54 protein-coding genes (2 of these 54 running past the window's edge) are annotated in these 55729 nt (G+C 69.7%); 27 read left to right on the top strand and 27 right to left on the bottom strand.

From position 1 onward, the window contains the following. A protein-coding gene (murQ, locus tag Q9G87_RS20625; protein ID WP_305918033.1) for an N-acetylmuramic acid 6-phosphate etherase crosses the window boundary here: on the bottom strand, positions 1-890 show its 5' portion. 10 nt of this gene lie to the left of the window's left edge; only the first 890 of its 900 coding nucleotides appear in the window; the start codon lies at positions 888-890; its stop codon lies off the left edge, out of view. A gap of 58 nt (positions 891-948) precedes the next feature. Between murQ and Q9G87_RS20620 the strand changes: the two genes are divergently transcribed. After that, positions 949-2052: an exo-beta-N-acetylmuramidase NamZ family protein gene (locus tag Q9G87_RS20620; protein ID WP_305918032.1), complete on the top strand. Its 1104-nt coding sequence runs from the start codon at positions 949-951 to the stop codon at positions 2050-2052. 2 nt (positions 2053-2054) lie between these two features. Here Q9G87_RS20620 and Q9G87_RS20615 read toward each other — a convergent pair whose 3' ends face one another. The 8 genes from Q9G87_RS20615 to Q9G87_RS20580 all read right to left on the bottom strand — a co-directional run bounded on the left by Q9G87_RS20615 (position 2055) and on the right by Q9G87_RS20580 (position 10946). Further along, the gene (locus Q9G87_RS20615; RefSeq protein WP_305918031.1) at positions 2055-2924 is read right to left on the bottom strand and encodes a GNAT family N-acetyltransferase; all 870 of its coding nucleotides are present in this window, start codon (positions 2922-2924) and stop codon (positions 2055-2057) included. Further along, entirely contained in the window at positions 2924-3934 is a 1011-nt protein-coding gene (locus Q9G87_RS20610; protein ID WP_305918030.1) for an ABC transporter ATP-binding protein, read from the bottom strand. Before Q9G87_RS20610 ends, Q9G87_RS20615 begins: the two co-directional genes overlap by 1 nt. After that, positions 3931-4917, bottom strand: a complete 987-nt coding sequence (locus Q9G87_RS20605; protein ID WP_305918029.1) for an ABC transporter ATP-binding protein — start codon at positions 4915-4917, stop codon at positions 3931-3933. The genes Q9G87_RS20610 and Q9G87_RS20605 overlap by 4 nt, the downstream gene beginning before the upstream one ends. A gap of 3 nt (positions 4918-4920) precedes the next feature. Beyond that, entirely contained in the window at positions 4921-5820 is a 900-nt protein-coding gene (locus Q9G87_RS20600) for an ABC transporter permease (RefSeq protein ID WP_305918028.1), read from the bottom strand. Beyond that, positions 5817-6827, bottom strand: a complete 1011-nt coding sequence (locus Q9G87_RS20595; protein WP_305918027.1) for an ABC transporter permease — start codon at positions 6825-6827, stop codon at positions 5817-5819. The genes Q9G87_RS20600 and Q9G87_RS20595 overlap by 4 nt, the downstream gene beginning before the upstream one ends. Before the next feature lie 3 nt (positions 6828-6830). Next, a complete protein-coding gene (locus Q9G87_RS20590) occupies positions 6831-8648 on the bottom strand; it encodes an ABC transporter substrate-binding protein (RefSeq protein WP_305918026.1) in 1818 nt (605 codons plus the stop codon). Positions 8649-8793: 145 nt separating this feature from the next. Next, positions 8794-9759, bottom strand: a complete 966-nt coding sequence (locus Q9G87_RS20585; protein WP_305918025.1) for a zinc-dependent alcohol dehydrogenase family protein — start codon at positions 9757-9759, stop codon at positions 8794-8796. Continuing rightward, positions 9756-10946 (bottom strand): M20 metallopeptidase family protein, encoded by a 1191-nt coding sequence (locus Q9G87_RS20580; RefSeq protein WP_305918024.1) that lies wholly within the window; start codon positions 10944-10946, stop codon positions 9756-9758. The genes Q9G87_RS20585 and Q9G87_RS20580 overlap by 4 nt, the downstream gene beginning before the upstream one ends. Before the next feature lie 61 nt (positions 10947-11007). Here Q9G87_RS20580 and Q9G87_RS20575 point away from each other — a divergent pair, with 61 nt between their 5' ends. The 5 genes from Q9G87_RS20575 to Q9G87_RS20555 all read left to right on the top strand — a co-directional run bounded on the left by Q9G87_RS20575 (position 11008) and on the right by Q9G87_RS20555 (position 14752). Beyond that, positions 11008-11787 (top strand): HAD-IIA family hydrolase, encoded by a 780-nt coding sequence (locus Q9G87_RS20575; RefSeq protein ID WP_371825799.1) that lies wholly within the window; start codon positions 11008-11010, stop codon positions 11785-11787. 43 nt (positions 11788-11830) lie between these two features. Continuing rightward, positions 11831-12454, top strand: a complete 624-nt coding sequence (locus Q9G87_RS20570; RefSeq protein ID WP_305918023.1) for a hypothetical protein — start codon at positions 11831-11833, stop codon at positions 12452-12454. Between the two features lie 276 nt (positions 12455-12730). Next, a complete protein-coding gene (locus Q9G87_RS20565; RefSeq protein ID WP_305918022.1) occupies positions 12731-13102 on the top strand; it encodes a hypothetical protein in 372 nt (123 codons plus the stop codon). Positions 13103-13171: 69 nt separating this feature from the next. Continuing rightward, entirely contained in the window at positions 13172-14095 is a 924-nt protein-coding gene (locus Q9G87_RS20560; protein ID WP_452449535.1) for an acyl-ACP desaturase, read from the top strand. A 123-nt stretch (positions 14096-14218) separates the two neighbouring features. Then, entirely contained in the window at positions 14219-14752 is a 534-nt protein-coding gene (locus tag Q9G87_RS20555; RefSeq protein ID WP_305918020.1) for an NADPH-dependent FMN reductase, read from the top strand. An 18-nt stretch (positions 14753-14770) separates the two neighbouring features. Here Q9G87_RS20555 and arfB read toward each other — a convergent pair whose 3' ends face one another. Further along, entirely contained in the window at positions 14771-15178 is a 408-nt protein-coding gene (gene arfB, locus Q9G87_RS20550; protein WP_305918019.1) for an alternative ribosome rescue aminoacyl-tRNA hydrolase ArfB, read from the bottom strand. Positions 15179-15766: 588 nt separating this feature from the next. Here arfB and Q9G87_RS20545 point away from each other — a divergent pair. The 3 genes from Q9G87_RS20545 (at position 15767) to Q9G87_RS20535 (ending at position 18798) form a co-directional block, all read left to right on the top strand. Beyond that, positions 15767-16579, top strand: coding sequence for a hypothetical protein (locus Q9G87_RS20545; RefSeq protein ID WP_305918018.1), 813 nt, complete (start codon positions 15767-15769; stop codon positions 16577-16579). Continuing rightward, the gene (locus tag Q9G87_RS20540; protein WP_305918017.1) at positions 16576-17166 is read left to right on the top strand and encodes an HAD family hydrolase; all 591 of its coding nucleotides are present in this window, start codon (positions 16576-16578) and stop codon (positions 17164-17166) included. Before Q9G87_RS20545 ends, Q9G87_RS20540 begins: the two co-directional genes overlap by 4 nt. Before the next feature lie 66 nt (positions 17167-17232). Then, the gene (locus tag Q9G87_RS20535) at positions 17233-18798 is read left to right on the top strand and encodes an alkaline phosphatase D family protein (protein WP_305918016.1); all 1566 of its coding nucleotides are present in this window, start codon (positions 17233-17235) and stop codon (positions 18796-18798) included. Positions 18799-18854: 56 nt separating this feature from the next. Here Q9G87_RS20535 and Q9G87_RS20530 read toward each other — a convergent pair whose 3' ends face one another. Further along, positions 18855-20369 carry an efflux RND transporter periplasmic adaptor subunit gene (locus Q9G87_RS20530; protein WP_305918015.1) on the bottom strand — a complete coding sequence of 505 codons (1515 nt, stop codon included), beginning with the start codon at positions 20367-20369 and terminating at the stop codon, positions 18855-18857. Between the two features lie 194 nt (positions 20370-20563). Between Q9G87_RS20530 and Q9G87_RS20525 the strand changes: the two genes are divergently transcribed. Genes Q9G87_RS20525 through Q9G87_RS20500 form a run of 6 tightly spaced genes read left to right on the top strand, consistent with a single transcriptional unit; the run spans position 20564 to position 26386 of the window. Beyond that, positions 20564-21694, top strand: a complete 1131-nt coding sequence (locus Q9G87_RS20525) for an efflux RND transporter periplasmic adaptor subunit (protein ID WP_305918014.1) — start codon at positions 20564-20566, stop codon at positions 21692-21694. Continuing rightward, complete coding sequence (locus Q9G87_RS20520; RefSeq protein ID WP_305918013.1) at positions 21691-22431, top strand: ABC transporter ATP-binding protein; 741 nt, start codon at positions 21691-21693, stop codon at positions 22429-22431. The genes Q9G87_RS20525 and Q9G87_RS20520 overlap by 4 nt, the downstream gene beginning before the upstream one ends. Beyond that, on the top strand, positions 22428-23687 hold the full coding sequence (locus tag Q9G87_RS20515; protein ID WP_305918012.1) for an ABC transporter permease: 1260 nt from the start codon (positions 22428-22430) through the stop codon (positions 23685-23687). Before Q9G87_RS20520 ends, Q9G87_RS20515 begins: the two co-directional genes overlap by 4 nt. Before the next feature lie 22 nt (positions 23688-23709). Beyond that, positions 23710-24237 (top strand): DUF5666 domain-containing protein, encoded by a 528-nt coding sequence (locus tag Q9G87_RS20510; protein WP_305918011.1) that lies wholly within the window; start codon positions 23710-23712, stop codon positions 24235-24237. Then, entirely contained in the window at positions 24234-24929 is a 696-nt protein-coding gene (locus Q9G87_RS20505; protein WP_305918010.1) for a response regulator transcription factor, read from the top strand. The genes Q9G87_RS20510 and Q9G87_RS20505 overlap by 4 nt, the downstream gene beginning before the upstream one ends. Next, positions 24926-26386: a sensor histidine kinase gene (locus tag Q9G87_RS20500; protein ID WP_305918009.1), complete on the top strand. Its 1461-nt coding sequence runs from the start codon at positions 24926-24928 to the stop codon at positions 26384-26386. The genes Q9G87_RS20505 and Q9G87_RS20500 overlap by 4 nt, the downstream gene beginning before the upstream one ends. On the opposite strand, the gene Q9G87_RS20495 is transcribed toward Q9G87_RS20500, so the two are convergent. Then, positions 26371-27747 carry an FG-GAP repeat protein gene (locus Q9G87_RS20495; RefSeq protein ID WP_305918008.1) on the bottom strand — a complete coding sequence of 459 codons (1377 nt, stop codon included), beginning with the start codon at positions 27745-27747 and terminating at the stop codon, positions 26371-26373. The genes Q9G87_RS20500 and Q9G87_RS20495 overlap by 16 nt on opposite strands. 67 nt (positions 27748-27814) lie before the next feature. Here Q9G87_RS20495 and Q9G87_RS20490 point away from each other — a divergent pair, with 67 nt between their 5' ends. Next, positions 27815-29044, top strand: a complete 1230-nt coding sequence (locus Q9G87_RS20490) for a cytochrome P450 (RefSeq protein ID WP_305918007.1) — start codon at positions 27815-27817, stop codon at positions 29042-29044. Here the strand turns inward: Q9G87_RS20490 and Q9G87_RS20485 are convergent. Both Q9G87_RS20485 and Q9G87_RS20480 read right to left on the bottom strand, forming a co-directional pair. Next, the gene (locus Q9G87_RS20485) at positions 29041-30453 is read right to left on the bottom strand and encodes an MFS transporter (protein ID WP_305918006.1); all 1413 of its coding nucleotides are present in this window, start codon (positions 30451-30453) and stop codon (positions 29041-29043) included. The genes Q9G87_RS20490 and Q9G87_RS20485 overlap by 4 nt on opposite strands. Before the next feature lie 32 nt (positions 30454-30485). Further along, positions 30486-31091: a TetR/AcrR family transcriptional regulator gene (locus tag Q9G87_RS20480; protein WP_305918005.1), complete on the bottom strand. Its 606-nt coding sequence runs from the start codon at positions 31089-31091 to the stop codon at positions 30486-30488. Between the two features lie 182 nt (positions 31092-31273). Between Q9G87_RS20480 and Q9G87_RS20475 the strand changes: the two genes are divergently transcribed. From Q9G87_RS20475 to Q9G87_RS20445, 7 genes are all read left to right on the top strand, one after another. Continuing rightward, positions 31274-32272: a LacI family DNA-binding transcriptional regulator gene (locus tag Q9G87_RS20475; RefSeq protein ID WP_305918004.1), complete on the top strand. Its 999-nt coding sequence runs from the start codon at positions 31274-31276 to the stop codon at positions 32270-32272. Continuing rightward, complete coding sequence (locus Q9G87_RS20470) at positions 32269-33228, top strand: ABC transporter permease (protein ID WP_305918003.1); 960 nt, start codon at positions 32269-32271, stop codon at positions 33226-33228. Before Q9G87_RS20475 ends, Q9G87_RS20470 begins: the two co-directional genes overlap by 4 nt. Continuing rightward, entirely contained in the window at positions 33225-34109 is an 885-nt protein-coding gene (locus Q9G87_RS20465; RefSeq protein WP_305918002.1) for a carbohydrate ABC transporter permease, read from the top strand. Before Q9G87_RS20470 ends, Q9G87_RS20465 begins: the two co-directional genes overlap by 4 nt. After that, positions 34106-35674, top strand: coding sequence for an ABC transporter substrate-binding protein (locus Q9G87_RS20460; RefSeq protein ID WP_305918001.1), 1569 nt, complete (start codon positions 34106-34108; stop codon positions 35672-35674). The genes Q9G87_RS20465 and Q9G87_RS20460 overlap by 4 nt, the downstream gene beginning before the upstream one ends. Further along, positions 35674-37038, top strand: a complete 1365-nt coding sequence (locus Q9G87_RS20455) for a glycoside hydrolase family 32 protein (protein ID WP_305918000.1) — start codon at positions 35674-35676, stop codon at positions 37036-37038. Before Q9G87_RS20460 ends, Q9G87_RS20455 begins: the two co-directional genes overlap by 1 nt. Positions 37039-37047: 9 nt before the next feature. Next, complete coding sequence (locus tag Q9G87_RS20450; RefSeq protein ID WP_305917999.1) at positions 37048-38418, top strand: glycoside hydrolase family 32 protein; 1371 nt, start codon at positions 37048-37050, stop codon at positions 38416-38418. A 74-nt stretch (positions 38419-38492) separates the two neighbouring features. After that, positions 38493-39623 (top strand): Fic family protein, encoded by a 1131-nt coding sequence (locus tag Q9G87_RS20445; protein WP_305917998.1) that lies wholly within the window; start codon positions 38493-38495, stop codon positions 39621-39623. 10 nt (positions 39624-39633) lie between these two features. Here the strand turns inward: Q9G87_RS20445 and Q9G87_RS20440 are convergent, their stop codons facing one another. Together Q9G87_RS20440 and Q9G87_RS20435 are read right to left on the bottom strand one after the other, a co-directional pair. After that, entirely contained in the window at positions 39634-40278 is a 645-nt protein-coding gene (locus Q9G87_RS20440) for a biliverdin-producing heme oxygenase (protein ID WP_305917997.1), read from the bottom strand. Between the two features lie 128 nt (positions 40279-40406). Further along, positions 40407-41141: an alpha/beta hydrolase gene (locus Q9G87_RS20435; protein ID WP_305917996.1), complete on the bottom strand. Its 735-nt coding sequence runs from the start codon at positions 41139-41141 to the stop codon at positions 40407-40409. Between the two features lie 140 nt (positions 41142-41281). Here Q9G87_RS20435 and Q9G87_RS20430 point away from each other — a divergent pair, with 140 nt between their 5' ends. Beyond that, positions 41282-41458: a hypothetical protein gene (locus tag Q9G87_RS20430; RefSeq protein ID WP_305917995.1), complete on the top strand. Its 177-nt coding sequence runs from the start codon at positions 41282-41284 to the stop codon at positions 41456-41458. Between the two features lie 5 nt (positions 41459-41463). Here Q9G87_RS20430 and Q9G87_RS20425 read toward each other — a convergent pair whose 3' ends face one another. Beyond that, positions 41464-42825, bottom strand: a complete 1362-nt coding sequence (locus Q9G87_RS20425; protein ID WP_305917994.1) for a phenylacetate--CoA ligase family protein — start codon at positions 42823-42825, stop codon at positions 41464-41466. Positions 42826-42972: 147 nt separating this feature from the next. On the opposite strand from Q9G87_RS20425, the gene lon reads away from it, so the two are divergent. Further along, complete coding sequence (gene lon, locus Q9G87_RS20420; RefSeq protein WP_305917993.1) at positions 42973-45330, top strand: endopeptidase La; 2358 nt, start codon at positions 42973-42975, stop codon at positions 45328-45330. Positions 45331-45373: 43 nt separating this feature from the next. On the opposite strand, the gene Q9G87_RS20415 is transcribed toward lon, so the two are convergent. The 5 genes from Q9G87_RS20415 to Q9G87_RS20395 form a co-directional block, all read right to left on the bottom strand. Further along, positions 45374-46909 carry an acyl-CoA synthetase gene (locus Q9G87_RS20415; RefSeq protein ID WP_305917992.1) on the bottom strand — a complete coding sequence of 512 codons (1536 nt, stop codon included), beginning with the start codon at positions 46907-46909 and terminating at the stop codon, positions 45374-45376. A 79-nt stretch (positions 46910-46988) separates the two neighbouring features. Further along, on the bottom strand, positions 46989-47573 hold the full coding sequence (locus tag Q9G87_RS20410; RefSeq protein WP_305917991.1) for a hypothetical protein: 585 nt from the start codon (positions 47571-47573) through the stop codon (positions 46989-46991). Between the two features lie 137 nt (positions 47574-47710). After that, complete coding sequence (locus tag Q9G87_RS20405; protein WP_305917990.1) at positions 47711-48535, bottom strand: MetQ/NlpA family ABC transporter substrate-binding protein; 825 nt, start codon at positions 48533-48535, stop codon at positions 47711-47713. Positions 48536-48545: 10 nt separating this feature from the next. Beyond that, positions 48546-49202, bottom strand: coding sequence for a methionine ABC transporter permease (locus tag Q9G87_RS20400; RefSeq protein ID WP_305917989.1), 657 nt, complete (start codon positions 49200-49202; stop codon positions 48546-48548). Beyond that, a complete protein-coding gene (locus Q9G87_RS20395; protein ID WP_305917988.1) occupies positions 49199-50152 on the bottom strand; it encodes a methionine ABC transporter ATP-binding protein in 954 nt (317 codons plus the stop codon). Before Q9G87_RS20395 ends, Q9G87_RS20400 begins: the two co-directional genes overlap by 4 nt. A 367-nt stretch (positions 50153-50519) precedes the next feature. Between Q9G87_RS20395 and Q9G87_RS20390 the strand changes: the two genes are divergently transcribed. Continuing rightward, entirely contained in the window at positions 50520-50951 is a 432-nt protein-coding gene (locus Q9G87_RS20390; protein ID WP_305917987.1) for a MarR family winged helix-turn-helix transcriptional regulator, read from the top strand. A 658-nt stretch (positions 50952-51609) separates the two neighbouring features. Further along, positions 51610-52848, top strand: coding sequence for a S1C family serine protease (locus Q9G87_RS20385; RefSeq protein ID WP_305917986.1), 1239 nt, complete (start codon positions 51610-51612; stop codon positions 52846-52848). 68 nt (positions 52849-52916) lie between these two features. On the opposite strand, the gene Q9G87_RS20380 is transcribed toward Q9G87_RS20385, so the two are convergent. From Q9G87_RS20380 to cydC, 5 genes are all read right to left on the bottom strand, one after another. Continuing rightward, positions 52917-53657, bottom strand: a complete 741-nt coding sequence (locus Q9G87_RS20380) for an ABC transporter permease (protein ID WP_305917985.1) — start codon at positions 53655-53657, stop codon at positions 52917-52919. Further along, positions 53650-54531 (bottom strand): ABC transporter ATP-binding protein, encoded by an 882-nt coding sequence (locus Q9G87_RS20375; RefSeq protein ID WP_305917984.1) that lies wholly within the window; start codon positions 54529-54531, stop codon positions 53650-53652. The genes Q9G87_RS20380 and Q9G87_RS20375 overlap by 8 nt, the downstream gene beginning before the upstream one ends. Continuing rightward, the gene (locus Q9G87_RS20370) at positions 54528-54851 is read right to left on the bottom strand and encodes a winged helix-turn-helix domain-containing protein (RefSeq protein WP_305917983.1); all 324 of its coding nucleotides are present in this window, start codon (positions 54849-54851) and stop codon (positions 54528-54530) included. Before Q9G87_RS20370 ends, Q9G87_RS20375 begins: the two co-directional genes overlap by 4 nt. After that, entirely contained in the window at positions 54848-55465 is a 618-nt protein-coding gene (locus tag Q9G87_RS20365) for a hypothetical protein (protein WP_305917982.1), read from the bottom strand. The genes Q9G87_RS20370 and Q9G87_RS20365 overlap by 4 nt, the downstream gene beginning before the upstream one ends. A gap of 78 nt (positions 55466-55543) precedes the next feature. Continuing rightward, on the bottom strand, positions 55544-55729 hold the final stretch of the coding sequence (gene cydC / locus Q9G87_RS20360) for a thiol reductant ABC exporter subunit CydC (protein WP_305917981.1). It continues 1566 nt past the right edge of the window; only the last 186 of its 1752 coding nucleotides appear in the window; its start codon lies off the right edge, out of view; the stop codon is at positions 55544-55546.

Raw genomic sequence — 55729 nt, 5'->3', positions numbered from 1 at the left:
AGCGCGTCGCTGAGGCGCTCTCCGTGCGAAGCCAGCAGCGCGCGGGCCGCCTCCGCGTCGAGCCCGTGCTGGATCATCAGCACCGCGATCTTCGTCTGACCGCCCGCCGCGTCCAGTGCCGCGCCCGCCGTCTCCTCGTCCGCGCCGGTGATGTCGGTGACCATGCGCAGCGCCCGGCCGGCGAGCTTGTTGTTCATCGCCGACATCTCGACCATCTGGTTGCCGTAGGTGCGGCCGAGCTTGACCATGCAGATCGTGGAGATCATGTTCAGCACGAGCTTCTGGGCCGTGCCCGCCTTCAGCCGCGTCGAGCCGGTCACCACCTCAGGCCCCACGACCACCTCGATCGCGTGCTCGGCGGCGGCCGACAGCGGCGCGCCCAGGTTGCAGGACAGGCCCACGGTGAGCGCGCCGCGGCGGGCTGCCTCCGCCAGCGCGCCCAGCACGAAAGGGGCCCGCCCGCTGGCGGACACGCCCACGACCGAGTCCAGCGGGCCGGCTTCCAGGTCCTGCAAGGCGGCGGCGCCTGCCTCGGCGTCGTCCTCCGCACCCTCGACGGACCGGGTGAGCGCGTCGGGTCCGCCCGCGATGATGCCCTGCACCAGCGAGGGGTCGGTGCCGAACGTGGGCGGGCACTCGCTGGCGTCGAGCACGGCGAGCCGCCCCGACGTGCCCGCGCCGACGTACAGCAGCCGGCCGCCCTCGGCCATCCTGGCGGAGATCGCGTCGATGGCGTCCGAGATGGCCGGGATGGCCACCGCGACGGCCGCGGGCACGGCCGCGTCGGCCTGGTTCATCAGTTGGGCGATCTGCTCCGTCGGCAGCCGGTCGATCTGGCTGTAGCGAGGATCGCTCTGCTCGGTGGACAGCTCGCGTAGCGGATCAATCATGACGCTAATTTCCACCCTAATCTTCCTTCTTGTAAATATATTTCAGCACAATGGCCTGATGGCACATGTGCGTACCGGAGCTGAACGGCTGTCGGCGGATCCCGCGCTCGCGGGGGGCTCCCGCCTCGGCCTGGTCACGAATCCCACCGGAGTCCTGCCCGACCTGACCCCCACGCCGGACGCGTTTCTGGCCGCGGGGGTACGGCTGACCGCCCTGTTCGGCCCCGAGCACGGCCTGCGCGGCACCGCCCAGGCGGACGGGAGCGAGGCCGATACCGTGGACGACCGGACCGGCCTGCCGGTGTACGACACCCACAAGCTGCCGGGTGAGGCACTGGACCGGGTGGTGGCCGGCACCGGCGTGGACACGCTGGTGTTCGACATCGCCGACGTGGGCGCCCGGTTCTACACCTACGTCTGGACGATGTACGACCTGATGGCGTCGGCCGCCCGGCTGGGGCTGCGGTTCGTGGTGCTGGACCGGCCCAACCCGCTCGGCGGGACCGTGACCGAGGGGCCGCTGCTGGATCCGGCGTTCGCCAGCTCCGTGGGCAGGTTCCCGCTGCCGATCAGGCACGGCAGGACGGCCGGGGAGCTGGCGCTGCTGTTCGGGTTCGACCTGGACCTGACCGTGGTGGAGATGGCGGGCTGGCGGCGCGACATGACGTACGCCGAGACCGGGCTGCCCTGGGTGATGCCGTCGGTGAACATGCCCACCCCGGACACCGCGCTCGTCTACCCCGGGACTGGCTTGTTCGAAGGGACGAACTTCTCCGAGGGGCGCGGCACGACCAGGCCGTTCGAGCTGGTCGGAGCCCCCTACGCGGACGCGCGCCTCGCCAGCGAGCTCAATGCGCTCGGCCTGCCCGGCGTGCGGTTCAGGGACGTCTGGTTCACGCCGACGTTCCACAAGCACGCCGGGGTCCCCGTACGCGGGGTGCAGCTGCACGTGCACGACCGGGAGACGTTCCGGCCGGTGCTGACCGGCCTGTCGATGCTGCATGTGGCCCGCACGCTCTACCCGGACGACTTCCGCCTGCTGGAGTTCCTCGACCACCTGTGGGGCTCCGGCACGCTCGCCGGCCGCCTGGAGTCCGGTGCGGACCCCCGCGATCTGTGCCCGCCACCGGGTCGCCCGGCGGGACGGCTGCTCTACGCGTGACATCACACCAGGTCGCGCCGGTAGAGCCAGAACACGCGCTCGGCCCGCGCGCCCACGGCCCGCGAGTAGAACCGCAGCGGCCCCACCCATCCGATCTGCGCGCTGGCCTGGCCCGCGGCCCGCTGCTCGGCCAGGCACCTGCGCAGCAGCACCCGGCCGAGCCCGAGCCCGCGGGCGGCCGGCGAGGTCCCCATGGGCCCGAACCAGGCCGGCCGGGCGCCCCAGGCGGCGAAGGCGAGGATCGTGCCGTCACGCTCGGCGTAGTGCAGCCCGCTCGCGTTGGCGGCCTCCCACGCCCACCGCTCGTTCCAGTGCTCGGCGACGAACGCGGCGACGCGCTCGCGGTCCGCGCCGGCCGCGCGCACGGCCACTCCGGCCTGGTCCAGGCGCAGGAGGTCCTCCTCGACGGACAGGTCGCCGGTCAGGTCGGCCGTCATGTTCCAGGCCACGTGGTAGCGCTCGTAGCCGAGGCTCTCGGCCAGGCAGGCGGCGGCGGTGTAGCGTACGTCGATGCCGGGCCAGGCGTAGCACGGCGGGTTGCCGGCCCAGCGGGCCTGCCGCGCGCCCTGGTCGCGCAGCCATTCCTCGGCCGCCAGCACCAGCGCCCGGCCGCGCCCCTGCCCTTGGGCCGACGGGTGCACGGCCAGCAGGTCCAGGTGGCCGACGGTGGGTTCCTTGGTCGACATGGTGCCGGACTCGGGCACGTCGGACATGGACGCCATCACCACGCCGCCGTCCACGGTCAGCGCCGTCCACCGGCGGTCGGCCGGCGGCCGCGACAGCCGCTCCACGAGGGCCGCGCCTTCCCCGGCGTCCAGCGTCAGCGCGGCCTCCGCGATCGTCGCCGCCTCGGCGAGCTCTGCAGCCGTCATCACACCTCGCTCATCGGGCGGGCGATCACGCTGCGGCGCTCGGGGTAGAAGCACGCGTGCTCCTGCGGCACCCCTTCTGTCAGCTGCAGCAGCGGCCGCTCGCTCGTGCACCGCTCGCCGCGGAACGGGCAGCGGCGGGCGAAGAGGCAGCCCGTGTCGGCCTGGCTGTCGTCCAGCGTCTCCAGCGGCATCACCGGCTGCTCGCCCGGCTGCTCCAGGCCGTGCAGCACCGGGATGGCCGACAGCAGCGCCTGCGTGTACGGGTGCACGGGGTCGGCGATGACCGTGTCCACCGCGCCGCGCTCCACCACCTGCCCACGGTAGATGACGTACAGCTCGCCGTCGTCGCCGATGTAGCGGGCGGTGGCCACGTCGTGGGTGATGAACAGCACGCTCACGCCGAGCCGCTCGCGCAGGTCCTTCAGCAGTGCCAGGATGCCCAGCCGCAGCGAGACGTCGATCATCGAGACGGCCTCGTCCGCGACCAGCATCTCCGGGTCCACGGTCAGCGCCCGCGCGATGACAACACGCTGCCGCATGCCGCCGGACAGCTGGTGCGGGTAGCGCGACAACACCGTGCCGGGGTCCAGTCCCACCAGCGACAGCACCTCGGCCGCCCGCTCCTCGATCCACGCCGAGGACCGCCCCGTCTGCCTGGCCCGCAGGCTCAGCGGCGCGTACAGGGTCTGGTGGATCGTCCTCGTCGGGTTCAGCGCCGAGTACGGGTCCTGGTGGATCAGCTGGATCTTGCGGAAGTGCGGCTGCCGGTGCTTGGGCTTCAACGGCGACATGGCGACGTCGTCGATGAGCATCTCGCCCGCGTCGTACGTCTCCAGCCCCGCGATGATCCGCCCGAGCGTGGTCTTGCCACAGCCGGACTCGCCGATGAACGACGCCGCGCCGCCCTTCGGGATCGCGAAGTCCACGCCGCGCAGCGCCTGGACCTCACGGGCGCCGAGCACCTTGCCCCGCTGCTTGAACGTCTTGACGATGCCGGTTCCGGTGATCACGCATGCTCCTTCACGTTCACGGCATGGCAGGCCACGACGCGCGGCCCCTCGGACAGCGCCTCGGGATCCACGGTGTCGCAGACGTCCATGCGCAGCGGGCAGCGCTCCCTGAACACGCAGCCCTCCTTCGGCACGGTCACCAGCGTCGGCGGCCGTCCCGGCAGCGCCTGCGCCTCGGCGATGTCGCCGACGAGCCGCGGAATGGCCTTGATCAGACCCCTGGTGTACGGGTGCCGCGGCGCGCCCAGCACCTGCCTGGTGGGGCCCTGCTCGACCAGGCGGCCGCCGTACATGACGGCCAGCCGGTCGGCGACCTCGGCCACCACGCCGATGTCGTGCGTGATCACCAGGGTCGTGAGGCCGCGCTCGGCGTGCACCTCGCGCACGATCTTCAGGATATTGGCCTGCGTGATCATGTCGAGCGCGGTCGTCGGCTCGTCCAGCACCACCAGGTGGGCGTTGAGCACCAAGGCCAGCATGATGCCGACCCGCTGCCGCATGCCGCCGGACAGCTCGTGCTGGTGCGAGTCCAGCACTCTGGCCCCGTCCAGTCCCATGCGGCCGAGCAGTTCCTTGGCCTCGCGCACCAGGCCGCGCAGGTCGTCCACCCCGTGCGAGCGGCCCAGGTCGAGCAACTGCTTGCCGACCGTCTTGAGCGGGTTGAGGGAGTTCTGTGCCGCCTGGAAGACGTACCCGACGTGCTTGCCGCGGGCCTTGCGCAGGTCCTCGCCGCGCAGCGCGACCACGTCGCCGAGCCCGTCGATGTCGACGCTGCCCGCGGCGATCCTGCCCGGCGGCTGCACCGCGTTGAGCAGCGACAACGCCAGCGTGGACTTGCCGGATCCGGACTCGCCGACGATGCCGGTGATGGTGCCGGGCTCCAGCGTCAGGCTGATGTCCCGGACGGCGGGCAGCTCGCCCGCGGGGGTCTTGTAGACGACCGTGAGGCCGTCGATGCGCACTCCCGGCGCTTGGTTCGGCACGTATTACTCCTCACGCAGCCGGGGGTTGAAGATCTCGTCCATGGCGTCGACCACGAGCACGATGGCCAGGGTCAGCAGCAGGATCGCCAGCAGTGGCCCGAGCAGGAAGCCGAGCGCGCTCGGCACGGTCAGCGCTCCGGAGCGGAACACGGCCGTGTTGAGCATCTGGCCCCAGTTGTTCGACTCGTACGGCAGGACGCCCAGGAAGAACAGGCCGACCTGCGCGTACACGCCGCCGGTGATCGCGATCAGCATGTTCATCGCGATGTACGGCGCCATGCTCGGCAGCAGCTCCTTGCCCACGATGTGGGAGGTGGACAGTCCGAGCCCGCGCGCCGCCTCGATGAACCCGCGCTCGCGCAGCGAGAGCGTCTGCGACCGCACCGCCCGCGCCACGCCGCCCCAGCTGAGCAGCCCCAGCACCAGGCCCATCTGCACGGCGCTGCTGAACTTCCACACGGTGGAGAGCACCAGCAGCAGCGGCAGGCCGGGAATGGTCAGCTTCATGTCGGTCAGCCGCATGAGGATCGTGTCCCAGCGGCCCCGCTTGAAGCCGGCGAACAGCCCGAGCCCGGCGCCCACGACCACCGTGATGACGGCGGTGACGAGCGCCGCGAGCAGCACGTAGCGTGACCCGGTCACGACCAGCGCGATGACGTCCCTGCCCTGGTCGTCGGTGCCGAGCCAGTGCTCCCAGCTCGGCGGCCTGGTGATCTGGTCAGCGTCGCCGGGCAGCGGGTTCGGGTAGAACATCGGCCCGAACAGGCCCATGAACGCGAACCCGATCATGAGCGCCGCGCCCACCAGGCGGCTGGGCTTGCGCTTCATGACCCGCCAGACGCCCCGCCAGAAGTTGCGGCGCATCGCGGCGCTGGTGGATGAGCTCTCCAGGAGAACACTCATGCGGACACCTCCTCCCCGCTGCGGACCCGCGGGTCGATCACGCTGTAGAACAGGTCGGCGAGGATGTTCGCCACGATGATCGCGACTGTGATCAGCAGGAACGCCCCGCCCATCAGCGCGTAGTCGCGCATCGTGATGCTGTCGAGCAGCAGCTTCCCGAGCCCTGGGTAGTTGAAGATGCGCTCGATGAACACCGCGCCGCCCAGCAGCAGACCCAGCGACAGCGCCAGGATCGTGAACAGCGGCAGGATCGCGTTGCGCGCGATGTACCTGAAGATGATCGAGCGCTTCATCCCGCGCAGCTCGGCGGCCAGGATGAAGTCGTCGCCGAGCACCGTGACGACACTGGACTTCATGGCCAGGATCCAGCCGCCGTACGCCGACAGCGCGTACGTCGCCACCGGCAGCACCGCATGCTGGACCAGCGAGCCGATGTAGCCGGCGTTGAACCCGGGCTCATACAGGATGTCCACGGGCCCGTCACTCGGCAGGATCGGGATGAGCGTGGCGAAGATCGTGGTGAGCAGCAGCCCCAGCACGTACTGGGGCACGCCGTGCAGCAGCGACCCGGAGATCGCCAGCGCGTCGCCGAGCTTGCCGCTGCGCTTGATGGCCGCGTAGACGCCCATGATGATGCCGACGAGGAAGCTCAGCAGCGTCCCGGCCAGCACCGGTAGAACGGTCCACTTGGCCGCCTCGGCCAGCACGTCCGTGACCGGCGCGCCGGCGTGGGTGACGGACTGGCCGAGGTCGAAGGTGAACAGCCCGGAGACGTAGTCCCCATACTGCTCCCAGAGGGAGCCCTTCGGCTGGAACCCGTACAGCACACGCGTGGCCTGCTCGGCCGCCTCGGGCGACATGCCCTGCTCGATCAGTTTCTGCGTGTGCGCGGCGACGGGGTCACCGGGAATGCTCCTGACGATGAAGAAACTGATCGTGGCGACGACCAGGATCATGACGACCCCGCGGGCCAGATGGCCCGCGAGCCTGCGTGCGATAGCAATCATGTATTACTGCTTCTTCTTGACCATGCCGAGCTGCATCCACACCCCCGCGGGGAGGCGCAGCACATCGGCGTCTTGCTCGGGCCAGCCACCGAACCGGGTGGTGTTGGTGAACTGGGTGTTGACGTAGTCCCACAGCTGGATCGCGGGGAGATCCTGGTTGGCGGTCTTGGCCAGTTGGGCCATGATCGGCTTGGCCTCCTCGGCGGAGACCGCGTTCAGCTTGGCGGTCAGCTCACCTGGGTTGACCTTGCCGACGCCTTCGACGTCGATCTCCTCGGCGCTGCCCATCCAGTTGCCGGCCTTGCCCGGCGCGCTGTGCGCGACCTTGCCGGCGACGTTGGTCCAGCCGTTGGAGGCGCCGTAGAGGCGCTGGAAGATGTCGTACGGCGCGGGGCCGAGCGCCATCAGCCAGAAGCCGACGTCATACTTGCCGGCCGCGATCTCCTCCAGGTAGACGGGGTAGTCCGCGACGGTCACGACCTCGGCGTCCACGCCGTTCGCGACCAGCTGGCTCTTGATGTTCTCCTGAGCGGAGATCCAGTCGGAGAACGGGGCGGGCGCGGTCATGGTGACCTTCCACGGCTTGCCGTCGGCCAGCGTCCACTTGCCGTCCTTCTTCTGCAGGCCGGCCTCCTTGAACTCGGCCTCCGCCTTGGCGACGTCGTGCTTGTACGGCTCCAGGGCGGCCAGCTCCGAGCCGATCCACTCCTGGGCCGGCTTCTGGTGGATGCCGGAGGTCGTCACAGCCGGGGTGCCGCCCTCGGGCGAGGCCACCTTGGTCACCTGGTCGCGGTCGATCAGGTAGGCCAGGCCGCGGCGCACGTGCACGTTGTCGTACGGCTTCTTCGACTGGTTGAACGCCATGCCGACGGCCACCGGCGAGAAGCCCCTGATGACGTTGGAGCCCGGCGCCTGCTTGATCCGGTTCATCACATCGGTGGGCATGGCGGTGAAGCCGGCCTGGTCAAGCTTACCGGCGCTCAGGTAGTTCCAGATCTGCTCGTTGCCGCTGTAGTTGAGGAACTTCACCTGGTCGGGAACGATGTTCGCGGCGTTGTAGAAGTTCTTGTTCTTCAGCAGCAGCGCCTCGCCGGGGTTGACGCGCTCCAGCACGAACGGGCCGCCGGAGACGTCCTTCGGCGGGGCGAAGGCGAGGACCTTCTGGCCGATGGCCAGGATCTCCTCGCGCGCCTTGTCGGCCTCGGCGCCGGTGCCCTTGGAGGCCTTGAGCTTGTCCCAGAAGTCGGCGGGCAGCACGCTGCTCCACACATGCGCGGGGACGACGAAGCTGTCCATGACACCCCGGGCGAACTTCGCGCTGGGGTTGCTCATGTCCTGGGTGATCTTGACGGTCTTGTCGTCGACGACCTGGATGTCGGCCGCCGCGCCGGCGGCGCCCGGCGTGACCGCGAACGCGGTGCTGCCGGTCGTGTAGGCGATGCCCAGGGACAGCTTGACGTCCTCGGCGGTCACCGGCTTGCCGTCGGACCACTTGCCGTTCGGCTGCAGGTGGAGGGTGATCGAGGAGTTGTCGGGAGCGATGTCCCACTTCGCCGCGATGCCCGGGTAGAACTGGTTGGGGTCGGTAAGATGGTTCCTGACCCAGCCGAGCTTCATCGCGTTGTAGCCCAGGAAAGAGTTGCCCTTAGGGGCCCAGGGGTTCGCGGGGCCGCTGGCGTCGAGTCCGGGCTTGAGCACGTCGACCGTGGTGAACAGGCCGCCACCGCCGCCCGAGCCGCCGGACTTGGTGGGGCCGCCGCTGCACGCCGCTGTCGCGGCGGCCAGGCCCAGCACCGCCACTACCGCTGCAAGTCGCTTCATTTGCCGCTCCGGGGGATGTCTCTAGGGATTGACCGGACACTACGATCGCGCCACATCAGCGTCAATAATCTCCACAGGTTGTGAGGCTAATGTAACTTTCCTTCATGAGTGTGCGGAGTGGAACTAAGCGCCGTCAAGTAAAACTTCACGTCATGATCAGTACGGCGGCCCCGTTGACCTGGTCATTTGCCAGATCAGTGAGCGCCTGAGCGGCGGCGCCGAAGGGGTAGGGCGCGATTTTCACGCGCGGCGGATGCGCCAGAGCGAGCTCCAGATAAGCCCGCCCGTCCGCCCTGGTGTTGGCGGTGACACTGCGCAGGGTGCGCTCCTGGAACAGGTGCCGGTCGTAGTTCAGGACCGGGACGTCGGTCAGATGGATCCCGGCGATGGCGAGGGTTCCTCCGCGGTCGAGCGCCTCCAGCGCGGGCGGCACTAGATCGCCCACCGGCGCGAACAGGATCGCCGCGTCCAGCGGCTCCGGCGGCCGGTCACCGGCCGAGGCCGCCCCCAGCTCCAGCGCCAGTCGCCGGGACGCGGCCGATCTGCTCACCGCGTGCACCGTGGCGCCCTGCGCGATGGCCGCCTGCGCGGTCAGATGCGCCGACGCCCCGAACCCGTAGATGCCGAGCCGCCCGCCCGGCGGCAGATCACATCGCGCCAGCGCCCGGTAGCCGATGATGCCCGCGCACAGCAGCGGCGCCAGCCGCTCGGCGGGCACGTCGTCCGGCAGGGGATAGACGTAGCCGGCGGGCGCCGTCAGATATTCGGCGAACCCGCCGTCGGCGTCCCATCCCGTGTAGGTGGAGTCCGGGCAGAGGTTCTCCATCCCCCTGGCGCAATACCGGCACGTCCCGCAGGTGGAGCGGAGCCAGGCCACGCCGACCCGCTGCCCGGTGCCCACGACCCGGCCGACCGCCTGGTGGCCGGGGGTGGTGAGCGGCCGCCGCGGCTGGAGATCGCCCTCGGCCAGGTGCAGGTCGGTACGGCACACGCCGCACGCCTCCACCCGTACCAGCACCTGGTCCGGGCCGGGCTCGGGCGTCTCCCGCTCGATCAGCGCCAGCGGCCCGGACGCCATCGGCCCCGGCTCGCGCACCACCCACGCTTTCACGGGGCGAGACGTGTGGAGGCGAGAGTGGCATAGAGCGCGGCGCCGTCCGGCAGCACCGCGTCATCGAAGACGGCCTCCGGCGAGTGGTTGTACGGCGCCGTGGCCGGGTCCCGGTCCGGCGGGCACGCGCCCAAGAAGACGAACGCCCCCGGCACCTCCTCCAGCACGTACGAGAAGTCCTCCGACCCCATCACCGGCTGCGGCGAGACGAAATACCGGCCGGCGCCGAACAACTCGTCGGCCGTCCTCCCCACGAACTCGGCCTCGCTCTGGTCGTTCACCGTCACCGGGTAGCCCATCCCGAACGACGCCTCGACCTCCAGCCCGTGCGCTGCCGCGATGCCCTGCACCAGCTCCACCAGCCTGCGCTTGACCAGCGTCCGGTTGTCCTTGCTGAACGTGCGCACCGTGGCCTCGAACCTGGCCTCGTCCGGGATCACGTTGTCCGCCGACCCGCCGTGGAAGCTGCCGACCGTCACCACCACCGGGTCGAACACGTCGAACGTCCTGGTCACCATCGTCTGCAGCGCGCTCACCATCTCGCACCCCGCCTGGATCGGGTCCAGCGCCCGGTGCGGAGTGGAGCCGTGCCCGCCGCGCCCCTTCACCGTCACGCAGAACACGTCCGCCGCCGCCATGATCGGCCCAGGGCGGGAGGCGAACAGCCCGTTGGGCAACATCGCCGACACGACGTGCATGCCGTACGCCGCGACCGGGCGCGCGCCCGCCGCCTCCAGCACACCCTCGGCGATCATGTGCTTGGCGCCGTCGTGCCCCTCCTCACCCGGCTGGAACATGAAGATCACATCGCCGGCCAGCTCCTCGCGCCGCGCGCTCAGCAGGTGCGCCGCACCCGCCAGCATCGCGGTGTGCAGGTCGTGCCCGCACGCGTGCATCTGGCCGGGCAGCTGGGAGACGTACGGCAGGTCGTTCTTCTCCGTCACGGGCAACGCGTCCATGTCCCCGCGCAGCAGCACCGCCGGGCCCGGCCGGCCGCCGCGCAGCACGGCGGTCACCGAGCTGAGCGCCGTCCCCGTCTTGATCTCCAGCGGCAGCCCGTCCAGCGCCGCCAGCACCTTCTCCTGGGTTCGTGGAAGGTGCAGACCCAGCTCGGGAGTGGTGTGGAGGGAGTGCCTGAGGCGGACCAGCTCGTCCCGCATGTCCAGCGCGGATTCAGTGAACGACATGAAGAACATTGTTCACGTACCGGCACGGAAGTCGACAGGGCGCGCTCGGTACGATGGCCGGGTGACTCAGCGTAAGCGGATCGACTCCTGGTTGTCCGACATGGACGGCGTCCTCGTCCACGAGGGACGGCCGGTTCCCGGGGCGGACGAATTCATCAAACGGCTCAGCGAATCCGGCAAGAAGTTCCGGGTCCTCACCAACAACTCGATCTACACCCAGCGCGACCTGTCGGTGCGGCTGGCCGGCGCGGGACTGGACGTGCCCGCCGCGTCCATCTGGACCTCCGCGCTGGCCACCGCCCAGTTCCTCGACGACCAGCGGCCGGGCGGGTCGGCTTACGTGATCGGCGAGGCCGGGCTGACCACGGCCCTGCACGAGGTCGGCTACATCCTCACCGACCTCGAGCCCGACTACGTGGTGCTCGGCGAGACCCGCACCTACAGCTTCACCCAGATCACCCGCGCCATCCGCCTCATCGAAGGCGGCGCCCGCTTCATCGCCACCAACCCCGACCCCATCGGCCCCTCCACCGAGGGCTCCCTGCCGGCCTGCGGCGCCGTGGCCGCGCTCATCACCAAGGCCACCGGCGTCGCCCCCTACTTCGTCGGCAAGCCCAACCCCCGCATGATGCGCAGCGCGCTCAATGACATCGAGGCCCACAGCGAGACCACCGCGATGATCGGCGACCGCATGGACACCGACATCATCTCCGGCATGGAGGCCGGGCTCTACACCATCCTCGTCCTCACCGGCGTCACCCGGCGCGACGAGGTCGACCGCTACCCTTACCGGCCCTCGCTCGTCGTCGACTCGGTGGCCGACCTCATCGACCTCATCTGAACCTGACCCCTGCTGACAGGTATAGATGGGACGCTGATGTGTCATGACCCGCCTGTACCTGGAGATCGGCCCCAAGAAGGTGTTCGCCTGCTCGCTCGACTGGCCCGGCTGGTGCCGGATCGCCAAGGGTGAGGAGGCGGCCATCGACCGCCTCATGGACTACGTGCCCCGCTACCGCGTCGTGGCCGAGCGCGCCGGCCTGCCCTTCTCGCCCGGCGACCCGGTGGTGGTGGCCCGGGTGCCCGGCAGTCCCACGTCCGACTTCGGCGTGCCGTACGCGGTGCCCGACCTGGACCAGGAGCCGCTGCCCGCCGACGAGGCCGCGCGCCAGGTCGCCCTGATGCGTGCCGCCTGGGATCTGTTCGACGAGGTCGCCGCCGCCTCCCCGGAAGAGCTCCGCAAGGGCCCGCGCGGGGGCGGGCGGGACCGCAGCAAGATCGTGGATCACGTGGTGGAGGCCGAACGCGGCTACGCCCGCATGGTCGACGTCCGCCACAAGCCCTTCACCTCGGTCGCGGACCGTGACGCCATGCGTGCCGAGCTGGCCGAGGTCCTCTCCCGGTCCTGGGCTCCGCCCCAGACGGCCAAATGGCCGCCGCGGTATGCCATCAGGCGCATCGCCTGGCATGTCATCGACCACGTGTGGGAGATCGAAGACCGGGTGTAAGAAAACCACTCCCGTGGCCGTTGGCGCGCGGCGCGCGTGCGTGCACTGTCTGCAACCATGTGTTGACGTAAGGTGGTGGCCCTTTCCGTGGCAGACGTGAAGGCCCGCATAGCCGAGCTCCAGCAAGACGTGAAAGCGCGGAGTCCCCGGCCCTGGGCGGGCCGGGGACTCCGGTCGATTGATGGGTAAAACCGCACTCGGCGCGGTCAGCCGCTGATTACCATCGCTACTGATTGCAACCGCACGGTGACGAAAGCAGAGGAAAGTAGGGCGTCTGTGGACGTAAAGGGGGAGGTTCTCCAGACGGGTGCGCCGGCCTGGTATGGGGACCTGCTGCGTGAGGTCGACGACCGGACCAGGCATCTCCAGGCCGAGGTCGCCGAGCTCCGCACCGAGCTCGCCGCCGCCCGGGCCGAGTTGGGTGAGGACGTCGCCGCCGTGCAGACCGAGGTCGAGGGCGTGCGGCGGGCGGTGAACGCGCGGCCGGGGGACAGTGGCGACGAGGACGGGGATCTGCGGCTCGACATGGCGGAGGGGTTCGCGGCCGTACGGGCGGAGCTCGCCCACGAGTTCGGCTCCGTCCGCTCGGAGATGCTCGATCTGGGCATCAAGCTCGATCGGCTGCTAAATCGGGACGGATGCCGTTAATCGCTCGACATGTCCTTCGGGTAACCTAACCTACGGTACCGTAACCTGAAGGAGAAGATCTTTATGGCGATGACTCAGACTGAGCTGCTGCACGAGCTCGAGCCCGTGGTCGCCGGGGAACTCGACCGTCATCACACGATGGCCAAGGAGTGGTTCCCGCACGAGTACATCCCGTGGAGCGAGGGCCGCGACTTCGACGGCATCTACGGGGGCGAGGCGTGGCAGGAGGGCGACTCGAAGATCCCCGAGGCGGCCCGCATCTCTCTCATCGTGAACCTCCTGACGGAGGACAACCTCCCCAGCTACCACCATGAGATCGCCACCACGTTCGGCCGTGACGGCGCGTGGGGCACGTGGGTGCACCGCTGGACGGCGGAGGAGGACCGGCACGGCACCGCCATCCGCGACTATCTGACCGTCACCCGCGCCGTCGATCCCGTGGCGCTGGAGCGGGCTCGCATGCAGCACATGGAGAACGGCTTCATCACCGACTACGGCACCATGCTGCAGCAGCTGGCGTACGTCTCCTTCCAGGAGCTGGCCACCCGCATCTCGCACCGCAACACCGGCAGGGCCTCCGGCGACGAGGGTTGCGAGCGGCTGCTCGCCAGGATCGCCGCCGACGAGAACCTGCACATGCTCTTCTACCGCAACCTGCTCAAGGCGGCCTTCGAGCTGGACCCGAGTCAGACCATGCGCGCGGTGACCGACGTCGTCACCACCTTCCAGATGCCGGGCTCGAACATCGACGGCTTCGTCCGCAAGGCCATGATCATCGCGAACGAGGGCATCTACGACCTGCGCCTGCACCTCGACGACGTGCTCATGCCGGTGCTGCGGCAGTGGTCGGTGTTCGACAAGAGCGACCTGGGCCCCGAGGGCGACAAGGCGCGCGAGGAGCTGGCCGCGTTCCTGGACAAGACGGATGCGACGGCGGCCAGGTTCGTCGAGCGCCGTGAGGAGCGCAGGGCCCGCGCCGCCGCGAGGAGGTAAGAACGCAGGCTCCCACGCCGCCGCGGCGCGCCAGCCGTACCGTTCTTGACCCGGAGATGGTCTTGGACATCCACGGCATCGGGCAGGTTTCCCGGTAACACCGGAACCCCTTGGGAGCAGAGGGTGAAAATCATCGGGATCGCCGCCGGCCTCCACGAGGGGTCTTTTATCAACAGATTGCTGGAAGCGGCGGGCGGTGAGCTGCCTGAGGGCGTCGGGTTCCAGGTGTGGCCGGGACTGGGCGAGATGCCACCGTACGCGGCCGGGCCGGTGCCGGCGCCCGTCCGAAAGCTCCTGGGGCTCCTCGCCGCGTCGGACGCGGTGCTCATGACCGCACCCGAGCACAGCCTGTTGCCTGGCGAGCTGATCCACACCCTCGACTGGATGTCCGCCGGTGACGCGCTGACCGGCAAGCATGTGGCGGTGATGAGCGCGAGCGCGCGAGCCTGCGGGGCCATGTGGGCGCAGGCGGAGTTGTACAAGCGGCTCCAGGCGGCCGGGGCCGTCGTGATGGGCGCCGAGCTGGTGATCTCGCCTGCCTGCCCGCACTTCGACGAGGACGGTTATCTCGCCGATCCCGCCCTGCGCCGCCAGGTCCGCGCCGTGATCGCCCAGTTGTGCCCGGCCGAGGTGATGGAGCCCGCGCTCCTGCTCTGAGCCGGGCCCGTCCTGCGCCTAGGGTTCGCGGCGCTGGCGTTTGAGGTCGGCGCGGTGCTTCTTGGCGGCGATGCGGCGTTCGATGGCGCCCCGGCTCGGCTTGGTCGGGCGGCGGCGCTTGGGCGGTGGGGCGATGGCCTCGCGCAGCCGCTGCGCCAGGCGGTGCGCGGCGGCTTCTCTGTTCCTGAGCTGGGAACGGTACTCCGAAGCGGCGATCGTGATCGTGCCGGAGCCGAGCCGGTCGAGTGCCCGGGCCTTGAGCGGGGGTGGCAGCGCCGTGCTCGCGGCGACGTCGAAGATCAGCTCCACGCGGCTGTCGGTGGTGTTGACGCCCTGGCCGCCCGGGCCTGACGAACGGGAGAAGCGCCAGACGAGCTCGGCGTCGGGGATGACGACCGAGTCGTTGACGACCAGCGGGCGGGACATGGGTGGGGCTCCTGTTCAGAAATATGCCTGATGTAGGTAAGTGTCACCGTATCTGTGCGCCATATGCCGTACGCAACGGCATTTTCCATTGTCGCCGCCGCTGCGAATATGTAGGGAGCATCGCGCAGGAGGGGCGGACGTTGACGCCGTTCGGTCCCGCCGGGCGATGGCTCGCGGTCGCGATCATCGTGCTGACCGGGGTGGTCTCCGCCGGGGTCGCGGCGCATTCACGCCAGGCTCGACGCGATCGAGCGGCGGCTGGACGTGGCGGCGCTGATCGAGGACGGGGCGACGCGGTCGAAGGTGGCCACGACCCTCAACGGGTCGCGGCACACGCGGTTGGCACGGTATGAGCGATACCTCAACGATCTGACGCGGCTGCACGGCAACCTCAAACACGACGCCCAGAGCGATCTGCGGAGGCTGCTGGCCTCGGCGTCGCCGAGCGTGAGCTCCAGGCGCGCGCCCAGCGTGCGGCGGACACGCCCATCGCCGCGGCTGCTATGGCGGAGGGGGCCTTCCCGTGATGGCCGGATGCAAGCGGCATGTGCCACCATCGCGCCAGAAGATCGCGCGTGAGGAGGCAGGATGGCGGTCATCGTCGGCGTACACGGGATCGGCAAGTACAACTACTACGTGGAGGCCGGCCGGTCCGCGGCCGGTGCCGCGCAGGCCATGCGCCTCAAATGGGACCGCTACCTGCACACCGCGCTCGGAGGCGAGGCAAGGGCGTACTTCAGCGAGATCGCGTACTTCTCCCACCACCTGCACGACGGGAAGGACGCTCCGCGCTCGCTGGCCGCCATGGAAGCCCCCGCTCAGCAGGTCCTCGCGGAATGGGCGAAGAACCTGGGCGTGGGCGAGCACATCACCGGCGCGCTCAAGTCGTTCACCGGCTGGCTGCTCACCAAGCTCGACGGCAGGTCGGCGGCGTTCGCCCAGCTGTTCGCGCCGGAGGTGGCGGCATACCTCACCGACCAGGCCAAGCGCGAGAAGTGCCGGCAGGTCGTCGCCGAGACCATCCGCAGGAACCGGCCGAAGGTGGTCATCGCGCACTCGCTCGGCAGCGTCGTCGCGTACGAGGCCCTCTGGGCCAACCCCGACCTGCGAATCGACCTGCTGATCACCCTCGGCAGCCCGCTCGGCATGCGCAACGTCGTCTTCGAGCGCCTGCTGCCCGCCCCCATCAACGGCCAAGGCGAGCGCCCGTCCGGGGTCCGGCGCTGGGTGAACATCGCCGACAAGGACGACATCGCCGCCATCCCGCCCGACCTGTGCGGCAGCTTCGCCGGCGTGGACGTCGAGGAGCTGGTCAATCTCGACTGGATCGACTTCCACACCGCCGAGAAGTATCTGGGCTGTCCGGCGCTTGATCCGCATCTGCGACCATTCTTGGTATGACGTGGATTGTCTTCGACTACGGCGGCGTCCTGTCGCTGCCCCAGCCCGAGTCCGACGCCCTGGCCATGGCGCGGGCGGTGAACGTGGACCCCGAGGTGTTCAAGGAGGGTTACTGGGAGCACCGCCTGGACTTCGACCGCGGCCTGCCCCCGCTCGCCTACTGGTCCGCGGTGCTCGGCAGGAGCGCCACCCACGCCGAGGTCGCCCGCCTGGTCGCCATGGACGTGGCCAGCTGGGCCCATCCCAACGAGGGCACGGTGACCCTGCTCGGTGAGCTCATCGAGGCGGGGTGCGACGTCGCGCTGCTGTCGAACATGCCGGTCTGCATGGGCGACGGGCTGGACCAGCTGCCCTGGGTCGCCGCCATCGGCCGCCGCTTCTACAGCGGCAGGATGGGCCTGGTCAAGCCGGATCGGGAGATCTTCGACGAGATGGCCCGCGCGCTCGGCGCCGCCCCGTCAGAGATCGTCTTCATTGACGACCGTCAGGAGAACGTCGAGGGCGCCGAACGCGCGGGCATGCGCGGCGTGCACTTCACCGATGCTGCGGCCCTGCGCGAAACGCTGCCCGACGTACGGGACGACTGATGCTGTTCATCCGCCCTTGACTCCACTGTCACAGCGGGGTCAGCGCAGGCGGACATACCTGTGAACGTGGACCGTAGAGCCTTCCTGACAGCGGCGGCGACAGCCGGCCTCCTCAGCTCACAAGCCCCCATCTCCCCAGCATCCGCCACGTCCTCCTCCAGAACCCTCAGAACCGACCCGTTCACGCTCGGCGTGGCCTCAGGCGACCCTTCGTCCGACGGCTTCGTCCTGTGGACGCGGCTGGCCGTCAACCCGCTGAGCAGCGACGGCCGCGGCGGCATGCCGGCCCGCGACGTGCAGGTGGACTGGCAGGTCTCGGCCGACGAGCGCTTCTCCAGGATCGTCGAGTCCGGTACGGCCACCGCCCGGGCCCGCGACGCCCACAGCGTCCACGTCGAGCTGAAGGGCCTGGAGCCGGGGCGCGACTACTTCTACCGGTTCAGGAGCGAGGGCCGGATCTCGCCCACCGGCCGCACCAGGACGACGCCTACCGGCGAGACGACCCCGCTCACCTTCGCGGTGGCCGCCTGCGCGCACTACGAGCACGGCTACTACACCGCCTACCGGCGCCTGGCCGAGGAGGAGCCCGATCTGGTGGTGTTCCTCGGCGACTACATGTACGAGTACGGCCCCAGCGGCTACACGGCACTGGCCGGCCGCGTACGCACCCACACGCCCGGCAAGTGCCAGACGCTCGCCGACTACCGGCTCCGGCACGCCCAGTACAAGAGCGACCACGATCTCCAGGCCGCGCACGCGGCGGCGCCGTGGCTGGTGGCCTTCGACGACCACGAGGTGGAGAACAACTGGGCCGGGCCGGTCTCCAGCAGGGAGACTCCCGGGTTCGCCCGTTTGCGGGCCGAGGCGTTCCGCGCGTATTACGAGAACATGCCGCTGCGCCGCGCCAGCCTCAACGGGGCGGTGCTCAAGGTGAACCGGCGCATCTCCTGGGGCACGCTGGCCCGCTTCCACCTGCTCGACACCCGGCAGTTCCGCGACGACCAGGCGTGCCTGGACGGCGTACGGGCCGGGTGCGACGACCGCCTCGCCGACCAGCGCACGCTGCTCGGCGCCGGCCAGTGGCGGTGGCTGGAGGAGGGGCTGCGCGGCTCCACCACCCGCTGGAACCTGCTCGGCCAGCAGATCATGATGACGCACCGCGACTACAAGGTCGGGCCGGGGCGTGAGGTCAACCTGGACTCGTGGGACGGGTACGCGGCCGAGCGGACGCGGCTGCTGGGGTCGCTGGCCCGTACGCCCAACCCGGTGGTCCTGACGGGGGACGCGCACATGCACCACCTGGCCGAGCTCAAGACCGACTTCGACGACCCGGACTCGCCGGTGGTGGCCAGGGAGCTGGTGGCGTCGTCGATCGCGAGCGACGGGGACGGGTACCGGGACCGGACGTGGATCGCGGAGGCTCTCCAGGAGAATCCCCACATTTCCTACATCGACCAGCGCCGCGGCTACCTGGTGGCCCGCCTGACCAGCGACGACCTGTCCGTCGACTACCGGACGCTGGACTACATCTCCCGCCGCGGCGCCAAGGCCAAGACCGCCCACCGCATCAGCATCCCGGCCCTGACGGGGGCGGCGGCGGCCGGCCAGGCGGGGGCGCCCCCGGTTGGCTGAACGTCCGCTGGGAACCAGCTGAAGATCCCCTCAACACAGGTGGCGGAGGGCGGAGGTCATGCGCCGGGCCAGTTGCCGTCAGGGAACTCGCCCGTCGTGCCGCCCGACATGACCACCTGGTCGCTCTCGCCCAGGCCCGCGGTGACCTCGACGTACTGGTCACCGCGCACTCCCGTCCGCACCACCTTCGCCACGTCCCGGCCTCCCGACCGTACGGTGACCATCTGGGTGCCGTCGGACCTGCTGCGTACCGCCGCCGCGGGGACGTAGATCGTGTTCTTGGCCTCGTCCGTGGTGACGGTCACCGAGGCCGTCTGCCCGAGCATGAGGCCGGGCGGCGGCGCGTCGAAGGCGAGGGTGACCGAGTAGCGGACGAGCTGACCGTCCACGGTGGCGGTCGGCGCGATGGCCGTCACCGTGCCCTCATGGCGTTCGCCGCCACGCGTCGCGAGCGTGATCTGAGCTCTTTGGCCTCGCTTGAGCCGGTTGACGTCGGATTCGGTGACCATGGCCTGGACCTGCAGCTCGTCCAGGTCGCCGAGGCTGATGAAGGTGTCCGTGCCCGCCGTGTCGCCGACGCCGCCCGCGACCGACAGCACCGTTCCCGCGGCCGGGGCCACGATGCGGGTGGCGCGTACGGCGTCCGCCGCCTGCTCGAGCGCGGCCTCGGCGCGGTCCACGTTGGCGGCGGCCTGCTCTTCGCCGGACTCGGCCCTGGCCCCGGTCTGGTTCGGCCCGCAGGGGCCGGTGCCCTGCGTCGGGCGAGCGCCGCTCGACGCACCGGTGCTCGGTCGTGCCGACGGCTTGCCGCTCGCGGTGGGCCTCCCGCTCGCGGTGGGTTTTCCGCTCGCGGATGGCTTGCCGGTGGGGGAGCCAGTGGGGGAGCTCGTGGCCGACGGGCTGCCGTCGGCCGAGGACGGCCGCCCGCCTCCAGGCTGCTGGGTGCCGCCGCTCGGCGTGGCGGTGACGGTCGCGGTGACGGTGGCGGTCACGGTGACCGTCACCGTGGGCCGGGGCTCGGGCCCGGGGCCGGTCGGCTCCGTGGTGGGGGTGGCCGACGGGCGCGGGCTGCCCGTCGGGTCCGGCGTCGAGCTCTCCGTCGGGCCGAGGCTCGCACTCGGACTCGGGCTTGCGGAGGCACGGCCCGCTGGACCAAGGGCGCCCCCGCCGCTTGGGGCGCAGGAGGTCACCGCGCTGTTCGACGTGCCCGTCGTGGCGGACGCCTCCTCCAGGGCCTCTTCGGCCGCCGCCACGTCGGCCTGGGCCGCCTCGTACGCCTCCCGCGCCGCCCGCCCGTCGATCCTGGCCAGGACCTGGCCTTTCTTCACCTTGGCCCCGGCCTTGACGTACACCTTGGTGAGCGTCCCTGAAGAACCGAAGGCCAGGTCGCGGCGGGAGCCGTCCACGGTGTTGCCGGCGGCGCTCACCACGGCCGTGACCTGCCCGCGCTGGGCGGCGGCGAGCCGTACCTGAATGGTGGCCGGGGTGTCGTCGCGCAGCGTGAGCGCCAGGCCGGATCCCGCGGCGAGCACGGCCAGGGCGAGCCCGCCCAGCGCGAAAGTCCGTCTCATGGCGGATCATCCTGCCGAAGCAGGTTCACGGCACGCTGCGAGGAGCCTAAGAGTTCCCTGTGTGCCCGCCCGAGGACCGGCGTTGTCAGCGAACGTTCAGCTTGCTCGCGGCTGCGGCGCAGGGTTGTGTGCAAGGGTCACGGCCTGTGAAGGTGTCGAACAGGCGCAGAGCGCGGATGAGCCGCCGGGCGCTGATGACCAACGGAGCCCTGGCGGTCCTCCTGCTGGGCGGTGCCGTGCTCGCCTACGGCCAGCTCGGTACGGGACTGGCGGCGGGCGAGACGACCGTGCGCACGGTGACGGCGAGCCGCGGCTCCGTGGTGGCCTCCGTGTCCGCCTCTGGCGCGGTCGCGAGCTCCAAGTCCCGCGCCCTCTCGTTCGGGACGTCCGGGACGGTCGAGAAGATCTACGTGAAGGCCGGCGACAAGGTCGGCAAGGGCGACATCCTGGCCAGGCTGGACGACGACGCCGCCCAGGAGAGCCTGGCGGCGGCCAAGGCCGCGTACGACAGCGCCGTGGCCGACGGGACCGGCACGGCCCAGCTCTACTCCGCCTACATCAAAGCCCGCAACGACTATCGGGAGGCGCGGCGCACCGTGGCGGGCACCGTGCTGAAGGCACCGTTCGGTGGCACGGTCACGGCGGTGAACGGCTCGGTCGGCGGCACCAGCGGCTCAGGGCAGAGCTCGGGACAAAGCTCGGACCAGACCTCGGGACACAGCACGGGACAGGCCCAGACCGGCTCCGGGTCGGGATCCAGCGGATTCATCGAGCTCGCCGACATCGGCAAGCTCCAGCTGGTCGGCTCCTTCACCGAATCCGACGCCGGCAAGCTCAAGCAGGGCCAGACGGCCTCGATCACGTTCGACGCGCTGCCCGGCGTGCGCGCCACCGGCAAGGTCACCCAGATCGAGCCGGTAGCCGCCACCAGCAACAACGTGGTGCAGTACCCGGTCACGGTCACGTTCACGGAGGTGCCGGGACAGGTGCGGCTGGGTCAGACCGCCACCGTCGAGGTCGTGGTCGGCCAGGCGGACGACGTCGTCACCGTCCCGTCCACGGCGGTCTCCACCAGCGGCGGCCAGACCACGGTCACCCTGTTCAAGGACGGCAGGCAGACCAGGACCCCCGTGGAGGTCGGGGTGCAGGGCGCGACGCTGACGGAGATCAAGTCGGGCGTCTCCGAGGGCGACCAGATCGTGCCCCCGGCGGCCTCGACCGGCACCACCACCGGCGGCGGCATCCAGCGGCAGTTCGGCGGCGGCGGCTTCCCCGGCGGCGGCGCGGTGCGCAGTGGAGGCGGCATGCTGGGAGGCGGGCAATGACGGCCCCGGACAGTCCCGCGCCGGTCCTGCGCGTCAAGAACCTCGTCAAGGAGTACGGCGAGGGCGATGCCCGGGTTCGTGCCCTGCGCGGCGTCAGCATGGACGTCGAACGCGGCGACTACGTCGCCATCATGGGCGCCTCCGGCTCCGGCAAATCGACCCTCATGAACATCCTCGGCTGCCTGGACGTGCCGACGAGCGGCTCGTACCTGATCGACGGCGCCGACGTGGGCCACCTGGACGAGCACCAGCTCGCTATCCTGCGCAACCGCCGCGTCGGGTTCGTCTTCCAGTCGTTCAACCTGATCCCGCGCATGAGCGCCCTGGCCAACGTGGAGCTGCCACTCGTGTACGGCGGCGTCGGCCAGGCCGAGCGGCGCGCCCGGGCGCTGGCCGCGCTGGAGCAGGTCGGCCTGGCCGACCGCGTGCACCACGAGCCGAACCAGCTCTCCGGCGGCCAGCCGCAGCGCGTCGCCGTCGCCAGGGCGCTGGTCACCGCCCCGGCGCTGCTGCTGGCCGACGAGCCGACCGGCAATCTCGACACCGCCTCCACCGGCGACGTGCTGCAGATCATGGACCGGCTCAGCGACTCCGGCCGCACGATCGTGATCATCACCCATGAGAACGACGTGGCCGCGCACGCCAAGCGGGTGATCCGGCTGGTGGACGGCGAGATCGTCGAGGACCGCCGGCAGGCGCCCGTGGACGGCCCGCCCCCGAGGATGGCCGCCCTGTGAACCAGCTCGAGATCCTCCGCTTCGCGCTGCGCGGCCTGCTGGCCAACAAGATGCGCAGCTCGCTGACCACGCTCGGCATCCTCATCGGCGTGGCCGCCGTCATCATGCTGGTGGCCGTCGGCGAGGGCTCCTCGCGCAGCATCCAGCAGAACATCCAGCGCCTCGGCGCGAACACGCTGACGATCTCCCCTTCCTTCTCCGGAGGCGGCGGCGGGGGCGGAGGCGCAGGCGCGGGCATGCGGACGCAGGGCGGCAACACCGGCCCGCGCACCCAGGCCAGGCAGCTCAGCCTGGCCGACGCCAAGGCGCTGACCGACAAGACGCTCGCGCCCTCGGTCAAGAGCGTCTCGCCCGTGGTCACCCCCTCCTCCTCGACCGCCGCGTACGGGGCCGCCAGCCACACGATCGCCCAGTTCGTCGGCACGTACCCGAGCTACTTCGAGGCCACGAACAAGCCCGTGGCAAGGGGCACGTACTTCTTCAACGACGACGTGCTCGCCGCCAGGAAGGTCGTGGTGCTCGGCCAGACCGTCGTGGAGGAGCTGTTCGGGACCGTCGACCCGATCGGCAAGCAGGTCAGCGTGTCCGGCGTGCCGTTCACGGTCGTCGGCGTGCTGAAGGAGGCCGGGTCCACCGGCATGCAGGACGCCGACGACGTGGCCGTCGCGCCGCTGCCGGCCGTGCAGCAGAGCCTGAGCGGGTTCGGCTCGCTCAGCTCGATCGTCGTCCAGGCGACCGGGGCCGGGACCACCACGACGGCCCAGTCGGAGGTCACGGCTATCCTCAACCAACGACATGGCATCACCAACGACAACCCGGACTACCGCCTGCTCAACCAGGCCACGTTGCAGGAGACCGTCAGCGCGGCGACCGGCACCTTCACCGTGCTGCTCGGCGCCGTCGCCGCGATCTCGCTGCTGGTGGGCGGCATCGGCATCACCAACATCATGCTGGTGACCGTCACGGAGCGCACCCGCGAGATCGGCATCCGCAAGGCGATCGGCGCGCCCAGGAGCGCCATCCTGGGCCAGTTCCTGCTGGAGGCCACGTTGCTGAGTCTGGTCGGCGGGCTGTCGGGGGTGCTGGTGGCGTTCCTCGGGACCAGATTCACGATCGCCGGCATCGAGCCTGTCCTGGTGCCGTCGTCGGTCGCGCTGGCGCTGGGCGTGTCGGTGGGGATCGGGCTGTTCTTCGGCAGTTATCCCGCCAACCGGGCGGCCAAGCTCAGGCCGATCCAGGCCCTGCGCCATGAGTAGGGCGCCACGTAAGGAGATGCACATGGCCCAGCTCGACAGCTCGCCGTACCCCGACGACCTGCGCGAGGAGCTCGCCGTCCAGCCCCGCGCGGGCCTGTCGAAGCTCACGCTGACGCTGGCCGCCGGCGTCGTGCTGGTGGCGGGGATCATCATCGGCATCCAGGCCGGCAAGCTGACCGGCGGCTCGGCCGACACCGGAGCCCAGCTGCGCGCCGGAGGAATGCAACAGGCGCCCCAGGGGTACGGCCCCGCGGGAGTGCAGCAGGCGCCCCCCGGGGACGGCGGCCGGCAGGGCGGCTTCGCCCAGCGCATGGGCGGCGGCGGCACGATCGGGACCGTGGAGAAGGTGGAGGGCGGCACGATCTACGTCAAGACCATGGACGGCTCCACCGTCACCGTCACCACCACCGACCAGACCACCGTCCAGATCGCCAAGCCGGGCAAGGTGTCCGACCTGCAGGCGGGCAGCACGATCACGGTACGCGGCCGCCAGGGCAACGACGGCTCCGTGGCCGCGGCCTCGATCACCCAGGGAGGCGGCCCGCGATGAGCCGCGAGCCCGAGGCCAGGCTGCTGGTGGTCGACGACGAGCCCAACATCAGGGAACTGTTCTCGGCCAGCCTGCGCATGGCCGGGTTCGAGGTGCTGACCGCCGCCGACGGCATGGAGGCGCTGCGGGTGGCCGAGGAGAGCTCGCCGGACCTGGTGATGCTCGACGTGATGCTGCCCGACCTTGACGGCCTGGCGGTCGCGGGCAGGCTGCGGTCCCGCGGCCGCCGGGTCCCCGTGCTCTTCGTGACCGCCAAGGACGCGCCCGAAGACAGGATCGCCGGGCTGGGGCTCGGCGAGGACTACGTGACCAAGCCGTTCAGCCTGGAAGAGGTCATCGCCCGGATCCGGGCGGTGCTGCGCAGGACCCGGCGCGGTACTCCGCCGCCGAACCGGCTGCAGGTGGCCGACCTGGAGCTGGATGAGGAGACCCACGAGGTCTGGCGGGACGGCATCCCCGTGAAGTTGTCGCCGACGGAGTTCAGGCTGCTGCAGTACTTCATGCTCAACGTGGGCCGGGTGCTGTCCAAGACGCAGATCCTCGACCACGTCTGGAACGGCGACTGGCGCACCGACGTCGGCCTCGTCGAGTCGTACGTCTCCTACCTGCGCAGGAAAGTGGACACCGGCGAGCGCAAATACCTGCACACGCTGCGCGGGGTCGGCTACATCCTGCGCCCGCCCCGCGTATGAGGAAGTATCTGGCGCGGACTCCGCTGTGGCTGCGGCTGGTCTCGGCCACCCTGCTGCTGGTCACCCTCGCCATCACCCTGACCGGCCTGTTCGCCGCGTGGCTGCTGCGGGGCTACCTCGTCGACCGCGTCGACCAGCAACTGCGCGCCGCCAGCGCACCGCGCGAGCTGCCCCCGCCGCCCGAGCCGCGCCCGGTGGGCGCGCGCCCGCAACGTTTCTTCGGGCTGTTCCACGTCGTGGTGCTGAACGCGAACGGCGTCACGATCAGGACGCTCAGCGAGTCGACCGACGAGCATGTCCCCGCCCTGCCCCGGCTGGCCGCCGCCGACGTGCGCGCGCTCCAGGGCCGCCCGTTCACCGTCGAGTCGCGAGCGGCCGGCGGCCCGAGCTGGCGGGTCGTCGCCGCGCCCGGGCGTGAGGGCCAGAGCCGGGTGATCGCCATGAATCTGGGCGAGGTGGACGCCACGGTCTCGCAGCTCGCCCTCATCGTGGCGGTGGCCGGTGGCGGCACGCTGATCGTGCTCGGTGTCGTCTGCCATTGGCTGGTACGCCGCAGCCTGCGCCCGCTGCGCGACATCGCGCGGACGGCCAAGGACATCGCGGGCGGCGACCTGTCACGCCGCGTGCCGCTCTGGGCGGCCACCACCGAGGTCGGCAAGCTCGGCCGCTCGCTCAACACCATGCTCGCCCGGATCGAGTCGGCAGCGCGGGAACGGGAGGACGCGGCCGAGTCCGCCCGCCGCTCCGCCACGGCCGCCAGGCGCTCGGAAGAGCTGATGCGCCGGTTCATGGCCGACGCCTCCCACGAGCTGCGCACACCGCTGACGTCGATCAGGGGGTTCGCGGAGCTCTACCGGCTGGGGGAGGAGCGCGACCTGGACGAGGCCGTACGGCTGCTGAGCCGCATCGAGGGGCAGGCGGCGCGGATGGGGCTGCTAGTGGAGGACATGCTGCTGCTCGCCCGGCTGGACCAGCGGCGCGAGCTGGCCATGCGGCCCGTGGACCTGCTGAGCCTGGCGGCCACGGCGGTGATCGACGCCCAGACGCTGGCGCCCGACCGGCGGATCGAGCTGGTACGGCTGTTCGCGGGAGAAGGCGACGTGGTGGTGATCGGGGACGAGCCGCGGCTCGGGCAGGTGCTCGGCAACCTCGTGACCAACGCGCTCACCCACACCCCGCCGGGCACGGCGTTCCAGGTGCGCGTCGGCGTGGACGGCGACCAGGCCGTGGTTGAGGTGGCCGACGAAGGGCCCGGGTTCCCGCCGGACGTGGCGGAGCGGGTGTTCGAGCGGTTCTACCGGGCCGACCCGGCACGCGGCGCCGGCGGGTCGGGACTGGGGTTGTCGATCGCGGCGACCCTGGTGGAGGCGCACGGCGGGATCGTCACCGCGGAGTCCGAGCCCGGCAAGGGCGCCCTGTTCCGGGTGATCCTTCCGGTGACTCAGCCGAAGGCGTAGCCGAACAGGCCGGTGCCCTTGTCGAGCTGGCGGACCTTGCCCAGCCGCAGACCCGGCTTCCTGGAGCCCGGCGCGTACATGACCAGCCCCTGGTCCGGCGCCGCCACCACCAGCCCGTACAGCGGCCGGCGCTTCTCCAGCGGCCGGTAGCGCTCGCCCAGGGGCAGCGCGGCCATTGAGGCGCCGAAGTCCCGCCCCTTGCCCTTGATCAGCAGGTTCCCGACCCTGGTCAGCCCGCCGGAGGACCGGCCCATCAGCACCTGGACCGCCCGCTCGCCGGGCACGCCGATGGCCAGCTCGTCCCTGCCGTCGCCGTTGAAGTCCCCGGCGGCGAGCGACGCGCCGAACCGGTCGTAGTAACGGGGCTTGCCGTCGAGCGTGTTCTGCGACCAGGCCTCGGTTTTGTCGGTGCGCAGCCCGTTGCGGGAGCCGTACAGAACGTCGACGGTGCCGTCACCGTAGTCCAGGGCGCGCTGGTTCTTGGTGATGCCCTCGCCGGGCACGCCGATGGCCAGGTCGGCCTTGCCGTCGCCGTTGAAGTCCCCGGCGGTCAGCGCCGCGCCGAACCCGTCCCACTTCTCGGAGGCGCCCTTGATGCCCGGGCTGCTCTGGGTGAGCTGCCGCGCCCGCTCGCCCCGTACGTCGATCACCGTCACCGAACCCTGCCCGTCCAGCGTGACGCTGTCGGCAGGCGCCCCGACGGCCAGCTCGTCGCGCCCGTCCCCGTCGAAGTCCCCGGTCGCGAGCGAGGCGCCCCACTGGTCGGTCACGTTCGCCGCCTGCCGCACCCACGGCGTCTTCTGCGTGATCTGGTACGGCTTGCGGCCCTTCATCCAGTACACCGTGACCGCGCCGCCCGACCGGTGGCTGGGCGCGCCCACGACGAGCTCATCCCGGCCGTCCCCGTCGAGATCCCCGGCGGCCAGCGAGGCCCCGAACCGGTCGCTGGACGGCTTCGCGACCGCCAGCTCCTTGCCTTTGACCAGACCGTCCACGGACCCGTTGAAGAGCTGGACGACCCCGTTCCCGTCGGCGCCGGAGATCCGCTCCCCGGCGAACTCCTCCGACACCCCGACGGCCAGGTCGGCGCACTTGTCGCCGTTGAAGTCGCCGACGGCCAGCGCCGAGCCGAACGAGTCGCCCGGCTCCGCGCCGTCCTGGGCGAGCTTCACCTTCTTTCCCGACCCATACATGACGGTCACCGAACCGGCCCGCGCGTTGTCGTAGGGGGCGGCCACGGCGAGGTCGGGACGGCTGTCGCCGTCGAAGTCGAGAGGATGCCCGCCGCACGAGCGGGCGGCGGCGGGAGTGGCGCCGGAAGCGAGGGGCAGAACCAGGCAGGCGGCGAGCAGCGCATTCATACTTGCAGGTATGTCCGCCCCGCACGAACCCGGCTTTAACACCGTGGGAACGTGCCAGGATAGACGGGTGGACATCGACCTCGCTGATCTGGATTTCTGGCGCAGGCCGCTCAAAGAGCGGAATGAGGCGTTCGCCCGGCTCCGGCAATTAGAGCATCCGGTGTTCTTCCCGGAGAAGAAGGTGCCGCTCCTGCGCTCCGGCAAGGGCTTCTACGCGCTCGTACGGCACGCGGACGTGGTCGAGGCCAGCCGCAACGCCAAGATCTTCTCCAGCGAGCCCGCGGTCACCAACCCGGAGCCGCCCGGCTGGGTGAAGCAGGTGTTCGGCGAGTCGATGGTCAACATGGACGACCCGCGCCACGCCCGCCTGCGCCGCATCGTCACCCGCTCCTTCAGCCCCAAGATGCTGGCCGGCCTGCAGAGCGACATCGAGGCCGCCTGCGCCCGCATCGTCGACGACGTCGTCAAGGACGGCCCCCGCGACTTCGTCACCCAGGTCGCCGCCCGCCTGCCGATCCACGTCATCTGCGACATGCTCGACATCCCGCAGGAGCTGCGGGCCAAGGTCCACCAGCACGTCGACATCTCCACCGCCTACACCGGCGTACGCCCCAGCCTGGCCCGCAGCGTCCAGATGGCCGGCCAGAACATGCTGGCCCTGCTGGCGTTGCAGCGCATGGTCATCAAGCTCGGCCACGAACGCGTCGCCGACCCCAAGGGCGACCTCGTCTCCCTCCTGGTCAACGCCAACCCCGACGGGGAGAAGCTGACCGACAAGGAGCTCGGCTCCTTCTTCGCGTTGCTGCTGGTCGCCGGCAACGAGACCGCCCGCAACACGATGGCGCACGGCATCAAGCTCCTCACCGACAACCCGGCGCAGCGCGAGCTGCTCATGAGCGACTTCGGCACGCACATCAACGCGGCCATCGAGGAGATGGTCCGCTACGTCTCGCCCATCATGCAGTTCCGCCGCACGGTCACCGAGGACTATGCGCTGCGCGGCCTGGAGCTGAAGAAGGGCGACAAGGTCGTGTTGTTCTACGGCTCCGCCAACCGGGACGAGTCCGTCTTCCCTGACGCGGACACGTTCGACATCACCCGCGACACCAAGCCGCACGTCGGCTTCGGCGGCCCGGGACCGCACTTCTGCCTGGGTGCGAACCTGGCCAGGCAGGAGATGCGGACGATGTTCCGCGAGCTGCTGAACAGGCTCCCCGGCGTGCGCTCGGTCGGCGAGCCCGAGCTGCTGTTGTCGAACTTCGACAACAGCGTCCGCAGTCAGGCGTTCACCTTCTAGTCCTCGTCGGCCAGGACGTTGGTCCTGATGGCGGCGAACGTGATCAGCGCCGACACCACCATCATCCCGGCGCTGATCAGCATGGCCATCCGGAACCCGGCGTCGAACACCGTGGGATTCTGGAACGCGTCGCCCACCAGGCCGACCGCCGGCGGCACCGCGGCCACCGCCAGCAGGCTCCCGGTGCGGGCCACCGCGTTGTTGACGCCGCTGGCGGTGCCCGCATACCGCTCGTCGGCGGTGGCCAGCACGGTCGCCGTGAGCGGCGCGACGGCCGCCGACAGCCCCAGCCCGAAGATGGAGGCCGCGGGCAGGACCTGCAGCAGGTAGGAAGCGCCTGGCCCGATCGTGCTCATCCAGAGGAAGCCGCAGCCCGCGAGCAGGATCCCGAGCGTCATCGGCAGGCGCGGCCCGTACCGCTTGGCGACCTCGCCGGCCCGGGCGGACAGCAGGATCATCAGGATCGTCGTCGGCAGCATCGCCAGCCCCGCCGCGATGGGGGAGAACCCGGACACCACCTGCAGCTGCACGACCAGCAGGAAGAACACCACGCCCATGGCCGCGTACATGATCAGCGTCACTACGTTGACCGCCGTGAACACGTGGTTCCTGAAGAGTCCCACCGGCACCAGCGCGTCCGGCGACCGCCGGATCTCGAGCACCACGAACGCCGCCCCCAGCACGAGCCCCACGACGAGCGGCACCGCCGCGCCGCTCTCGATCAGCCCGTACGTGACCCCGGCCAGCGCCAGCGCCGCCAGCACCGACCCCAGCACGTCGAAGCGCCCCGCGGCCTGCTCGTCCCTGCTCTCGGGCACGTGCCGCAGCGCGACCAGCACCACCACCAGCGCGAACGGCAGGTTGATCAGGAACGCCCACCGCCACCCCACCGTCTGCACGAGCCACCCGCCGAGCAGCGGCCCGATCGCGGCGGCCACCCCGCCGAGCCCCGACCACGCCCCGACCGCCCGCGGGCGGTCGTGGCGCACGAACGACGCCTGGATGATCGCCAGCGACCCCGGTGTCAGCAGCGCCCCGCCGATGCCCTGCAGCGCCCGGCCCGCGATCAGGAACTCGATGTTCGGCGCCAGCCCGCAGAGCGCGGACGCCACGGCGAACCACACCGTGCCGACGAGGAAGATCCTCCGCCGGCCGTACCGGTCGCCGAGGGACCCACCCAGGAGGATCAGCCCAGCGAGGGTGAGCGTGTAGGCGTTGATCGTCCACTGCAGGCCGGCCATGCCCGCGTCGAGATCCCGGCCGAGGAACGGCAGTGCGACGTTGACCACGGTGCTGTCGAGCATGGCGAGCCCGGACCCGAGCACGGTCGCGAGCAACACCCACCGGCCGCTCGCCGACTTCAGCTCCAAATGTTCGCCGTTATGGAGCTCTTTGGGGCCAATTGTCATGGGCCCCATCCTGTCATCGTGCCGGAGCGCGATCAGGCGGGGGATCGGCTGCCGAGCGCCCGCAGCACGAACTCGCAGACCAGCGCCTCCGCGGCCTCAACCGTGACGGCCCCGCTGATGAGCGGAACCCGCTCGGCCCCGATGACAGCCAGGATCATGCGAGCAGTGGCCGGAACGTCGATCACCCGGAATTCGCCCGACGCGATGCCGCTCTCCAGGATCTCCACGAGAATGCGCTGCATGGGCGCGACGTGCTCGGCCAGTTGCTGGTAAGCGTCCGGCCCCAGCGCCGCGCTGAGATCGGCCGCCCCCGGATGCGGATGCGCCAGCAGCCCCGCGAGCTGCAGCCGGACGAAAGCCCGCAACCGATCCGCCGGCGAGGCGCCCTCGGACAGCTCCCGCTCGTAGCTGTCGATGAAGTATTGGGTCACTCGCTCGGTGAAGGCCAGCAACAATGCCGCCTTGTCCGGAAAGTAGTTGTACAGCACCGTCCGGGTGATCCCGGCCTCCGCGGCCACGTCCGTCAGGGAGATGCCGTCGATGCCCTGCACGCGGGCCAGGCGCGAGACGGCCTGCAGGATGCGGTCGCGCGTCTGAGCACGGTGCTCGCCGATCGTGGCGGCCGAGATGCGGGGCATAGGCCCATGGTAGGCCGAGCCGGGCTGATCGCCGCGGGCTCCCGGTCCTCACATCACGGGTGAGCCGCCTGTTGTAACAGTCTGATCACGTCCGATGCCTCCCTCTCGACATCGGGGAAACCTCTGCTCAACAATCACGTCAATCGTTCTACGTAAATCGTTTGACGTGAGAGGAGCGGCTGGTGGCGACGCTGAAGGACGTGGCGACGAGAGCGGGCGTTTCGGTCTCCACCGTGTCGCTCGTCATGAACGGCAGGGACGCCGGGCGGGTCAAGCCGGCCATCGGTGAGCGCGTCAGGCGCGCGGCGGCCGAGCTCGGCTACGCGCCCAACCTGCTCGCCCGCAGTTTGCGCACCCGCCAGACCAACACCATCGGCCTGCTGTCGGACATGGTGGCCAGCACGGCGTTCGCCGGCCGGATGCTCAAGGGTGCCCAGGAGGCGGCATGGGAGCAGGGCTGCCTGCTGCTGCTCATCGACACGGGCGGCAACGCCGAGATGGAGCAGAGCGCGGTGCAGGCACTGGTCCAGCGCAATGTCGACGCGCTGATCTACGCCTCGATGTACCACCGCGAGATCGAGCTGCCGGAGATCCCCGAAGGACTGCCGCTGATCGTGCTGGACGGGCGGCCCGTCGAGGGGGACGTCGACTGGGTGGTGCCCGACGAGCGCGGCGGCGCGCGGGACGCGGTGGAGCACCTGATGACCGCCGGGCACACCCGGATCGGGTTCTGCACGGTCGATGAGGACATACCGGCCGCCCACCAGCGGCTGGAGGCCTACCAGGACACGCTCGGCGAGCACTTCGATCCGTCGCTGGTGATGCGTGGGACGACCGGAGACGTCCACAGCGGGCAGTGGGCGGCGCGGGAGCTGCTGTCGCGGCCCGACCGGCCGACCGCGCTGTTCTGCTACAACGACCGCGTGGCGATGGGGGCTTACCGGGCCGCCCGCCACTTGGGGCTCGCCGTACCGGGCGACGTGTCGATCGTCGGCTTCGACGACCAGGAGCACATCGCCGACTCACTGGAGCCCGGGCTGACCACCGTCGCCCTGCCGCACTACGAGATGGGCGCCTGGGCGGCGTCCCGCCTGCTGAGCAAGGCCGAGGGCGACCAGGCCGAGCACAAGCTCATGCCGTGCCCGCTGGTCGTCCGCGACTCGGTGGCGGTGCCGCGGTGACGCTCACGGCGCCCCCGCGGCCTGCCGTCCGGCATCGAGGACAGCCGCGCAAGCTCGGGGTGTGGACGCGGGCGCGGCGGGCCTGGCAGCTGTACCTGCTGCTGGCGCCGGTGCTGGCGTACTTCGCGGTCTTCAAGTACTGGCCGATGTACGGCGTGCAGATCGCCTTCCGTGACTACCGGCCGGACGCGGGCTTCCTGGGGAGTCCGTGGGTGGGGGTCAAGCACTTCGCCAGGTTCTTCAACTCCTTCCAGTTCTGGGATGTCTTCACCAACACCGTCCTGCTGGCGCTGTTCAACCTTGCGGTCGTCTTCCCGGTGCCGATCCTGCTGGCGCTGCTGGTGAACCAGTTGCCGGGCCAACGGTTCAAGCGCCTCACCCAGACCGTGCTGTACGCGCCGACGTTCATCTCGACCGTGGTCGTGGTCGGCATGCTGTACGTCTTCCTCGCGCCGCGTACCGGGCTGGTGAACAACGTCATCGTGCTGCTGGGCGGCGAGCCGATCTTCTTCATGGGCGAGGCGGAGTGGTTCCGCCCGGTCTACGTCGCCTCCAGCCTGTGGCAGGAGGCCGGCTTCCAGATGGTCGTCTACCTGGCGGCGCTGGCGGGCATCGACCCGTCGCTGCACGAGGCGGCCAAGATGGACGGCGCGTCGCGCCGGCAGCGCATCCGCCACGTGGACCTGCCGGGCATCGCGCCGACGATCTCGGTGCTGTTCATCCTGGCCGTGGGCAACCTGCTCAACATCGGCTTCGAGAAGGCGCTGCTCATGCAGACGCCGCTGAACGAGTCGTCCTCCCAGATCATCCAGACCTACGTCTACGAGGCCGGGCTCAAACAGGCCCAGTTCAGCTTCTCCGCGGCGGTCGGGCTGTTCAACTCCATGATCAATCTGGCCCTGCTGCTCACGTTCAACTCCGTCGCCCGCAAGGCGCGGCAGGGAGCCCTCCTATGACCAAGCGCCTCGGCGATCCGCTGTTCAACGCGGTGACGCTGCTCATCATCGGCGGCGCGCTCGCCGCGATCATCTACCCCCTCTACTTCATCCTCATCGCGTCCGTCAGCGACCCGGACCAGGTCAACACCGGCCAGGTCTGGTTCTGGCCGTCGGGCGTGACCTTCGACGGCTACCGCCGCATCCTGTCGGATCCCACGGTCTGGCAGGGCCTGGCCAACTCGGTCACCTACACCGCGCTCGGCACCGTGCTCAGCGTCGCGCTGGTGCTGGCCGGGGGCTATGCGCTGTCCCGGCACGACCTGCCGGGACGCAACGTGATCCTGCTGCTGATCGTGGTCACCCTCTTCTTCGACGGCGGCCTCGTGCCCCGCTACCTCGTGGTGCGCGACTTGGGATTGCTCGACACGGTGTGGGCGATGATCCTGCCCAACGCCGTGACCGTGTGGAACCTGGTCATCGCGCGCGTCTACTTCGAGTCCAACATCCCCGCCTCGCTGCGCGAGGCCGCGAGCCTGGATGGCGCCTCCGACCTGCGCTTCTTCTTCAGGATCGCGTTGCCGCTGGCCAAGCCGCTGCTCGCGGTGATGGCCCTGATCCACCTGGTGTGGAACTGGAACGCCTTCTTCGACGCGCTCATCTTCCTCACCGACGACAGCAAGTATCCGCTGCAGCTGGTGCTGCGCAACATTCTCGTCCAGAACGAGGTCACCGCCTCCGGCAACCTGGTCGGCGACCTGGCCGGATACGCCGAGCAGCAGCGCATGGCCGGACTGATCAAGTACGCGATGATCGTCTTCGCCGCTGCCCCACTGCTCCTCGTTTTCCCCTTCCTGCAGAAGTACTTCGTCAAAGGCATGCTCATCGGAGCCGTGAAATGAAACACCCCCTCACCGCCGCCCTCCTCGCCCTGGCGCTGGCCGCCTGCGCCACGGAGGCGCCGGCCCCGAAGACCGCCGAGGGCCTCAACCCCACCGGCCTGCCCATTGTCAACCAGCAGATCAAACTCCGCTTCTCCGGCAAGAAGGCGCCGCTGGCTGCCGACTACGAGCAGATGACACTGCTCAAGCAGCTGGAGCAGAAGACGAACATCGACATCGTCTGGGAAAATCTGCCGGAGAACGTCTACACGGAGAAGAAGAACCTCCTGCTGGCCAGCGGCGACCTGCCCGACGCCTTCTACGACACCGGCTTCACCGACAACGACATCGCCACCTACGGCGGCAACGGCACGCTGATCCCGCTCGAAGGGCTCATCGACACGTACGCGCCGAACCTGAAGAAGGTCTTCGACAAGCGCCCCGAGATCAAGCGCGCGGTCACCGCCCCCGACGGGCACATCTACACCCTGCCCGCCGCCGAGGAGCTGGGCATCGGCGCGGTGCCGTTCTTCTGGTCCATCAACAAGAAGTGGCTGGACAAGCTCGGCCTCAAGGTGCCCACCACCGTTCAGGAGTTCCACGACGCGCTGGTCGCGTTCAAGACCAAGGACCCCAACGGGAACGGCAAGGCCGACGAGATCCCGCTCAGCTACATCGACAAGTGGTGGTGCGCCGACATCGGCGACCTGTTCGCCGCGTTGTCCGGCATGCCGGACAACCCGCAGCACCGCATCGTCCGCGACGGCAAGGTCATCTTCACCGCCGCGCAGCCCGAGTACCGCGACGCCGTGGCCGAACTGCACAAGTGGTACGCCGAAGGTCTCATCGACCAGGAGTCCTACGCCCAGGACGACAAGCAGTACCTCGCCAAGGGCAAGTCCGGCGTCCTCGGCACCTACGTGTGGTGGGAGACCGAGGAGGTCGCCGGCACCGGCAAGAGCGGCGACTACACGCTGATGGGGCCGTTGGAGGGTCCGAAGGGCCGCCTGGTCGGGCGGAGCAACGGCAGCGAGTACGGACGCAACGCCTTCGCCATCACCCGGGCCAACGAGCACCCGGAGGCCACCATGCGCTGGGTGGACGAACTGTACGAACCGTACATGTCCGCGCAGGTCGCCTGGGGCCCGATCGGTGAGGTCTTCGAGAAGGACGCCTCCGGCAAGCTCCACTACCTGCCTGTTCCCAAGGGAACCACGGCGGGCGAACGCCGCCAGAAGGTGGCGCCGGGCGGCCCGCGCGTGACCCTGCGCGAGGACTTCGAGACGGTCGTCGCGCCCGAGGAACGCGCAGCCCAGCGCAAGAAGGATCTGGAGCGGGTCTACCTGCCCTCCATCGAGAAGGAGAACTACCCGTCGGTCTTCTTCACCGCCGAGGAGCTGGCCGAGCTCACCGAGATCGAGACGGACGTGCTCGACCTGGTGGACCGGCAGCGGGCCACCTGGATCGTGAAGGGCGGCGTGGAGACGGAGTGGGACGCCTATGTGGCCCAGCTCGACCAGATCGGCCTCAAGCGGATGGTCGAGATCTACCAGACCGCGCTCGACCGCTACCGGAAGGGCCAGTAGTGGACGCCCATCGCCCCGCCTACCACTTCATGCCGCCCGCCAACTGGATGAACGAGCCGCACGCCGCCTTCCACCACGACGGCCTGCACCACATCTTCTATCAGAGCAATCCGTATGCCCCGCGATGGGAACGCATTCGCTGGGGCCACGCGGTCAGCCACAACCTCCTCGACTGGCGGCACCTGCCTGACGCCCTCACCCCTGAGGACGTGACGTTCGCCCCCGACGGCATCTGGTCCGGCAGCGCGAGCGTGGACGCCGACGGCAACCCGGTGCTGTTCTTCACCGCGGGGAACGGCGAAAAGCAGTCGATCGGGCTGGCACGTTCCACCGACCTCGTGCACTGGACGGCCGAGCCCGTCCTGGAGGCGCCCGGCGGGCACACCGAGTTCCGGGACCCGTTCGTGTGGAAGGACGGCGAGCGGTGGTTCATGCTGGTCGGCGCCGAGCACGAGCGGGGCGGGACCGCGCTCCTCTACTCCTCCGGCGACCTCACCACCTGGACCTTCGAGGGCCCGTTCGCCGTCGGTGACGCCGAACGCCTCCCGGAAACCGGCATCATGTGGGAGCTGCCGCTGCTGCTGCCTCTCGGCGACTCGGGCAAGCACGTCTTCATGGTCAGCCCGTGGTGGCGCGGCGAGAGCCCGCACTGGCTCACCTACGTGTGGTACTGGGTCGGCGTCTGGAACCCCACGTCCAGGACCTGGACCCCTGACCACCCCGACCCGCGCCACTTCGACTACGGCGCCCACTTCACCGGCGCCACCGGGACCGTCGACGCGGACGGGCGGACCCTGGTGTGGAGCATCGCCCAGGACCGCCGCACCGACGCCGAGCACGAGGCGGCGGGCTGGGCGCACAACGCCGGCCTGCCGCTGGAGCTGACTCTCGGCGACGACGGCGACCTCCGCGTCGCGCCCGTCGCCGAGCTGGCCGCCCTTCGCGGACCGGCCCTCACCGGGGAGGCCGGCGGCGACCTCCTGGAGGTCTACCTGGAGGCCGACCTCGCCGGCGAGGCCCGCATCGAGCTCCAGGTACGGCGGAGCCCGGATGGCGCCGAGGCCACCACCCTGTTCTACGACGCCGCACGCCAGTCCTTCGGCACCGGCGACCGAGAAGGCCCGCTCGCGATCGAGGACGGGCGCCTGCGCCTGCGTGTCTTCGTCGACCGCTCGATGGTCGAGGCGTACGCCAACGAGCGGCGCTGCATCACCACCCGGGCCTACCCCACCAGGCCCGACGCCCTCGGGTTCGCCCTCGTCACGCGCGGCACGGTAACCGTGCGCGAGCTGACGGCCTGGCCACTGCGCCCCGCGCACGTCGAGACCCTCGCGAGCGAAGCCCTCACCGTTCCCGCCTTCTAAGGAGAATTCATGCACCTGCCCCCCGGCCAGGGGGTGCGACCCTGCGCGCCGTACCGGCCGCAGCTGCACTACACACCCGCGCGCAACTGGATGAACGACCCCAACGGCCTGGTCTGGCACGACGGCGAGTACCACCTCTTCTACCAGTACAACCCCTACGGGAACGACTGGGGGAACATGTCGTGGGGACACGCCGTCAGCACCGACCTGGTCCACTGGGAGGAGCTCGGCGTCGCGATCGAGGCCACCGACGACGAGCACGTCTTCTCCGGAAGCGCCGTGATCGACCACGACGGGACCATGGTCGCCGTCTACACCAGCCACTACACCGCGTCGGGGCTGCAGGCGCAATCGCTGGCCCGCAGCACCGACCGGGGCAGGACGTGGACCCGCCACCCGGGCAACCCCGTCCTCGACATCGGCTCCAAGGAATTCCGCGACCCCAAGGTCTTCTGGTACGGCCCAGGGGGCTACTGGGTCATGGCCGTCGTGCTGGCCCTGGAGTGGAAGGTGAGCTTCTACCGCTCCGACGACCTGCTCTCCTGGACGTGGCTGAGCGACTTCGGACCTGACGGATCCGTTGACGGCATCTGGGAGGTTCCCGACCTGTTCGAGCTGGACGGCAGGTGGGTGCTGGTCGTCAGCCTCAATCCCGGCGGGCCGGCCGGCGGCTCCGGCGTCCAATACTTCGTGGGCCGCTTCGACGGCGTCACTTTTACCAGCGACTGGCCGGCCTCCTGGGCGGACCACGGCCGTGACTTCTACGCCGCGGTCTCCTGGAACCACACCCCGGACGGGCGGCGCCGCTGGATCGGCTGGATGAGCAACTGGGACGACGCCGCCGCCCACCCCACCGATCCGTGGCGTGGGGCGCAGAGTCTGCCGCGCGAGCTGCTGCTGGAGGACATCGGTGGCCGCCCGCGCCTGGTGCAGAGGCCCGTGGCCGCCCTCCAGTCGTTGCGCTCGACCGACGCCGTCCACCTCGCCGATCTCGACGTCCCGCCCGGCGTCACGTTCCGTCCCGTGCCCGAGGGGGCGCTGGAGATCACGGCGGAGTTCGAGCCGGGTAGGGCGGAGCGGTTCGGTCTGGTGATCCACGAGGGACTGCGCATCGGGTACGACGTCGTCCGTGGCGAGGCGTTCGTGGACGGGACGCCCAGCGGCCGGCACGCCGCCCCGCTTTCCGCGGATGGCCTGAGCCTGACCGCCATCGTGGACACCTCGTCGGTCGAGGTCTTCTTCGACCGTGGTCAGGTCGTCTTCACCGAACAGGTCTTCGCCGACCCCGGCTCGCCCCGCGTGGGCCTGTTCGCCGACAGCGGTACGGCGCTGCTGCGGTCCGCGACCCTCCACTCGCTGGCCTCCATCTGGGACGAATGATGATCATATGGGGCACATATGGTTAAATCATTCGCTCATTTGAGTGGATGATTGATTCGCGCTTTCATGGGTTCATGCTCTACTGCACTCCCGCACTCGAGCCGGCCGACAAGACGGTGCTGGCCGAGATAGAGGACATGCGGCAAGACCTCAAATACCGCTTGGCGGAGACCCACCGGTGGGACGGTCAGTTGCGCAGGCAACTCCAGGCTCGGGCGATCCAGGGGTCGAACTCCATCGAGGGCTACCGGGCCAGCGTCGAGGACATTCAGTCGATCATGGCCGGTGAGGAGCCGCTTGAGACGTCCGCCTCGGTGGCGAAAGAGATCGCGGGCTACCAGCAGGCGCTCACCTATATCGGAGCGCTGTCCAAGAGTCGCGTGTTCCGTTACGACGTCGGCGTGCTCAACGCACTCAACTTCATGATGATCGGTCATCACCGGGACAAGACTCCTGGAGTGATACGGCCGGGCAGCATCTTCATCCGCAATTCGCAGTCACGCGAAGTCGTTTACGAAGGGCCGGATGCCGAGCTGGTCCCAGAGCTCTTGAGCGAACTGGTCGTTTGGCTCAACGAGGGCGACCTGGAGGTGCAGAGCCATGTGCGGGCCGCCATGGCTCACTTCAATCTCGTAGGCATTCACCCGTGGCGCGATGGAAACGGCCGGATGTCGCGTGCCCTGCAGACCTTGGTCCTGGGCCGGGACCAGATCATGACACCTGAGTTTTCCTCCATTGAGGAATGGCTCGGTGAGCAGCGCACCACCTTTGAGTACTACGACATGCTCGGCGCGGTGCAGCGTCGGCGGTGGAGCCCGCACGGCGACACCCTCGAGTGGGTGCGCTTCTGCCTGAGAGCGCACCACATGCAGGCGCAGCGGGTGCGCCGGCGCCTCGCCGAGGCCGGCGAGATCTGGATGCTGTTGGAGGAGCAGGTCGACGCGGCCGGCCTCAATACACGCTGCGTCTCGGCGCTCTACGAGGCCTTCATGAGCAGGCGGCTGCGCCGGAGCAGATATCAGTCCGACGAGGGCCTCAGCCAGGGCCAGGCCGCCCGCGACCTGCGGGATCTCGCCGCCAAGGGCTGGCTCCAGCCGTACGGCGAGACGAAGGGCCGCTACTACGAGGCCGGCCCGCGGATGGCCGAGCTGAAAGCGGACTTCGCCGAGCGGGTCACCCCTTTGCGGGACCCCTATCGACGCTGATCGGGCGACCTCAGGCGGCGCTCTTCACGACGTGCTTGAGCTCGGCCAGCACCTCCGTGTTCAGCTGGTACGCCAGCTTGACCTCGCGGATGATGCGCTGCTGCTCCTGCTCGTCCAGCTCCAGGGCGTCCAGGCGGGCGCGGTATTCCGTCTTGAAGCGCGGCAGGCTGCCCAGCTCGTCGAAGCGGTAGAAGTCGACACCGCCGCCCGCGCCGTACCCGTAGATCTTCTGCAGTTCCATGCGGATGAACTGGCCGCCGGACAGGTCGCCCAGGTAGCGGGTGTAGTGGTGGGCGATGTAGCCCCCGGGCCAGTCGGAGACCTGGTGGATCCGTGCGACAAGGGTCTGGGTGGACGTGGATGGGGCGATCCGGTCGCGCCAGCCCGGACCGTAGATCTTCGACAGGTCCCGCTCCAAGGCGCGCTCGCGGTACAGCTCGGGGAACACGAAGCCGCCGGCCACTGGGTGGTCGGCGAGCCGGCGCGACACCCCGTCGAGTGCGACGTAGGCGAAGTAGTGCTGCGCCACCATCTCGCCGTACTCGTGCTCGTTCAGCCGGCCGTCCATCAGCGCCGCCAGGTATCCCTCGGACTCGGCGGACTGGTGGTCGCCCCACGTGGCGTTCCTCAGGGTTTCGGAGAACGGCGTCGTCACAGGCCACCTCTACTTGCGCTAACGTTTCATGACGAAGTGTCACAAACGCCGTCGTCGTACGTCAAGCCTTTGACGACAGTCTGTCATCAAAGCTCGCCTCCTCTCTCCTGTACCCCGAAAACGGGACGTCAAGAGGTCACTCGCTCGGGATGGCCGAGGGCGATCATGGCCAGGTTGCGCAGGGACGCGGTGCCGGGGGAGAAATAGTCGCTGTGGCCACCGGGGCCCACGTCGAAGACGCGGGCGCCGAAGCCTGGGCTCATGGGGTCGGTGCCGAAGCCGAGCGGGCCGATCTTGGTCTTTGGTACGAAACGGATCCAGTCGTCGTCGCCGAGTCCCGCCCACACGCGCGGCGGCAGGGCGGCGGCCGAGGGGACGTCGAGGCCGGGGCTGCCGAAGACGGCCAGGTCGGTGACCGGTAAGCCGGGAGCGGCGCCTTCGGCGCACAGCACCGAGCCGTAGCTATGGCACAGCAGCACGATCGGGGCGTCCGTGCGGGTGTGCAGCCCGGCGACCGTGCGGCGCAGCTCCGCGGCGCCTTCGACGGCCGCGTCGTCGGTGATCGCGCCCAGGCTCAGCGTCGGGGGAGAGTCGTAGCCCAGCCACGCCACCACCGCCAGCCGCTTCCCGGGCGCCAGCCGGGCCGCCTCCGCCAGCAGCGCCCGCGCCGCGCCGCCCGGTCGTCTCGTGCTGTCGTCGAACGTCGCCACCGTGGTGTCGGCGCCGGGCACGATGACCGCGACCCGGTCGGCCGTGACCACGTCGCCGTAGGTCCTCACCAACCGTCCGCCGGGCTGTCCCGGCCACATCAGGAACGTGCCGGCCGCCGTAAGGACTCCCGCGAGTGCAAGCCATCTCAGCATGCCCGCGACGTTACGGAGCGTTGCCGGTCGTTCGCGTCACCGTGAGGTTTGAACTTGCGTGTAGTACCGGAGGGGGACCTCGGCTCACCCGGCTCACGTCCGGTTCGTGGCCGCCGGGCGGCGGCGGGTCGCCGGCCAGCATGATGCGTGACCGCCCCGCCAGGCGGCGGTTGGCGGCCATGCTGGAGCGCGGCTGCGCCACGGTGACGACGTTCATCTCGGCCGCCGCGCTGGGTTACGAGGCGGTGCTCACCGTCAAAAGCGGCTTCCTCATGGTGCCGTGGGCAGAGGACCGTGTCGCGGTGGCCCTGGCCTGACCCCGCTATCGCGTGTAGCGGTGTTTGGCGCCCGGAGGGAAATACTCCGGGTCGCCGGCCTCGCGCAGGCGGATGAACGGCATCTGCTGCGCCGGCGGCACGTACGCGGCGAACTCGCTGTTCAGCCGCAGCAGTTGGGCCAGAATCGACGCGCCCACGGCCTGCGCCGTCTCCTCCGACGGCTTCTCGCCCGGCATCAGCTCCACGGTCACCGTCAGGTGCCGGTCGTGCCGGGCGTCCTCCACCACCTCCATCACGAACTTGCCCGTCACCGAGCCGGCGACCTCGGGCTGCTCCAGGCCGACGGCGATGTTCTCGGGAAAGACGTTCGCGCCGTAGTAGGAGACGGTGAAATGGCTGCGGCCGAACACGTACACGAAGGGCCGCTCGGGGCCCTGCACAGCCGGCTCGAAGCCGTGCCGCCGGACGAAAACCAGCATGCGCTCGTACGGGATCACGCCGCCCTCGTCGGCGATGTGGTAGCGGATGAGCGGGATGCCGTTGTCGCCCGAGAAGAGCAACGTGCCCTCGTGCTCCTCGAAGAAGCGCACGTCCGGGTCGTACTGGACGAGGGTCGGCAGCCGGGACTCGCCGAACAGCTCCCTCGCCGTGTCCGGGCGCCTGGCCAGGAAGCGGCGGATCTTCACCGACAGCGCGGTCTCGTTGCCCAGCACGCCCGCGTCGGCGGTGCCGTAGAGGGAGGCGATGCCGCGCACGGGGTCGGCGATCCCGGCCCGCTCGGCGACTAGGGTGCGCCACTCCTCGCTGAACACCTCGCCCGCCGTCACGAGCTTGATGTTCCAGGAGGCCCAGGGCAGGTCCTCGGTGTCGATGACGTTCTTCAGGAACGGCGGGTAGCCCAGGAGGACGACCTGGTCGAAGTACGGGGCCAGCTCCGGCAGGACGCGCGCGATCTCGCGGCGGTCGGTGCCGGGTGCCACGGCCGTGATCGGATAGCCGCGTTCGGCCAGGTGGCGGCAGCAGTTGATGGTGAACAGGCCACCCACCCAGGTGCCGAGCGCGAAGCAGACCACGGCCAGCGTGCGGCGCTCGCGGGCGGCGAAGGAGTCACGGAAGACCTCCTCGAACCGCGCGGCGATCACCCGCTCGTCCGCCACCGAGCGCGGCCAGAACGACGGCACACCCGTCGAGCCCGACGACACCGCGATCATGTCGCCGATCTCGCCGTTCCTGCAGAGGTCCGGCAGGGGGTGGCGAAGGGTGTAGGAGTCCTTCGTGGTCATCGGCAACCGCTCGAAGTCCTGAAATGTCGTCACCTTGGCCGGATCGACGTTGTTGGCCGCGAGAAAGGCCCTGTAGGCGGGAACGGTCGCCGCCACCTGATGGAAGAGCTCAACCGGGTCCATCAGCCGACTGTACGGCGCGGTTCCGGGCCCGTCACCTTCCCACGCGCTTACATGATTACGATCGCCCTGAGCGAACATCAACAAGGAAGGGAACAATGCGGGGCTCCAATGAATTGAGTCGGTATAACTCAACCCTTGGGAGTTCGCATGAGTGAGAGCTTGACCCTCCCGGTCCTGCCGCTGGACGACGAGGTCGTCCTGCCGGGCATGGTGGTCCCGCTGGACCTGTCCGACTCCGAGGTGCGCGCAGCCATAGACGCGGCCCGTGCATCCGGTGGCAACAAGCCGCGGGTCCTCCTCGTTCCCCGGATCGACGGCCGTTACGGCCCGGTCGGCGTGCAGGCCGTTGTCGAGCAGGTCGGGAGGCTGCCCGGCGGCGAGCCGGCCGCGGTGGTCCGCGGCGTCAACCGCGTCCGCGTGGGCATCGGCACCACCGGCCCCGGCGCCGCGCTGTGGGTCGCCGCCGACACGATCGACACCGTCCCCGCCGGCGAGCGCGCGCATGAGCTGGCCAAGGAGTACAAGGCCCTGGCCACGACGATCCTGCAGAAGCGCGGCGCCTGGCAGGTGGTCGACCAGGTCAACCAGATCGAGGACCCGTCGCTGCTGGCCGACAGCTCCGGCTACACCCCGTGGCTGACCACGGCGCAGAAGGTCGAGCTGCTCGAGGCCGCCGACCCGGCCGACCGGCTGGCCAAGCTGATCGAGTGGTCCCGCGAGCACCTCGCGGAGCTCGACGTCGCCGAGACGATCCGCAAGGACGTCCAGGAGGGCATGGAGAAGCAGCAGCGCGAGTTCCTGCTGCGCCAGCAGCTCGCCGCCGTGCGCAAGGAGCTCAAGGAGCTCAACGGCGACACCGAGACCGAGGAAGAGGACTACCGGGCCCGCGTCGAGGCCGCCGACCTGCCGGAGAAGGTGCGCGAGGCCGCGCTCAAGGAGGTCGACAAGCTGGAGCGGACCTCCGACCAGTCGCCCGAGACCGGCTGGATCCGCACGTGGCTCGACACCGTCCTCGACATTCCCTGGAACACGCGGACCGAGGACAACTACGACATCACGGGCGCGCGGACCGTGCTCGACGCCGACCACACCGGCCTGTCCGACGTCAAGGACCGCATCATCGAGCACCTGGCCGTGCGCAAGCGCCGCCAGGACAAGGGGCTCGGCGTGGTGGGCGGCCGCCGCAGCGGCGCCGTGCTCGCCCTCGCGGGTCCTCCCGGAGTCGGCAAGACCTCGCTGGGCGAGTCGGTGGCGCGCGCGATGGGCCGCAAGTTCGTCCGCGTCGCGCTCGGCGGCGTCCGCGACGAGGCGGAGATCCGCGGCCACCGGCGCACCTACGTCGGCGCGCTGCCCGGCCGCATCGTCCGCGCCATCCGCGAGGCCGGCTCGATGAACCCGGTCGTGCTGCTCGACGAGGTCGACAAGGTCGGCGCCGACTACCGCGGCGACCCCACGGCCGCGCTGCTGGAAGTGCTCGACCCGGCGCAGAACCACACGTTCCGCGACCACTACCTCGAGGTCGAGCTCGACCTGTCCGACGTGCTCTTCCTGGCCACGGCCAACGTCCTGGAGGCCATCCCCGGGCCGCTGCTCGACCGGATGGAGGTCGTCACGCTCGACGGCTACACCGAGGACGAGAAGGTCGCGATCGCCCGCGACCACCTGCTGCCGCGCCAGCTGGAGCTGGCCGGGATGAGCGCTGAGGAGGTGACCGTCCACGACGACGCGCTGCGCAAGCTGGCCGGCGAGTACACCCGCGAGGCCGGCGTGCGCTCGCTCGAGCGGGCGGTCGCCAGGATTCTGCGCAAGGTCGCGGCCAACGACGAGCTGCCCGTCACCGTCGGCGAGGGCGACCTGGTCGGCTACCTCGGCAGGCCGCGGTTCGTGCCGGAGTCCTCGCTGCCGGAGGCCACCCAGCGCACCTCGGTGCCGGGCGTGGCGACGGGCCTGGCGGTCACCGGGGCCGGGGGTGACGTGCTCTACGTGGAGGCGTCCATGGCCGACCCGGAGACCGGCGAGACCGGGCTCACGCTGACCGGTCAGCTGGGCGACGTGATGAAGGAGTCGGCCCGGATCGCGCTGTCGTACCTGCGCTCGCACGGCGCGGAGCTGGAGCTGCCGGTCACCGCGCTGAAGGACCGCTCGGTCCACGTGCACTTCCCGGCGGGCGCCGTGCCCAAGGACGGGCCCTCGGCCGGTGTGACGCTGACGACCGCGCTGGCCTCGCTGCTGTCCGGGCGGCTGGTCCGCAGCGACGTGGCCATGACCGGCGAGATCTCCCTGACCGGGCGGGTCCTGCCGATCGGCGGCGTCAAGCAGAAGCTGCTGGCCGCGCACCGGGCGGGCATCACCACCGTCCTCATCCCGGCCCGTAACGAGCCGGACCTGGACGACGTGCCCGAGGAGGTCCGCGGCGAGCTGACCATCCACGCGGTCAGCGACGTGCGCGAGGTCCTGGACATCGCGCTCACCCCGGCCCAGGTCGCCTCTACGGTCGCGGCCTGACGCCGGATCGCCCGCCGTACCCGCCCGGGTACGGCGGGCGTTGTCAGGTGCGGGCCGGCCAGTATTCGTCCCTGAGCAGCCGCTTGTAGAGCTTTCCCGTCGGGTGGCGGGGCAGCTCCGCGCGGAAGTCGACGGACCTGGGGCACTTGTAGTGGGCCAGGTGCTCGCGGCAGTACGCGATCAGCTCCGCCTCCAGCTCCGGCCCCGCCTCATCCATGGACATCGGCTCGACCACGGCCTTGACCTGCTCGCCCATTTCCTCGTCCGGCACCCCGAACACCGCCACGTCGGCCACCTTCGGGTGCACCGACAACACGTTCTCGGCCTCCTGCGGGTAGATGTTCACCCCGCCGGAGATGATCATGTAGGAGCGGCGGTCGGTGAGATAAAGGAAACCGTCGTCGTCCAGGTAGCCGATGTCGCCCAGCGTGGTCCAGCCGCGGCCCTTGGGGTCCCGTGCGGAGCGGGTCTTGTCCGGGTCGCCGTGGTATTCGAACCGGCCGCCGTTCTCGAAGTAGATCGTGCCGTGCTCGCCCGGCGGCAGGTCGTCGCCGTCCTCGTCGAGGATGTGCACGACGCCGAGGAGCGAGCGGCCGACCGTGCCCTTGTGCTGGAGCCAGTCCTGCGCGTTGACGTAGAGGAAGCCGTTGCCCTCGGTGCCGGCGTAGTACTCGTGGATGATCGGGCCCCACCAGTCGATCATCTGCTCCTTGACGGGGACGGGGCAGGGGGCGGCAGCATGGATCGCGTGCTGGAGCGATGAAATATCGTATTTTGTCCGGATCTCTTCCGGCAGCTTGAGCATCTTGATGAACATCGTGGGCACGAGCTGCGCGTGCGTCACCTTGTAGCGCTCGACCGCCTGCAGACACTGCTCCGGGTCGAAGCGCTCCAGCACCACCACCGTGGCGCCGAAGCGCTGGAACGTCAGGCAGTACCGCAACGGTGCGGCGTGGTAGAGCGGCGCGGGGGAGAGGTAGACGCTGTCGGCCGACGGCGCGAACAACGCCTGGATGAGCCTGAACAGCATGCCGGGCTCGGTGAGGGGGCCGTGCGGGGCGGTCACCTTGACGCCCTTGGGCCGGCCGGTGGTGCCCGAGGAGTAGAGCATGTCAGCGCCGGTGCACTCGTCGTCGATCGGGGTGACCGGCTGCTTGGCGACCGCCTCCTCGTAGGAGTCGAAGCCCTCGGCGGTGCCGTCGATCATGAGACGCAGCTCGACCTGGGGCGTGGCGGCGATGATCGAGGTGGCGACGCCGGCCAGGTCCGCGCTCGAGATGAACGCCCGCGCGCCGCAGTTGCCGACGATGTACGCCACCTCGTCGGTCTGCAACCGGGAGTTGATCGGCGTGTAGTACAGGCCCGAGCGGTGCGCGGCCCAGGCGATGGCCAGGAAGAGGGGATGGTTGGGCAGCATGAAGGCGAGGTGGTCGCCCGGGCGTAGCCCCGCCGCGCGGAACAGGTGGGCCAGGCGGTTGGACTCCTCGTCCAGCTCGCGATAGGTGATGATCCGTCCGGAGCCCGCCATGATCACAGCGGGCTTGTCTGGGGTGACTGCTGCGATGGCTCCCGGATACATATCCGAACACTATTCGGCCCACCGGCAGCACGGAAGCCGCGACCTCTCCGTTGAGGCCGCGGCTCCGGGAACAGGGCGGTCAGGCCGCCGCGTGGTAGACGTCCTCCCAGCCGGAGTGGAAGCCGGTCGGCTGGTGCCAGGTGCCCCGGCTCACGTCCACGTAGATGTGGGCGGCGTTCTTACCGTAGAAGGTGAACTCCTGCGGGTGCTTCGAGCAGTTGCGGAAGCTCTTGAAGTACGCGGAACCGTCCTTGTTCACGACCTTGAACGTCTCCCACGCGCACTTCTTCTTGCCCCACCACTTGGCGTTGTGAAGCGTGCTGTGGACCGTGAAGAAGTAGTCGTGGCGCCACTCCCAAAAGCGCTTCTTGACCTTCTTCTCGACCCACTTGCAGTGCTTGTCGCCGTCCTTGTCCTTCCAGCAGATCTCCTTCTTGACGGTGATCCACTTCCAGTACCAGAACTTGAAGGCCTTCTTCTCGACGCTCACGTGGCCGTAGGTCTTGGCCTTGTGATCGCCGGAGTAATAGGGTCCCCACGCCGCGTCGTACGAGCTCGCGGCGGTTGATGCCGACGTGGTCGTCGCGTTGGCGGCGACCGGTGCGCCGATCGCCACCAACGTGGCGGCGGTGACGCCCAGCAGGATTCGTGAAACGAATCGCACTTTGGGTCCTCCTCGGGAGAGGGTTTTCCTGACCCGCTATTCCTACGTCCGCCCAATTGCGCCGAACTTGCAATTCACTTGACGCCTGAACCAGTGTGATAAGAGATTATTCCTGTTTCGGCGGCGCGTTTTCAATATCATTCCGCGGCGATCACGGAACCCGCGTACTTCTGCTTGATGAAGTCCTTGACCTTCGGGTCCTGCAGCAGCTTGCCGAGGGTGACGATGTTCGCGTCCTTCTCGTGGCCGGCCTGGACGACGAGCCCGTTGACGTACGGGTTGCCCTCGGTCTTCTCCAGCGCCAGAGCCTGCGTGGCGGGCTTGAGCCCGGCCTCGATGGCGTAGTTGCCGTTGATCACGGCGGCGTCCACGTCGTCGAGCGAACGCGGCAGCTGCGCCGCCTCCAGCGGCTTGAACTGCAGGTTCTTCGGGTTCTCCACCACGTCGCGCTCGGTCGCCGCGGTGCCCGCGCCGTCCTTGAGCGTGACGAGGCCGTTGTCGGCGAGCAGCTTGAGCGCGCGGCCGAGGTTGGTGGCGTCGTTGGGCACGGCCACGGTGGTGCCGCTCGCCAGTGCGGACAGCGCGGTGATCTTCTTGGAGTACAGGCCCAGCGGCTCCAGGTGGACCGGGGCGACGAAGCTCAGCTCGGTGCCCTTGGAGGAGTTGAAGTCGTCCAGGTACGGCTTGTGCTGGAAGAAGTTCGCGGTCAGCTGGCCCTCGTCGAGCTGCACGTTCGGCTGGACGTAGTCGGTGAATTCGACGACCTCCAGCTTCAGCCCGGCGGCCGGGGCCAGGTTCTGCTTGACGTAGTTGAGGATCTCGGCGTGCGGCACCGGGCTGGCGCCCACCTTGAGCACCGCGTCGGCCCCTTCGGCCGCCGTGCTGGTGGCGGACTGCGACGTACCGCATGCGGCGAGCGACAGGGCTAGCGCGACAGCACCCGCAATGGCACGAAACTTCATTTCTTTTTCCTTACTTATGCGATAGGCGCCGAGCGACCCAGTCGCCCAGGCTCTGCAGGAGTTGCACGATCACGAGGAGGAGGACGACCGTCACGATCATCAGGAGGGTCTCGAACCGCTGGTAGCCGTACCGGACGGCCAGGTCGCCGAGGCCGCCCCCGCCGAGCGTGCCGGCCATGGCGGAGTAGCCGATGAGCGCGACGACGGTCACGGTCAGGCCCGCCACCAGCCCCGGCAGGGCCTCGGGCAGCAGGACCTTGCGCACGATCGTGGTCCGGCTCGCACCCATGGCTTGGGCCGCCTGCACGACGTCCGTGCCGACTTCCCTGAGCGCGGTCTCGACCAGCCGGGCGAAGAACGGCACCGCCCCGACGGTGAGCGGCACGACGAAGGCCGCGGTCCCGATGGTGGTGCCGACGACGAGCCGGGTGAACGGGATGATCGCGATCATCAGCACGATGAACGGCAGCGACCGCCCGATGTTCACCACGAACCCGAGCGCCGACTTCAGCGCGGGCGCCGGCCGCAGCCCGTCCCGGTCGAACACCACCAGCGCCACGCCCAGCGGCAACCCGAGCAGCACGGTGAACACCGCCGACCAGCCGACCATCTGCGCCGTCTCCAGCGTCGCCGGCCAGAGCAGCGGCAGCATCTCATCCCACGTCATGCGGCCTCCTCCACGATCAGGCCGGAGCCGTGCAGGTACGCGAGCGCGGCGGGGGCGTCGGCGCCGTTGAGCGACACGCGCAACCGGCCGACGGAGCCGCCGGCGAGCTCTTCGATCGAGCCGCCCAGGATGCTCAGGTCCACGTCGAACTTCCGCACGATTTCCGAGACCACCGGCTGCCGCGGGTCGCCGGTGAACGTGAGCGTGACCGAGCCGGCCGGTGCGGGCTCGGGAAGCGGGAAGATCTCCCTGGTCAGGCGGGACCCGGGCGTCCTGATGAGGTCGGCGATGGCGCCCGACTCCTCGATGCGGCCGCGCGCCATGATGGCCACGGAGTCGCAGACGCTCTTGACGACGTTCATCTCGTGAGTGATGAGCAGGATCGTCAGGCCCAGCTCGGCGTTGAGCCGCTTGAGCAGCGCCAGGATCGACTGGGTGGTGGCCGGGTCCAGCGCGGAGGTGGCCTCGTCGGACAGCAGCACGGACGGGTTGCCCGCCAGGGCCCGGGCGATGCCGACCCGCTGCTTCTGCCCGCCGGACAGCTGGTGGGGGCGGTCCTTGCCGCGGCCTTCGAGCCCGACCAGCTCCAGCAGCTCGGCGACGCGGCGCTCACGCTCGGCCCCGGGCACGCCCATGACCTCCAGCGGGAAGGCGACGTTGCCGGCCACCGTGCGCGAGGACAGCAGCGCGAAGTGCTGGTGGATCATGCCGATGCGCTGTCTGGCCCGGTTCAGCTCCGCGTCGCGCAGCGCGGTCAGGTCCTGGCCGGCCACGGTGACAGTGCCCGCGGTGGGGCGCTCGAGCAGGTTGACGCAGCGCAGGAGGGTGCTCTTGCCGGCGCCGCTCTGGCCGAGCACGCCGTAGATCTCGCCTTCGCGCACATGCAGGTCGACACCGTCGAGCGCGACGGTGCCGCCGTACTGCTTGCGCAGGCCTGAAGCCTGGATCACGGAAATTCCCCACGACTGAGAGCGGCCGGGCCGCTCGGACGAACAGATGCCGGTAAGCGCGGCAGGGTCAGCGGGTGCCCGGGTGGAACGGCAGGTGGCACAGCCTGCGCAGCACGAAACCAGGTGCGATCATGACGACCTTCGAGGAGAACGGGCGGACGGTCTTGTCTATCGGGCCGGCATTCGCCCCATACGCAGGCGACAACACGCGGCGGCCCAGTGGGCGCCGTGGTCGTACGCGTATGCCTCGTTCACGCCGTTGCTAACGACATGGTGAGATCCCGCTATTCCTCTTCCGTCTCGTGATCTGGGTCACGGAATGAGTTGTATCGATAGAGATGCATCGCTAGCGATGTAATCTACCGCCATGAACATCGCGACATTGCGCAGGTTGGGGCGGCGGCTGGGCGAGCTCGCCAAGGCCGTGGACGGCGAGGGCCGGCCCCTGCTGACGCCCGGGGAAGAGGCGGTCTTCGAGGACGTGCTGCGGCACCCGGGCAGCGCGGTGGGGGAGATCCAGGCCCGCACGGGGTTCGCCCAGAGCCACGTGTCCGCCTCGGTGGCCCGGATGCGGGAGCGCGGCATCCTGGAGACCGGCCCCGATCCGGCCGACGGCCGCCGCACCCAGGTCCGGGTGGCGGACGCCGCACTGCACCTGCTGTTCCGGCGCGCGACCACGCCGGTGGAGGAGGTCGTACGGCGGGCGGTGCCGGACTCGGCGGACGCCGACCGGGCGGTGGCGCTGCTCAAGGAGCTGGAGGCCCTGCTGATCACCGACGACTCCCACGGCGCGGGCTGACTCCGCCCCCGGCCCGGCGTTGGCCGCGTTCAAGGACTCCGCGGACACTGATTCAGCACAGCTGTCGATCGTGGCGGCACCCATCTACAGTCCGGAGCCGGACGGTGCCGTCGTCCTCTATCACCCGGAAACCGCCGCCGACCGCGTACGCCGCCACGCCCCCGGTCGGCTTGGCCTGCGTTGAGCTGTTGAGCAGGAACAGTCAAAACATGCAGCCGGTGACCCAGTTATGCCGCCGCTCGGCAGCGGCATAAGGTCGTCCTCCCGGGTAGAAGCAGACGCATGACCAAGCTGATGGATCGAGTACGCAGATACCTGCACGGCCCTCAAGGCAGGCAGACGGTAGAGAAGGCGAAGCGGATCGCTCGTGACCCGCGGAACCAGCAGAAGGCGCGGAACTGGTTGCGCAGGCTACGGCGCCACTGACTCTTCGCTGGATGCAGGCTCGGCGGGCGATGTCCAGCCGATTATGCGTCCCAGCACCCGCGTGCAAGCCGCTAGAAGGGGTTTCGAGCGGCTTGCATGCTGACGGTCGTGCCTTGCGACCAGCGTCGATAAGGCGGCCGTCAGCCATCTCACAGTCCTCCGATCACCGGTTTAACGAGGTCTTACGCGCCCCCTGCGACCCTAGAGTCATCGGGACTTAGGGAGATGACAGATGGACGCGAACGAGCCTCGCGAGCAGGGTGCCGGGTGGAGCCAGTTCGGCGCCACCGCGCCGGCCGCCGGGGGCTTTCCCCGGCGGGACACGATCATCATGGAGCCGCCGCCTCCGCCGCCGCCCGCGCCCCCGAAGAAGCCGGGCTTCGGGCGTAAGACGGTGGCCGGGCTGGCCCTGGCGGCCACGGCCATCGGCGGCGGCGTCGTGGGGGCCGTCGTCGCCAACGCGTTCCAGCCCGATCCGGTCACCATCACGACCAACAGCAACACCGGCACGCCGAACCCGGTCTTCAAGAACACCTCCTCCGAGCTCACCGTCACCGAGGTGGCGGCGAAGGTGCAGCCGAGCGTCGTGATGATCCAGGGCCAGACCGGCGAGGGTTCCGGCGTGGTGCTGTCGGAGGACGGGCTCATCCTGACCAACAACCACGTGGTCGAAGGCGCGGGACGCGGCGGGCAGATGACCGTCAAGTTCAGCGACGGCAAGACGGCCAAGGCAAGCGTGGTCGGCACCGACCCGGCCACCGACCTGGCCGTCATCCGGGCGGAGGGCGTCTCCGGGCTGACCAAGGCCACGCTCGGCAACAGCGACCTGCTGAAGGTCGGCGACGACGTGCTGGCCATCGGAAGCCCGCTCGGCCTCGACGGATCCGTCACGAAGGGCATCGTCAGCGCGCTCGACCGCACCCTCACCGTCGGCGGCGAGCAGAACCAGCAGGTCCCGCCCGGCTGGGGCCAGCAGCCGGAGCAGAGCGGCAGTGAGCCCACCACGATCGGCGGCGCCGTCCAGACCGACGCCTCCATCAACCCCGGCAACTCCGGCGGCGCGCTGGTCAACGCGGCCGGCGAGCTGGTCGGCATCAACACCGCGATCGCCTCGCAGGCCGCGGGCGGCGGTGTCGGCTTCGCCATCCCGGTCAACACCGCCAAGCAGGTCTCCGACCAGCTCATCAGCACCGGCAAGGTGAGTCACGCCTTCCTCGGCGTGAGTGTCACCGACGCGACCGGCGACGTGGCCGGCGCCCTCATCAGCCAGATCACCGCCGGAAGCCCGGCGGAGAAGGCCGGGCTGAAGCAGGGCGACCTGATCACGAAGATCGGCGACAAGGCGGTTGACGGGGGAGATAATGTAGTTGGGCAGGTCAGAGGTTTCAAACCTGGTCAACAGGTCAAGATCACATATGTGCGGGACGGGCAGACCAACGAGGTCACCGTCACCCTCGAAGAGAAGAAATAACCCAGGACCCCCACATTGACGGGTGTGCCGTCGAGATCGCTGCGGACTCGGCGGCACACCCCCTGTGATCAGGTGAAACGCCGGCCTTCGTCGCGGCGGTAGCCCCACGCCGCCGCCGCGGCCAGGACGACGGTCCACACCGCCAGCATCACCAGGGCCACGGGGTCCGGGCTGCTGCCCGTGGTGGCCCACCAGATCAGCTCGGCCCCGCCCCTGGTCGGCACGTACGGCGAGACGACTTCGATGAACTCGGGAAATGCCTGAGGCGGCAGCAACAGCCCGCCGAGGATGCCCAGCGGGAAGAACACGATCTGCGACACCGCGATCGCGGCCTTGGGCGCCAGAGAGAAGCCGATGAACAGGCCCATCAGCATGAACGGGACGACCCCGACGACCAGCGTGCCCAGACCGAGCAGCAGCTTCGCCGGCGTGATCGTCGCCTCGGTGAACAACGCGCTCACCAGCAGCACCGGGATCACCGACAGCAGCATGACGGCCAGCGTGGACAGGATGCGGCCGGCGAAGTGGGCGAACGGGCCCGCGGGCAGCGTGCGCAGGTAGGGGTTCCACGGCAGCTCGCGGTCCTGCGCGACCGAGATGCTGAGCCCGATCACGGCGGCCGACATCGCGCCGAAGAACATCAGCGAGCCCGTCGCCGACGTCGCGGCCACCGGATCCTGGCCCGCGAACGGCACCACGAAGGCCAGCATCGAGATCGCCGGGAACAGGGAGCTGGCCAGCAGGCCGATGGGCACCCTGATCTGCTCGATCATGAGATAGCGCGTGTGCGCGACGACCAGGCTAGACATGCGCGGTCTCCTTCGAGGTGATGGCCAGGAAGGCCTCCTCCAGAGTGGTCGGCCTGATCTCCAGGCCGGAGAACGGCGCGCCGCTGCGCACCAGCTCGACGACCAGCCGGTCGGGGTCGGCGGTGACCAGGCTGACCCGGCCGTCCACCCGTTCGGAGCCGAGCACGCCGGGCAGCTCGGGCAGGCTCTCGGCGACGAGGGAGACCCGCCGCACCCCCACCATGTCGCGCACGGCCCGCACCGTGTCATCGGCCAGCACCCGGCCGCGGCCGACGACCACCACCCGCTCGGCCAGAGCCTCGATCTCCTCCAGGTAGTGGCTGGTGATCAGCACCGTGCCGCCGTCGTCGTGGAAGGCCTTGATGCCGTCCCACAGCGCCCGTCGGGCCTCGACGTCCAGGCCCGTGGTCGGCTCGTCGAGGAACACCAGCCGCGGCCGCCCCGCGAACGCCAGCGCCACGGCCAGCCGCCGCCGCTGCCCGCCCGACAGGCCGCCCACCTGCCGCTTGACCAGGTCGCCCAGGCCGAAACGAGCAAGCAGCTCGTCGTTGTCCGTCTTCTCCGGGTAATGCGCCGACACGAAGTCGACGATCTCGCCGACGCGTAACGACTCGGGCAACCCGGTCTCCTGCGGGGTCACCCCGATGCCGCGCCGCATGGCGGGATCCTGCGGCGAGCCGCCGAGCAGCTCGACCATGCCGGACGTGGGCCTGCGCAACCCCACGAACAGGTTGATCAGAGTGGACTTGCCCGCCCCGTTCGGGCCGAGCAGGCCGACCAGCTCGCCGGCCTTGATGTCGAGCGAGACGCGGTCGAGCGCCAGCACCTCGCCGTAGCGGCGGGTGACCTCGATCGCTTTGGCGAGGATCGTCATACGTTGCCCCCAGCGTTGTCCAGCAAGGCGCGGATCGCCTTGGTGTAGTCCTCGAAAGCCAGCCGCCCGCGTTTGGTGAGTGCCACGTACGTGACCGGGGTGCGGCCTTTGTGCGTCTTGGTGATGCGGACGTATCCGGCATCCTCGAGCTTGGTCAGGTGGACCGAGAGGTTGCCCGCCGTCATGCCGAGCAGGTCCTTGAGCGAGGGGAAAGCGATCTCGTCGCGTTCCCCCAGGCTGTTGAGCGTGGCGACCACCCGCAACCGGGCCTGCGCGTGGATCACCGGGTCGAGCTCGGGCACGGCGCCGTCGGCGGTCACATGCGCCGCCTGAGCCAGAATCCGAAGGCGACCTGGCCGCCGCCGAGCAGCACGGCCGCGAGCAGCGTGTGCCAGCCGATCCCCAGCAGGACGCCGACGCCGTCGACGGCCGCGATCCAGACACCCATGAAGAACATCGGCCAGCTCGTCCAGATCGCGCCGCCGGCCATGTAGAGGAGCGCCGGCACCATGAGGAAGCCGGACGCCCACAGCAGGGAGGCCTCGGCCTCCGGCAGCTTGAAGGTGAAGTGCATGCAGATGACCCACATCAGGGCGACGCCCGCAAACCACGTGTAGCCGTACATCATGCCCTTGGCCGCGCTCTCGCCGCGCACCCCCTTGCTGACCTTCGCCATCCCGAAACCGGTGACGGCGCCCGCCAGGATCTGGACGGCGAAGAGCACGGCCAGCGCCTGCCCTAAGGAGACCGGCCCGTCCGGCACGCCGTCGAGCCCGTAATGGAGGAAGAGCGCGCCGAAACCGAGCAGCCAGGCCAACCCCCACGGCACGTAGTACAGCAGTGGCTCGCCGCGCAGGTGCTTCGCCGCGATGGCGCTCTGCTCCTCGATCAGGCGCATCATCTCCTCGGGGGTCGGCGCCTGCTCGTCTGCCATCGCAACTCCTCTTATGCTCAAACTGGTTTGTATCGTAAACCAGATGGCAGCACAAACTCAAGAGCGGCGCCAGGGGCGTCACCTTCTGGTGAGGACCTCGGACTCCCACAGGTCGCGGTAGTAGCCGGGGACGGCGACGAGCTCGTCGTGGCGGCCGCGCTGGATCACCCGGCCCTCCTCCAGCACCACGATCTCGTCGATCGTCTCCAGGCCCTTGAGCCGGTGCGTCACGAGCACCGTGGTGCGGTCCTCGGTCACGTCGAG

Origin of the sequence: Nonomuraea turcica (assembly GCF_030718205.1) — a bacterium.
GTDB lineage: Bacteria > Actinomycetota > Actinomycetes > Streptosporangiales > Streptosporangiaceae > Nonomuraea.
Note: the sequence above shows the minus strand (reverse complement) of the source record. Positions and strands in the feature narration are given on the sequence as shown.

Excerpts from the sequence above, each read along its gene's own strand:
- Q9G87_RS20560 (WP_452449535.1), top strand. The coding sequence starts at position 13,172 with ATGACTCAGACTGAGCTGCTGCACGAGCTCGAGCCCGTGGTCGCCGGG.
- Q9G87_RS20505 (WP_305918010.1), top strand. The coding sequence starts at position 24,234 with ATGAGCCGCGAGCCCGAGGCCAGGCTGCTGGTGGTCGACGACGAGCCC.
- Q9G87_RS20405 (WP_305917990.1), bottom strand. The coding sequence starts at position 48,535 with ATGAAGTTTCGTGCCATTGCGGGTGCTGTCGCGCTAGCCCTGTCGCTC.
- Q9G87_RS20430 (WP_305917995.1), top strand. The coding sequence starts at position 41,282 with ATGATGCGTGACCGCCCCGCCAGGCGGCGGTTGGCGGCCATGCTGGAG.
- Q9G87_RS20390 (WP_305917987.1), top strand. The coding sequence starts at position 50,520 with ATGAACATCGCGACATTGCGCAGGTTGGGGCGGCGGCTGGGCGAGCTC.
- Q9G87_RS20385 (WP_305917986.1), top strand. The coding sequence starts at position 51,610 with ATGGACGCGAACGAGCCTCGCGAGCAGGGTGCCGGGTGGAGCCAGTTC.
- Q9G87_RS20480 (WP_305918005.1), bottom strand. The coding sequence starts at position 31,091 with ATGCCCCGCATCTCGGCCGCCACGATCGGCGAGCACCGTGCTCAGACG.
- Q9G87_RS20540 (WP_305918017.1), top strand. The coding sequence starts at position 16,576 with ATGACGTGGATTGTCTTCGACTACGGCGGCGTCCTGTCGCTGCCCCAG.
- Q9G87_RS20580 (WP_305918024.1), bottom strand. The coding sequence starts at position 10,946 with ATGTCGTTCACTGAATCCGCGCTGGACATGCGGGACGAGCTGGTCCGC.
- Q9G87_RS20620 (WP_305918032.1), top strand. The coding sequence starts at position 949 with ATGGCACATGTGCGTACCGGAGCTGAACGGCTGTCGGCGGATCCCGCG.
- Q9G87_RS20525 (WP_305918014.1), top strand. The coding sequence starts at position 20,564 with ATGACCAACGGAGCCCTGGCGGTCCTCCTGCTGGGCGGTGCCGTGCTC.
- Q9G87_RS20465 (WP_305918002.1), top strand. The coding sequence starts at position 33,225 with ATGACCAAGCGCCTCGGCGATCCGCTGTTCAACGCGGTGACGCTGCTC.
- Q9G87_RS20365 (WP_305917982.1), bottom strand. The coding sequence starts at position 55,465 with ATGGCAGACGAGCAGGCGCCGACCCCCGAGGAGATGATGCGCCTGATC.
- Q9G87_RS20435 (WP_305917996.1), bottom strand. The coding sequence starts at position 41,141 with ATGCTGAGATGGCTTGCACTCGCGGGAGTCCTTACGGCGGCCGGCACG.
- Q9G87_RS20485 (WP_305918006.1), bottom strand. The coding sequence starts at position 30,453 with ATGACAATTGGCCCCAAAGAGCTCCATAACGGCGAACATTTGGAGCTG.
- Q9G87_RS20495 (WP_305918008.1), bottom strand. The coding sequence starts at position 27,747 with ATGAATGCGCTGCTCGCCGCCTGCCTGGTTCTGCCCCTCGCTTCCGGC.
- Q9G87_RS20520 (WP_305918013.1), top strand. The coding sequence starts at position 21,691 with ATGACGGCCCCGGACAGTCCCGCGCCGGTCCTGCGCGTCAAGAACCTC.
- Q9G87_RS20615 (WP_305918031.1), bottom strand. The coding sequence starts at position 2,924 with ATGACGGCTGCAGAGCTCGCCGAGGCGGCGACGATCGCGGAGGCCGCG.
- Q9G87_RS20500 (WP_305918009.1), top strand. The coding sequence starts at position 24,926 with ATGAGGAAGTATCTGGCGCGGACTCCGCTGTGGCTGCGGCTGGTCTCG.
- Q9G87_RS20510 (WP_305918011.1), top strand. The coding sequence starts at position 23,710 with ATGGCCCAGCTCGACAGCTCGCCGTACCCCGACGACCTGCGCGAGGAG.
- Q9G87_RS20530 (WP_305918015.1), bottom strand. The coding sequence starts at position 20,369 with ATGAGACGGACTTTCGCGCTGGGCGGGCTCGCCCTGGCCGTGCTCGCC.
- Q9G87_RS20380 (WP_305917985.1), bottom strand. The coding sequence starts at position 53,657 with ATGTCTAGCCTGGTCGTCGCGCACACGCGCTATCTCATGATCGAGCAG.
- Q9G87_RS20545 (WP_305918018.1), top strand. The coding sequence starts at position 15,767 with ATGGCGGTCATCGTCGGCGTACACGGGATCGGCAAGTACAACTACTAC.
- Q9G87_RS20445 (WP_305917998.1), top strand. The coding sequence starts at position 38,493 with ATGCTCTACTGCACTCCCGCACTCGAGCCGGCCGACAAGACGGTGCTG.
- arfB (WP_305918019.1), bottom strand. The coding sequence starts at position 15,178 with ATGTCCCGCCCGCTGGTCGTCAACGACTCGGTCGTCATCCCCGACGCC.
- Q9G87_RS20460 (WP_305918001.1), top strand. The coding sequence starts at position 34,106 with ATGAAACACCCCCTCACCGCCGCCCTCCTCGCCCTGGCGCTGGCCGCC.
- Q9G87_RS20415 (WP_305917992.1), bottom strand. The coding sequence starts at position 46,909 with ATGTATCCGGGAGCCATCGCAGCAGTCACCCCAGACAAGCCCGCTGTG.
- Q9G87_RS20590 (WP_305918026.1), bottom strand. The coding sequence starts at position 8,648 with ATGAAGCGACTTGCAGCGGTAGTGGCGGTGCTGGGCCTGGCCGCCGCG.
- Q9G87_RS20400 (WP_305917989.1), bottom strand. The coding sequence starts at position 49,202 with ATGACGTGGGATGAGATGCTGCCGCTGCTCTGGCCGGCGACGCTGGAG.
- Q9G87_RS20570 (WP_305918023.1), top strand. The coding sequence starts at position 11,831 with ATGACCCGCCTGTACCTGGAGATCGGCCCCAAGAAGGTGTTCGCCTGC.
- Q9G87_RS20425 (WP_305917994.1), bottom strand. The coding sequence starts at position 42,825 with ATGGACCCGGTTGAGCTCTTCCATCAGGTGGCGGCGACCGTTCCCGCC.
- lon (WP_305917993.1), top strand. The coding sequence starts at position 42,973 with ATGAGTGAGAGCTTGACCCTCCCGGTCCTGCCGCTGGACGACGAGGTC.
- Q9G87_RS20450 (WP_305917999.1), top strand. The coding sequence starts at position 37,048 with ATGCACCTGCCCCCCGGCCAGGGGGTGCGACCCTGCGCGCCGTACCGG.
- Q9G87_RS20600 (WP_305918028.1), bottom strand. The coding sequence starts at position 5,820 with ATGAGTGTTCTCCTGGAGAGCTCATCCACCAGCGCCGCGATGCGCCGC.
- Q9G87_RS20375 (WP_305917984.1), bottom strand. The coding sequence starts at position 54,531 with ATGACGATCCTCGCCAAAGCGATCGAGGTCACCCGCCGCTACGGCGAG.
- Q9G87_RS20595 (WP_305918027.1), bottom strand. The coding sequence starts at position 6,827 with ATGATTGCTATCGCACGCAGGCTCGCGGGCCATCTGGCCCGCGGGGTC.